77 protein-coding genes (2 of these 77 cut by a window edge) are annotated in these 53,249 nt (G+C 36.8%); 28 read left to right on the top strand and 49 right to left on the bottom strand.

The window, feature by feature from the left end:
- From BS85_RS0105700 to BS85_RS11075, 8 genes are all read right to left on the bottom strand, one after another.
- Positions 1–246, bottom strand: the beginning of a protein-coding gene (locus tag BS85_RS0105700; protein WP_026943954.1) for a DNA adenine methylase. It extends 546 nt beyond the left edge of the window; 246 of the gene's 792 nt are visible here — the first part of the coding sequence; it begins with the start codon at positions 244–246; its stop codon lies beyond the left edge, outside the window.
- An 89-nt stretch (positions 247–335) separates the two neighbouring features.
- Positions 336–494 (bottom strand): hypothetical protein, encoded by a 159-nt coding sequence (locus tag BS85_RS11415; RefSeq protein ID WP_156938068.1) that lies wholly within the window; start codon positions 492–494, stop codon positions 336–338.
- A gap of 148 nt (positions 495–642) precedes the next feature.
- Complete coding sequence (locus BS85_RS0105715) at positions 643–1,581, bottom strand: phage late control D family protein (protein ID WP_026943955.1); 939 nt, start codon at positions 1,579–1,581, stop codon at positions 643–645.
- Entirely contained in the window at positions 1,578–1,949 is a 372-nt protein-coding gene (locus BS85_RS0105720; RefSeq protein WP_026943956.1) for a phage tail protein, read from the bottom strand. The genes BS85_RS0105715 and BS85_RS0105720 overlap by 4 nt, the downstream gene beginning before the upstream one ends.
- Positions 1,950–1,958: 9 nt before the next feature.
- The gene (locus tag BS85_RS10865) at positions 1,959–4,760 is read right to left on the bottom strand and encodes a phage tail tape measure protein (protein WP_051604712.1); all 2,802 of its coding nucleotides are present in this window, start codon (positions 4,758–4,760) and stop codon (positions 1,959–1,961) included.
- A gap of 192 nt (positions 4,761–4,952) precedes the next feature.
- Positions 4,953–5,180, bottom strand: a complete 228-nt coding sequence (locus tag BS85_RS10375) for a hypothetical protein (protein WP_034551269.1) — start codon at positions 5,178–5,180, stop codon at positions 4,953–4,955.
- Positions 5,177–5,518 carry a hypothetical protein gene (locus BS85_RS10380; protein WP_034551272.1) on the bottom strand — a complete coding sequence of 114 codons (342 nt, stop codon included), beginning with the start codon at positions 5,516–5,518 and terminating at the stop codon, positions 5,177–5,179. The genes BS85_RS10375 and BS85_RS10380 overlap by 4 nt, the downstream gene beginning before the upstream one ends.
- Positions 5,519–5,527: 9 nt before the next feature.
- The gene (locus tag BS85_RS11075) at positions 5,528–5,995 is read right to left on the bottom strand and encodes a glycoside hydrolase family protein (protein WP_084310202.1); all 468 of its coding nucleotides are present in this window, start codon (positions 5,993–5,995) and stop codon (positions 5,528–5,530) included.
- On the opposite strand from BS85_RS11075, the gene terL reads away from it, so the two are divergent.
- The 5 genes from terL to BS85_RS10400 all read left to right on the top strand — a co-directional run bounded on the left by terL (position 5,924) and on the right by BS85_RS10400 (position 10,265).
- Entirely contained in the window at positions 5,924–6,349 is a 426-nt protein-coding gene (terL, locus tag BS85_RS10870) for a phage terminase large subunit (protein WP_051604714.1), read from the top strand. The genes BS85_RS11075 and terL overlap by 72 nt on opposite strands.
- Positions 6,346–7,695, top strand: coding sequence for a phage portal protein family protein (locus tag BS85_RS10390; RefSeq protein WP_051604715.1), 1,350 nt, complete (start codon positions 6,346–6,348; stop codon positions 7,693–7,695). The genes terL and BS85_RS10390 overlap by 4 nt, the downstream gene beginning before the upstream one ends.
- Complete coding sequence (locus BS85_RS10395; protein WP_051604716.1) at positions 7,688–8,833, top strand: phage head morphogenesis protein; 1,146 nt, start codon at positions 7,688–7,690, stop codon at positions 8,831–8,833. Before BS85_RS10390 ends, BS85_RS10395 begins: the two co-directional genes overlap by 8 nt.
- 189 nt (positions 8,834–9,022) lie before the next feature.
- Positions 9,023–9,802 carry a phosphoadenosine phosphosulfate reductase domain-containing protein gene (locus BS85_RS0105760; RefSeq protein ID WP_026943958.1) on the top strand — a complete coding sequence of 260 codons (780 nt, stop codon included), beginning with the start codon at positions 9,023–9,025 and terminating at the stop codon, positions 9,800–9,802.
- A gap of 4 nt (positions 9,803–9,806) precedes the next feature.
- Positions 9,807–10,265 (top strand): phage virion morphogenesis protein, encoded by a 459-nt coding sequence (locus tag BS85_RS10400; protein WP_034551275.1) that lies wholly within the window; start codon positions 9,807–9,809, stop codon positions 10,263–10,265.
- On the opposite strand, the gene BS85_RS0105770 is transcribed toward BS85_RS10400, so the two are convergent.
- From BS85_RS0105770 to BS85_RS0105880, 22 genes are all read right to left on the bottom strand, one after another.
- Positions 10,266–10,763: a hypothetical protein gene (locus BS85_RS0105770; RefSeq protein ID WP_026943959.1), complete on the bottom strand. Its 498-nt coding sequence runs from the start codon at positions 10,761–10,763 to the stop codon at positions 10,266–10,268.
- On the bottom strand, positions 10,753–11,025 hold the full coding sequence (locus BS85_RS0105775) for a hypothetical protein (protein ID WP_026943960.1): 273 nt from the start codon (positions 11,023–11,025) through the stop codon (positions 10,753–10,755). The genes BS85_RS0105770 and BS85_RS0105775 overlap by 11 nt, the downstream gene beginning before the upstream one ends.
- A gap of 326 nt (positions 11,026–11,351) precedes the next feature.
- Positions 11,352–11,630, bottom strand: a complete 279-nt coding sequence (locus tag BS85_RS0105780) for a hypothetical protein (RefSeq protein WP_026943961.1) — start codon at positions 11,628–11,630, stop codon at positions 11,352–11,354.
- Positions 11,631–11,756: 126 nt separating this feature from the next.
- Positions 11,757–12,641 carry a hypothetical protein gene (locus tag BS85_RS0105785; protein WP_026943962.1) on the bottom strand — a complete coding sequence of 295 codons (885 nt, stop codon included), beginning with the start codon at positions 12,639–12,641 and terminating at the stop codon, positions 11,757–11,759.
- A complete protein-coding gene (locus tag BS85_RS10405) occupies positions 12,622–13,056 on the bottom strand; it encodes a Panacea domain-containing protein (protein ID WP_051604717.1) in 435 nt (144 codons plus the stop codon). The genes BS85_RS0105785 and BS85_RS10405 overlap by 20 nt, the downstream gene beginning before the upstream one ends.
- A 202-nt stretch (positions 13,057–13,258) precedes the next feature.
- Positions 13,259–13,546, bottom strand: coding sequence for a Mor transcription activator family protein (locus BS85_RS0105795; protein WP_051604718.1), 288 nt, complete (start codon positions 13,544–13,546; stop codon positions 13,259–13,261).
- 37 nt (positions 13,547–13,583) lie between these two features.
- Entirely contained in the window at positions 13,584–14,015 is a 432-nt protein-coding gene (locus BS85_RS0105800; RefSeq protein WP_026943964.1) for a phage protein GemA/Gp16 family protein, read from the bottom strand.
- Complete coding sequence (locus BS85_RS0105805; protein ID WP_026943965.1) at positions 14,012–14,455, bottom strand: hypothetical protein; 444 nt, start codon at positions 14,453–14,455, stop codon at positions 14,012–14,014. The genes BS85_RS0105800 and BS85_RS0105805 overlap by 4 nt, the downstream gene beginning before the upstream one ends.
- A gap of 1 nt (position 14,456) precedes the next feature.
- The gene (locus BS85_RS0105810; protein WP_026943966.1) at positions 14,457–14,870 is read right to left on the bottom strand and encodes a YopX family protein; all 414 of its coding nucleotides are present in this window, start codon (positions 14,868–14,870) and stop codon (positions 14,457–14,459) included.
- 8 nt (positions 14,871–14,878) lie between these two features.
- Positions 14,879–15,094, bottom strand: coding sequence for a hypothetical protein (locus BS85_RS0105815; RefSeq protein ID WP_026943967.1), 216 nt, complete (start codon positions 15,092–15,094; stop codon positions 14,879–14,881).
- Between the two features lie 75 nt (positions 15,095–15,169).
- Complete coding sequence (locus tag BS85_RS0105820) at positions 15,170–15,520, bottom strand: hypothetical protein (RefSeq protein ID WP_026943968.1); 351 nt, start codon at positions 15,518–15,520, stop codon at positions 15,170–15,172.
- Between the two features lie 184 nt (positions 15,521–15,704).
- Entirely contained in the window at positions 15,705–15,893 is a 189-nt protein-coding gene (locus tag BS85_RS11420) for a hypothetical protein (protein ID WP_156938069.1), read from the bottom strand.
- A complete protein-coding gene (locus BS85_RS0105830; RefSeq protein ID WP_026943970.1) occupies positions 15,890–16,375 on the bottom strand; it encodes a host-nuclease inhibitor Gam family protein in 486 nt (161 codons plus the stop codon). Before BS85_RS0105830 ends, BS85_RS11420 begins: the two co-directional genes overlap by 4 nt.
- 117 nt (positions 16,376–16,492) lie before the next feature.
- Complete coding sequence (locus tag BS85_RS0105840; RefSeq protein WP_211246901.1) at positions 16,493–16,933, bottom strand: DUF1353 domain-containing protein; 441 nt, start codon at positions 16,931–16,933, stop codon at positions 16,493–16,495.
- Positions 16,923–17,306 (bottom strand): hypothetical protein, encoded by a 384-nt coding sequence (locus BS85_RS0105845; protein ID WP_026943972.1) that lies wholly within the window; start codon positions 17,304–17,306, stop codon positions 16,923–16,925. Before BS85_RS0105845 ends, BS85_RS0105840 begins: the two co-directional genes overlap by 11 nt.
- Entirely contained in the window at positions 17,293–17,451 is a 159-nt protein-coding gene (locus BS85_RS11425) for a hypothetical protein (RefSeq protein WP_156938070.1), read from the bottom strand. Before BS85_RS11425 ends, BS85_RS0105845 begins: the two co-directional genes overlap by 14 nt.
- A 43-nt stretch (positions 17,452–17,494) precedes the next feature.
- Complete coding sequence (locus BS85_RS0105855; protein WP_026943973.1) at positions 17,495–17,686, bottom strand: sigma factor-like helix-turn-helix DNA-binding protein; 192 nt, start codon at positions 17,684–17,686, stop codon at positions 17,495–17,497.
- Between the two features lie 8 nt (positions 17,687–17,694).
- Positions 17,695–18,624 carry an AAA family ATPase gene (locus BS85_RS0105860; protein WP_026943974.1) on the bottom strand — a complete coding sequence of 310 codons (930 nt, stop codon included), beginning with the start codon at positions 18,622–18,624 and terminating at the stop codon, positions 17,695–17,697.
- Positions 18,625–18,732: 108 nt separating this feature from the next.
- Positions 18,733–21,159, bottom strand: coding sequence for an integrase catalytic domain-containing protein (locus BS85_RS0105865; RefSeq protein WP_026943975.1), 2,427 nt, complete (start codon positions 21,157–21,159; stop codon positions 18,733–18,735).
- Position 21,160: 1 nt separating this feature from the next.
- On the bottom strand, positions 21,161–21,322 hold the full coding sequence (locus tag BS85_RS11430; protein ID WP_156938071.1) for a hypothetical protein: 162 nt from the start codon (positions 21,320–21,322) through the stop codon (positions 21,161–21,163).
- The gene (locus BS85_RS0105875) at positions 21,322–21,522 is read right to left on the bottom strand and encodes a hypothetical protein (protein ID WP_026943976.1); all 201 of its coding nucleotides are present in this window, start codon (positions 21,520–21,522) and stop codon (positions 21,322–21,324) included. The genes BS85_RS11430 and BS85_RS0105875 overlap by 1 nt, the downstream gene beginning before the upstream one ends.
- Positions 21,506–21,748, bottom strand: coding sequence for a hypothetical protein (locus BS85_RS0105880; protein WP_026943977.1), 243 nt, complete (start codon positions 21,746–21,748; stop codon positions 21,506–21,508). Before BS85_RS0105880 ends, BS85_RS0105875 begins: the two co-directional genes overlap by 17 nt.
- 277 nt (positions 21,749–22,025) lie before the next feature.
- Here BS85_RS0105880 and BS85_RS0105885 point away from each other — a divergent pair, with 277 nt between their 5' ends.
- Positions 22,026–22,733 (top strand): XRE family transcriptional regulator, encoded by a 708-nt coding sequence (locus BS85_RS0105885; protein WP_026943978.1) that lies wholly within the window; start codon positions 22,026–22,028, stop codon positions 22,731–22,733.
- Between the two features lie 1,398 nt (positions 22,734–24,131).
- The gene (locus BS85_RS12175) at positions 24,132–24,749 is read left to right on the top strand and encodes a DUF2972 domain-containing protein (protein ID WP_425402391.1); all 618 of its coding nucleotides are present in this window, start codon (positions 24,132–24,134) and stop codon (positions 24,747–24,749) included.
- 29 nt (positions 24,750–24,778) lie between these two features.
- Here BS85_RS12175 and BS85_RS11435 read toward each other — a convergent pair whose 3' ends face one another.
- On the bottom strand, positions 24,779–24,940 hold the full coding sequence (locus BS85_RS11435; protein ID WP_156938072.1) for a dimerization/docking domain-containing protein: 162 nt from the start codon (positions 24,938–24,940) through the stop codon (positions 24,779–24,781).
- A gap of 151 nt (positions 24,941–25,091) precedes the next feature.
- Between BS85_RS11435 and BS85_RS0105900 the strand changes: the two genes are divergently transcribed.
- The 8 genes from BS85_RS0105900 to BS85_RS0105935 are packed head-to-tail and all read left to right on the top strand — an operon-like array spanning position 25,092 to position 32,566.
- Positions 25,092–26,372, top strand: a complete 1,281-nt coding sequence (locus BS85_RS0105900) for an amidohydrolase family protein (RefSeq protein WP_026943980.1) — start codon at positions 25,092–25,094, stop codon at positions 26,370–26,372.
- A 30-nt stretch (positions 26,373–26,402) separates the two neighbouring features.
- Positions 26,403–27,239: a mechanosensitive ion channel family protein gene (locus tag BS85_RS0105905; RefSeq protein ID WP_026943981.1), complete on the top strand. Its 837-nt coding sequence runs from the start codon at positions 26,403–26,405 to the stop codon at positions 27,237–27,239.
- A complete protein-coding gene (gene mqnF / locus BS85_RS0105910; protein WP_026943982.1) occupies positions 27,239–28,507 on the top strand; it encodes an aminofutalosine deaminase family hydrolase in 1,269 nt (422 codons plus the stop codon). The genes BS85_RS0105905 and mqnF overlap by 1 nt, the downstream gene beginning before the upstream one ends.
- Positions 28,485–29,909, top strand: coding sequence for a phosphomannomutase/phosphoglucomutase (locus tag BS85_RS0105915; RefSeq protein ID WP_026943983.1), 1,425 nt, complete (start codon positions 28,485–28,487; stop codon positions 29,907–29,909). Before mqnF ends, BS85_RS0105915 begins: the two co-directional genes overlap by 23 nt.
- Complete coding sequence (pyrC, locus tag BS85_RS0105920; RefSeq protein WP_026943984.1) at positions 29,909–30,913, top strand: dihydroorotase; 1,005 nt, start codon at positions 29,909–29,911, stop codon at positions 30,911–30,913. Before BS85_RS0105915 ends, pyrC begins: the two co-directional genes overlap by 1 nt.
- Positions 30,913–31,425 (top strand): pantetheine-phosphate adenylyltransferase, encoded by a 513-nt coding sequence (coaD, locus tag BS85_RS0105925; protein ID WP_026943985.1) that lies wholly within the window; start codon positions 30,913–30,915, stop codon positions 31,423–31,425. The genes pyrC and coaD overlap by 1 nt, the downstream gene beginning before the upstream one ends.
- Positions 31,425–31,994 carry a dTMP kinase gene (tmk, locus tag BS85_RS0105930; RefSeq protein ID WP_026943986.1) on the top strand — a complete coding sequence of 190 codons (570 nt, stop codon included), beginning with the start codon at positions 31,425–31,427 and terminating at the stop codon, positions 31,992–31,994. The genes coaD and tmk overlap by 1 nt, the downstream gene beginning before the upstream one ends.
- On the top strand, positions 31,994–32,566 hold the full coding sequence (locus BS85_RS0105935) for a ComF family protein (RefSeq protein WP_026943987.1): 573 nt from the start codon (positions 31,994–31,996) through the stop codon (positions 32,564–32,566). Before tmk ends, BS85_RS0105935 begins: the two co-directional genes overlap by 1 nt.
- 30 nt (positions 32,567–32,596) lie before the next feature.
- Here BS85_RS0105935 and cheP read toward each other — a convergent pair whose 3' ends face one another.
- Positions 32,597–33,451, bottom strand: coding sequence for a cheVAW transcriptional regulator CheP (cheP, locus tag BS85_RS0105940; RefSeq protein WP_026943988.1), 855 nt, complete (start codon positions 33,449–33,451; stop codon positions 32,597–32,599).
- A 157-nt stretch (positions 33,452–33,608) separates the two neighbouring features.
- Between cheP and BS85_RS0105945 the strand changes: the two genes are divergently transcribed.
- From BS85_RS0105945 to BS85_RS0105970, 6 genes are all read left to right on the top strand, one after another.
- Entirely contained in the window at positions 33,609–34,310 is a 702-nt protein-coding gene (locus BS85_RS0105945; RefSeq protein WP_026943989.1) for an MqnA/MqnD/SBP family protein, read from the top strand.
- Positions 34,311–34,422: 112 nt separating this feature from the next.
- The gene (gene ndk / locus BS85_RS0105950) at positions 34,423–34,836 is read left to right on the top strand and encodes a nucleoside-diphosphate kinase (RefSeq protein ID WP_026943990.1); all 414 of its coding nucleotides are present in this window, start codon (positions 34,423–34,425) and stop codon (positions 34,834–34,836) included.
- Between the two features lie 3 nt (positions 34,837–34,839).
- Positions 34,840–35,205 (top strand): hypothetical protein, encoded by a 366-nt coding sequence (locus BS85_RS0105955; RefSeq protein WP_026943991.1) that lies wholly within the window; start codon positions 34,840–34,842, stop codon positions 35,203–35,205.
- 13 nt (positions 35,206–35,218) lie between these two features.
- Entirely contained in the window at positions 35,219–35,374 is a 156-nt protein-coding gene (gene rpmF / locus BS85_RS0105960) for a 50S ribosomal protein L32 (protein WP_026943992.1), read from the top strand.
- 14 nt (positions 35,375–35,388) lie between these two features.
- Positions 35,389–36,375, top strand: coding sequence for a phosphate acyltransferase PlsX (gene plsX / locus BS85_RS0105965; protein ID WP_026943993.1), 987 nt, complete (start codon positions 35,389–35,391; stop codon positions 36,373–36,375).
- Between the two features lie 12 nt (positions 36,376–36,387).
- On the top strand, positions 36,388–37,398 hold the full coding sequence (locus BS85_RS0105970) for a beta-ketoacyl-ACP synthase III (protein ID WP_026943994.1): 1,011 nt from the start codon (positions 36,388–36,390) through the stop codon (positions 37,396–37,398).
- A 148-nt stretch (positions 37,399–37,546) separates the two neighbouring features.
- Here the strand turns inward: BS85_RS0105970 and BS85_RS11440 are convergent, their stop codons facing one another.
- From BS85_RS11440 to BS85_RS0106020, 11 genes are all read right to left on the bottom strand, one after another.
- Complete coding sequence (locus BS85_RS11440; RefSeq protein ID WP_156938073.1) at positions 37,547–37,756, bottom strand: hypothetical protein; 210 nt, start codon at positions 37,754–37,756, stop codon at positions 37,547–37,549.
- A gap of 113 nt (positions 37,757–37,869) precedes the next feature.
- Complete coding sequence (locus BS85_RS0105975) at positions 37,870–38,436, bottom strand: class I SAM-dependent methyltransferase (RefSeq protein WP_026943995.1); 567 nt, start codon at positions 38,434–38,436, stop codon at positions 37,870–37,872.
- Positions 38,436–39,323 carry a carbon-nitrogen hydrolase gene (locus tag BS85_RS0105980; protein ID WP_034551280.1) on the bottom strand — a complete coding sequence of 296 codons (888 nt, stop codon included), beginning with the start codon at positions 39,321–39,323 and terminating at the stop codon, positions 38,436–38,438. The genes BS85_RS0105975 and BS85_RS0105980 overlap by 1 nt, the downstream gene beginning before the upstream one ends.
- A gap of 9 nt (positions 39,324–39,332) precedes the next feature.
- A complete protein-coding gene (locus BS85_RS11715; RefSeq protein WP_169734694.1) occupies positions 39,333–39,488 on the bottom strand; it encodes a hypothetical protein in 156 nt (51 codons plus the stop codon).
- A 2-nt stretch (positions 39,489–39,490) separates the two neighbouring features.
- Positions 39,491–40,171, bottom strand: coding sequence for a ThiF family adenylyltransferase (locus tag BS85_RS0105990; RefSeq protein ID WP_026943997.1), 681 nt, complete (start codon positions 40,169–40,171; stop codon positions 39,491–39,493).
- A gap of 1 nt (position 40,172) precedes the next feature.
- Positions 40,173–40,958 (bottom strand): 5'/3'-nucleotidase SurE, encoded by a 786-nt coding sequence (surE, locus tag BS85_RS0105995; RefSeq protein ID WP_026943998.1) that lies wholly within the window; start codon positions 40,956–40,958, stop codon positions 40,173–40,175.
- A 9-nt stretch (positions 40,959–40,967) separates the two neighbouring features.
- On the bottom strand, positions 40,968–41,825 hold the full coding sequence (locus BS85_RS0106000) for a polyprenyl synthetase family protein (RefSeq protein ID WP_026943999.1): 858 nt from the start codon (positions 41,823–41,825) through the stop codon (positions 40,968–40,970).
- Positions 41,800–42,954, bottom strand: a complete 1,155-nt coding sequence (locus BS85_RS0106005; RefSeq protein ID WP_051604719.1) for a DUF7488 domain-containing protein — start codon at positions 42,952–42,954, stop codon at positions 41,800–41,802. Before BS85_RS0106005 ends, BS85_RS0106000 begins: the two co-directional genes overlap by 26 nt.
- On the bottom strand, positions 42,954–43,265 hold the full coding sequence (locus BS85_RS0106010; protein ID WP_026944001.1) for a YbaB/EbfC family nucleoid-associated protein: 312 nt from the start codon (positions 43,263–43,265) through the stop codon (positions 42,954–42,956). Before BS85_RS0106010 ends, BS85_RS0106005 begins: the two co-directional genes overlap by 1 nt.
- A complete protein-coding gene (gene panD, locus BS85_RS0106015; protein WP_026944002.1) occupies positions 43,258–43,626 on the bottom strand; it encodes an aspartate 1-decarboxylase in 369 nt (122 codons plus the stop codon). The genes BS85_RS0106010 and panD overlap by 8 nt, the downstream gene beginning before the upstream one ends.
- A 116-nt stretch (positions 43,627–43,742) precedes the next feature.
- The gene (locus tag BS85_RS0106020) at positions 43,743–44,297 is read right to left on the bottom strand and encodes an adenine phosphoribosyltransferase (protein ID WP_026944003.1); all 555 of its coding nucleotides are present in this window, start codon (positions 44,295–44,297) and stop codon (positions 43,743–43,745) included.
- Positions 44,298–44,449: 152 nt separating this feature from the next.
- On the opposite strand from BS85_RS0106020, the gene BS85_RS0106025 reads away from it, so the two are divergent.
- Both BS85_RS0106025 and BS85_RS0106030 read left to right on the top strand, forming a co-directional pair.
- Entirely contained in the window at positions 44,450–45,025 is a 576-nt protein-coding gene (locus BS85_RS0106025) for a thermonuclease family protein (protein WP_026944004.1), read from the top strand.
- Positions 45,026–45,065: 40 nt separating this feature from the next.
- Entirely contained in the window at positions 45,066–45,695 is a 630-nt protein-coding gene (locus tag BS85_RS0106030; protein ID WP_026944005.1) for a trimeric intracellular cation channel family protein, read from the top strand.
- On the opposite strand, the gene BS85_RS0106035 is transcribed toward BS85_RS0106030, so the two are convergent.
- The 4 genes from BS85_RS0106035 to hemJ all read right to left on the bottom strand — a co-directional run bounded on the left by BS85_RS0106035 (position 45,685) and on the right by hemJ (position 48,604).
- Positions 45,685–45,951 (bottom strand): hypothetical protein, encoded by a 267-nt coding sequence (locus BS85_RS0106035; protein WP_026944006.1) that lies wholly within the window; start codon positions 45,949–45,951, stop codon positions 45,685–45,687. The genes BS85_RS0106030 and BS85_RS0106035 overlap by 11 nt on opposite strands.
- 84 nt (positions 45,952–46,035) lie before the next feature.
- On the bottom strand, positions 46,036–46,755 hold the full coding sequence (ubiE, locus tag BS85_RS0106040) for a bifunctional demethylmenaquinone methyltransferase/2-methoxy-6-polyprenyl-1,4-benzoquinol methylase UbiE (RefSeq protein ID WP_026944007.1): 720 nt from the start codon (positions 46,753–46,755) through the stop codon (positions 46,036–46,038).
- Positions 46,745–48,166 carry an argininosuccinate lyase gene (argH, locus tag BS85_RS0106045; RefSeq protein WP_026944008.1) on the bottom strand — a complete coding sequence of 474 codons (1,422 nt, stop codon included), beginning with the start codon at positions 48,164–48,166 and terminating at the stop codon, positions 46,745–46,747. Before argH ends, ubiE begins: the two co-directional genes overlap by 11 nt.
- A gap of 9 nt (positions 48,167–48,175) precedes the next feature.
- Complete coding sequence (gene hemJ, locus BS85_RS0106050; RefSeq protein WP_026944009.1) at positions 48,176–48,604, bottom strand: protoporphyrinogen oxidase HemJ; 429 nt, start codon at positions 48,602–48,604, stop codon at positions 48,176–48,178.
- Positions 48,605–48,773: 169 nt separating this feature from the next.
- On the opposite strand from hemJ, the gene BS85_RS0106055 reads away from it, so the two are divergent.
- The 3 genes from BS85_RS0106055 to BS85_RS0106070 all read left to right on the top strand — a co-directional run bounded on the left by BS85_RS0106055 (position 48,774) and on the right by BS85_RS0106070 (position 51,137).
- A complete protein-coding gene (locus BS85_RS0106055) occupies positions 48,774–49,409 on the top strand; it encodes an amino acid ABC transporter permease (protein WP_051604723.1) in 636 nt (211 codons plus the stop codon).
- Positions 49,410–49,729: 320 nt separating this feature from the next.
- Positions 49,730–50,383 carry an amino acid ABC transporter permease gene (locus BS85_RS0106065; protein ID WP_026944011.1) on the top strand — a complete coding sequence of 218 codons (654 nt, stop codon included), beginning with the start codon at positions 49,730–49,732 and terminating at the stop codon, positions 50,381–50,383.
- A gap of 10 nt (positions 50,384–50,393) precedes the next feature.
- Positions 50,394–51,137, top strand: coding sequence for an amino acid ABC transporter ATP-binding protein (locus BS85_RS0106070; protein ID WP_026944012.1), 744 nt, complete (start codon positions 50,394–50,396; stop codon positions 51,135–51,137).
- A 13-nt stretch (positions 51,138–51,150) separates the two neighbouring features.
- Here BS85_RS0106070 and BS85_RS0106075 read toward each other — a convergent pair whose 3' ends face one another.
- Complete coding sequence (locus BS85_RS0106075; protein ID WP_026944013.1) at positions 51,151–51,585, bottom strand: hypothetical protein; 435 nt, start codon at positions 51,583–51,585, stop codon at positions 51,151–51,153.
- 28 nt (positions 51,586–51,613) lie between these two features.
- On the opposite strand from BS85_RS0106075, the gene BS85_RS11445 reads away from it, so the two are divergent.
- Positions 51,614–51,811, top strand: a complete 198-nt coding sequence (locus BS85_RS11445) for a hypothetical protein (RefSeq protein ID WP_156938074.1) — start codon at positions 51,614–51,616, stop codon at positions 51,809–51,811.
- Here the strand turns inward: BS85_RS11445 and BS85_RS0106080 are convergent.
- Positions 51,774–52,013: a hypothetical protein gene (locus BS85_RS0106080; protein ID WP_026944014.1), complete on the bottom strand. Its 240-nt coding sequence runs from the start codon at positions 52,011–52,013 to the stop codon at positions 51,774–51,776. The two genes, BS85_RS11445 and BS85_RS0106080, sit on opposite strands and share 38 nt — an antisense overlap.
- 427 nt (positions 52,014–52,440) lie before the next feature.
- Here BS85_RS0106080 and BS85_RS0106095 point away from each other — a divergent pair, with 427 nt between their 5' ends.
- Positions 52,441–53,249: the 5' portion of a flagellar basal body P-ring protein FlgI gene (locus BS85_RS0106095; RefSeq protein ID WP_034551286.1), read on the top strand. The gene runs 277 nt beyond the window's last position; the window shows 809 of its 1,086 coding nt (coding positions 1–809); it begins with the start codon at positions 52,441–52,443; its stop codon lies beyond the right edge, outside the window.

The following is a 53,249-nucleotide window of genomic DNA, read 5'->3' on the forward strand; positions in this document are numbered from 1 at the left end:
ACGTGTTTGAATGATTCTGTGTAGATTGATTAAATCCTCATTCCAATCATTAATCACCTCATTATATTTTGCTTTAACACGCTCTTTGGCATAAAGCACAGAAAGACTACCTGCAAACACTTCACAATAGCAAGAGTGTTCAGGCATTCTCTCTACAATCTCCTTTGCCATTTTAGATTTCCCACCTACCCAAGCAAAGGGGGCTTTAAGAGTGCTAGTTTTCATTTTAAAGTTTGCATTTTCCATTGCAACTCCTTTTAAAATGAAATTTTTTTGCTAGATTTTCAAAAGTGAGGTATCATTCCCTTGCTAGTTTTCATTAAGGGGGTTTCCCCTTATTCTTTATTGTTTTCTTTGATTCTTTGTTCTCTTATAATCTCTAATTTTTCACTTTGCCATTTCATAATAAGTTCCAAACAAGCACACTTTTTCTCTAAAAATTGAAGCGTATGGTTTAAAGATTTGATTTGTGCTTTTAAAGCTTTCTTTTTCAAAGGGCTTCTCCTTAAAGTTTAATCTCCAGATTCTTTATAAAGGTGCTTTTTAAAAGCTCACAGACAAGAGTAGGCAACCTAGCTTTTACAAGTAAAGCTTTCCTAATTGCCTGTTCGCTCTTAAAAATCCCCTTTGCAAACATTGTCATTATTTCTCAAACTCCACACTTGTAGTAAAAGAATCCACGCTCAAAGAGTGATTCACACTCTTAATACGATATTCCCCGCTATCCTCTCCTGCATTACTTAGGCTTAAGATTCCCCCCGCAAATACCTTGCTACCATAAATCTCTAAACTTCCACTTACGATTCCACTATTTGCCCTCTCTAGTTTTGCCTTAGCTTTTTCTTTAGCTTCTGCTGCATTCTTGAAACTCTGCTCCAGTTTGATTTGCTCCCCCTCGCCACTGCCTACCACAACTTCTTTGATTGCATTTTCTTTTGTATCGTGCCATACTGCTTTGCAACTCCCATAAAGCGTCTTATTGGAATACTTAATGCGGTAGCTACTGCATTCACTTAGGCTAATGGAAGCTTTAGGAATCGTGCTTTTACCCTCATTGCCTTTCCTTAAAAAGATAATCTGATTATCCTTGACATTAAACACTGCGTCAAAGTCTTTTGCAAATTTCTTTAAAAATGCTAAATCGCTGATGTCGTGTTGTCCTGTATAGGCAATCTTAATCTCTCCATAATCAGCAACTGCACTTAAGCCGTGTTCTTTAGCAATTCTCTCTACAATCTCTTTGAGGCTTACCTTTTCCCACGCACGATTCTTTCTCTTTTTTAATCCCCCGCTAAAATCTACTCCTGTTGCCGTAATGGTTGTGCTAGATTCCGTCCTCTCACTACTTTGCACCGCAAAGCTCCCACAATACCAAAGCCCACTCTCCTTATAGCCTAACCATAGCTTTAACTTATCTTGGTATTTTGGACGCTTGAAAGTCCCATACACACTAAGTGTAATCTCATCACTCACAATCCCCGCTTCATCTTTGAAGCTTAAAGAGATGAGATTCTTAGCAATGTGTTCGGTTACATCATTCTCATTCGCTAGGATTCTAAAGGCTGGTGTAAAATGATTCACTTATAATACCTCTTAAGTGCGATTTGCAAAGTGCGTTTCAAACTTGCACCATTGGGGATTATGGATTCACTTTTAATATTCACACTCTCTACTAACACCTCACCGATAATCTTGCCATAGCCTAGAACCATAAAGAAAGGTTGTTTTTGTTTTACTGCCTCTAAGAATCCCTCTATCACCTCTTGCTTTTGTAACAACATATCAAATTCTAATGTGAAAGATTCTTTAAACTTCCCACTATTAAAATACGCTGGATTATTCCCAATTCTTGCAATCTCGCTAAAGGTTAGCTCCAAATTGGATTCTATTGTATTGAGTTGCGTTTGTTGTAAGATAAATTTAAAATCTCCCAATGCAAGATAAGCCATTTAAAACCCTTAAAAATCAATATCACTTAGTGTGCGATTCCGCTCACTCTCTTTAGACTTTTTTAACGCCGCTTCCACTTCCCTTTGAATGTCTCTTTGGAGTTGAGAGTTCTCTGGAATCTTGCCATCGGTGGTTTGTACTTGGATTCCACCCGTGAAAGCCACATTGATATTTTGCGCTTGTACCTTTGGATTCTGTGGAATGGGTTTGATTTCAATCGGGGTAATTTGTGCAGGTTGCAAGGCTAAGGAATCCTGCATTTTTATGCTGCTTTCTTTCTCTCCAAATCCAAAGAATCCTTTAATGCTAGAGATTGCACTCCCAATCTTGTTAATGACTTCTGAAAACATACCCACCCAAGTAGCAAAAAGTGAGGAGAAATATTCAGTAACTACACTAAAGCCTTGCACGATAAGCCCCAAAGGCGACCATTGAAAAATAGATTTTAAAAATTCCCAAGAATTTACAAACAAGCCTTTTGTGTGATTCCAAAAAGTTCCAAAACAACTAAAAACCTTGCTAAAACTTGTAATCAAAATTCCTAAGGGTGAATATTTAAAAACATTCTTTAGCCCCTCCCACGCAACACTTGCACCCACCTTGATTTTATCCCACAAGACAGAGAAAAGTTCCTTGATAGGCGTCCAATATTTATAAATCAAATACGCTCCCCCCGCAAGAATCGCACCAATTAAAAAGATAGGATTTAAAAGCAAAGATTTACCCACAAAGGATAAAATCCCACCAAAAACTTTTAAGGCTGCACCACCAAATGCTAAAGCCTTACCAAGTCCTCTAGAAATAGCACTCCCAATCTTGTTGATGACTTCTGAAAACATACCCACCCAAGTAGCAAAAAGTGAGGAGAAATATTCAGTAACTGCACTAAAGCCTTGTATGATAAGTCCCAAAGGCGTCCATTTAAAAATAGATTTTAAAAATTCCCAAGAATTGACAAACAAGCCTTTTGCGTGATTCCAAAAAGTTCCAAAATAGCTAAAAACTTTGCTAAAACTTGTAATTAAAATTCCTAAGGGTGAATATTTAAAAACATTCTTTAGCCCCTCCCACGCAACACTTGCACCCACCTTGATTTTATCCCACAAAGCAGAGAAAAATTCTTTGATTGGATTCCAATATTTATAAATGAGAAACGCTCCCCCAGCAAGAATCGCACCAATTAAAAAGATAGGATTTAAAAGCAAAGATTTACCCACAAAGGATAAAATCCCACCAAAAACTTTTAAGGCTGCACCACCAAATGCTAAAGCCTTGCCAAGTCCTAGTGTTGCGATTCCATAAAGTCTTGTAGCAACCATTGTAGCCCCAAGTTGCGCTTTCACCAATAAAAGCCCAAGATTCTTTGCCCTAAGCCACGCAACACTTGCGATGATTGCACTTTTAAACAGACTAAAATAAGGCAAGGCTTTTAAGATATTCAAATGCACAAGATTCAACACGAATCCCAAACCTGCACTTGCAACTATAAAAGAACCAAAGGCAGCCACTGCACCCACAACCACTCCCGAGATTCTAGGGAATGTCTCACAAAGCGTGGCAAAGCCATTAATAATGGGCTTGATGATACCAATAATCGCATTTAAAGGAGGCAACAGAATGCTGCCGATTGTGATTCCAAGATTTAAAACACTAGATTTAAGGAGTGTAAGTGCATTCTCTGTTGTAGCTGCACGGGTTTCAAACTCTCTTTGCAAAGAACCCACTTTGTTTTTATCATTTGCCAAAGCCACTGCTTTTTTATAGTTGTCTATTCCACTGACAAGCAATGCCATATCATCGCCAAACTCTGCACCAAATAAATCGCTTAGGATTCCCATTTGTTCTGATTTTTCTATTCCTGCAAGGGTTTCTAAAAACTCTTCAATACCCTTTTGGGGATTGTTTTGGATAGAATCTTTTAATTCCTCCGCACTTAAGCCGATTTCCTCCAAAGCCTTTCTAAAACTCGCGCTTTGTTTCTCGGGAGCTAGGAGTTTGGTAAAAAAGGAGTTGATTGCTGTTCCTGCAACTTCGGGGGCTTTTCCCATTGCGATAAAGGCACTGCCTAAAGCCGCAGCATTCTCTGCACTTAATCCCATTACCTTAGCCGTTCCACCAATTCTATTTAACACCTCTGTAATTTCACTTGCCTTTGCGGCAGAATTATCGGAGATATAGTTAATCGTATCGCCTAGTCCCTCCATTTCTTTTAATCCCAAGCCATAGACATTCATAATCTTTGCCATTGTATCCCCTGCTTGGTCAGCACTCATATCAAAGGCAGTGCCAATTTTTGCAACAAGGGTAGTAAATCCCATTAAGTCTTGTTTAGCGATTCCAAGTTGCCCACCACTCGCGGTGATTTTAGCTAGTTCTGTGGGGAGTAGCGGAATGGTTTGGGAGAGCTTACGAATCTCTGCACCAAAGGCGTTTAATTCCTCATTGGAATCAAAATCTACTACCTTTTTCACATCAGCCATTGAGCTTTCAAAATCAATCGCGGCTTTTATGGGCATTGCAATACTTGCACCAATCGCAGCCTTTTCTACAAAACTAGATTTAAAGCTATCAATCTTACCTTGCACTTTGAGTTCTAAATCCTTATTGCGCAAGGATTCCACTTGTGCTTTGATTCCATTCAATGCACTCTTAAGCTTATTAAGAGGTGAAAGATTGACTTTAGGCGTCAGTGTGGATTTTAATACGCTTTGATTCAAGCTTTGAATCTTGCTTAATTCTTTTTGTGCTGCATTGAATCCCTTGGATTCTAAAGCCGAGCCGATTTTAATGGAGATTCCTAGATTTTGCATTGATTTCCTTTGATTGGGTAAAAAGGTTTTGAAAAACTTAATGTGAATATGTTTTAAGGGCGAACAGGCAATTAGGAAAGCTTTTACTTGTAAAAGCTAGGTTGCCTACTCTTGTCTGTGAGTTCTTAAAACATATTCACTTTTCCACACTAAACACCTTTTAAATCCTCTTTAAACACTCTTTAATCCTTATCATTTTGTGCAATCTTTTGCGATTTGCTCTACTTCTAAATAATACTTTGCCAAAGCTTTGTGGGATTCAAAGCTTCCGTCCTCTTGTGGTTTGGGTGGTAACTCTAAGTTACATTTCATAGGGATTAGCACTTCTTGAGTTTGGATTTTTACAATGGGTTTTGTCGCACAGGCGGTAAAACTTAACGCAAAAAGGGTTAGAAATGCCGATAAAATAAATTTTTTCATCTCCCCAACTCCTTAAACAAATCCTTATAACCTTTTAATTCCGCTTCACAACTAGAATCTTGAATCACAATCTTATCCACTGCACTTGTATCCTTTTGTGTCTTTTGCACTTTTAAAGCCACTATGGCTTCATTTTGTTTTTGTAGGGATTCTTGCAAGATTGCTGTGTTACCTTGCGCAATTTGTAATGCGGCGTCCAAGTTCGCAATCTCTTCTAGCGCACCCTTGTAAAGCCAACCTACAAAAACGAGCGCAAAAAATAGTGAAGCAATCACACCATACAAAGTGGTAGAGATTCCACCCCCACTACCGACAAAGAGCTTTAATAGAGTGTCCATTGATTCCGCTTAAGCCCCCCGCTCAATAATCTCTGTGATACGCACACCGCGCCTTTTGACTTGTGCATACCAGCGCGACTTTCTGAAATTCTCTGCGGCTTTGACATAATCTTTTGCTTCCATTAACGCAAGAGAGTTTTTAAAAGTCTTTAAAGTGCCTAAGCCCATATTGTAAGCCATATCCACAATCGCTCCTGCGCGTTTGGTATCTAAATCCTTAAACCAAGAAAACGCCTTATCGCAACTATCATAGCAGCGGCTTAATTCTTGCTCTAGCCACTCTTGCGCCACCTCTTTACTCACCTTGCCATTCTCTAGCTTTGCCTTTTCCTCTGCGCTTAAGGGGTTTGCTTCAATGTTTCGTCCATATCCGATTGTATCAAACCCCGCAGGGGCAAAGCCTATGTGTGTGAGGCAATCGGTGGAATCTTTAAAACAAGGGAAATTGCAAAAAAATTCATTGCACTCTACAAACAATACAACCCCAACAAGGCAGCCTTAGAAGCAAACTTTGGAGGAGATTTCTTAAAGGACTATATTAAAAAAGAAGCGCAAAACAAGGGTTTAAATATCCATATTAAAGCCATTACCAACACAGAAAACAAAGAATTGCGTATTGAAAGGCTAGAGATTCCTATTGAGGACGGGGAGATTCTATTCCACCGCAACCAAACCTTACTTTTAGAGCAACTAGAGCAATTCCCTGATGGCAAGAATGACGACTTGCCAGACGCCTTAGAAGGTGCATACTCCCTTTTAAAATTCAAAAAGAAAAAGCAAAGAGTAATGGATTACACATTTTTAAAACCCAAAAGGAGTTTTAGACTATGAAAGAACATTTATTACAAAACACCTTGATTGCAGAATTACTCAATACCCCTTACCAAAAGCCCCTAAGCAAAAAAGACATTACAATGATTATGGGGGATTTAATCGTAAGCCAATGCAATATCTCAAGAAAGGCACATATTGAGAAAAAAGAAGTCATCATCTCTACAAAGAACGAAAAATACAAAGAGATTCTAAAAGGCGTCTTCCACGCTTCTATCCTCTCACAGATTCTTGAAACTTATCTGTACGGAATCAATGTCTTTGAAATCAATTGGGAGAGAAAGCAAGGGCTGTTTGTGCCAAGCTTAGTAGGGAGAGATTTTCAAGAGTTTAAGTTTGACAATGAGGGCAAACTCATATTTTTAGGTAATGGATTAGAAGAGGAGATTCCTCCTTTTAAGGTTGTCTATGGAATCTATAACCAAAGCTTCCGCGCTCCCTATGGAGAATCCGCATTGCGGCATTTATATTTTAGCGTCAATGTTAAGAATGCAGGGCTAGACTTTTGGATACGATTCTTAGAGAGATTTGGAGAGCCGTGGGCTGTGGCAAAAACACAAGATGACCCAAACACTCTTGCCCTTGAAGTTTCTAATATGCTTAATGGTAGCACGGCGGTAATTGACAAAGATGAGGAAATAGAATTAATCCAACCCAGCGCAAAAAGTGATTTTAAGAATTTAATCAATTATTGCGACTCCCAAATCAACCGCTTTATTTTAGGTGGCAATCTCACAGGCGAAGTAACAGGGGGAAGTCTTGCCGCAGCACAGGCACATAATGCAATTAGAAGCGAGATTGCCCTAAGTGATGAGAGGATTCTTTGCTATGTTTGTAATCGTGTGATTAGTTATTTTAAAGCCCTCAATGGAATCAGTGAGGAAATTACCTTTTTACTCTTTAATGAAGACGAACCTAAAAACGAACTTGCCACAAGGGATAAAATCATTTATGAAATGGGTTATCAGCCCACACAAGAATATATAGAGAAAACCTATAATCTAAAGACTACACCCCTAACAGAACCAAACCCTAAGGATTCCACAAAGAAAGAGGGAGAGAATAATAAGGATTCTAAGCTTGTTAAAAACTCTTTAAAGGATAATTTAATCCCTTTTAAAATCCCTTTGAATAAAAATCTCACCTTTGATGCGATAGATAATTTTACCGAGAATCTTAAAATAAAAGATTTTGATATAGATTCACTCTTGCAAAATGCTAAGAGCTTTGAGGAAGCCTTAGAGATACTAGAAAAATCTTTACAAGGCGAGGAATTAGAAATGGCAGAAGCACTCTTGGCAGAGGCAATAATGAACGCACAAATCTATGGGGCAAGTAATGGTTAGCTTTCACTTCAATCTCCCTCCAAAGCAGAACATAGAGTTTTTAAGAGCAAAGAAACCTGAACTTCACTTTGATTATGATGAATTAATGCACGCAGCACACTTAAAGGCATTTACGATTGCAAAAGTAACCAAGCTAGATTTACTCAGTGATATACAAGACTCTTTAATTAAAGCACAAAAGGAAGGAAAAAGCTTTGAAGTTTGGAAAAAGGAAATTAAACCCACACTAGCTAAAAAGGGTTGGTTGGGCAAAGTAGAAGTTAGGAACGAGAAAACAGGAGAGATAAAGACAATCAATGTCAATAACACAAGACTACAAAGAATCTATAACACCAATATGCGCACCGCAAACGCTCAAGGTAGAGCCAAAGCACAATATGCGCTAGAAGGGGAGATTTACTTAAGGTATATTGCCCTGCAAGATGGCTTAACGCGTCCCTCTCATCTTAGAATGCACGGAATCACACTCCATAGAGATGATAAGTTTTGGGAAACAAATTATCCCCCAAATGGTTGGAATTGTAGATGTGTGGTGAGGGCGTATAGCAAAGCAGAATGTGAAAGGCAAGGCTTTAGTATTTCACAAACACCTCCATTGCCTATTGCAAGTAAAGATTGGAGCTATGATAAGAGAGGGCTAGAGAAAGATAATAGCCTAAATACCATTTTAGATTCTAAACTTAAAAAGTTTGCTAAGGATAGCAATAAGAGGGCGTTTGTGGAATCCTTACAGGCTACAAAAGAGGATATTGCACAAGTCAAGCAAAATTATCAAGCCATTAAGAATCTTGAACAAGAAAACTTAAATGGCGAGGTAGATAGGAAATTTATTCCTCTTGCTAAAACCACACAAACGCTTAAAGATTTACTCAAAACAAAAGCAAAAGAAATTTATTTGAGCGGTTGGACATTAAGAACACATACACATCATACCAATGTAGAGGAATTGGATTATTCTTTCTTGCCTTTTTTAATCAGAGATACCAATGTGTATAAGGTAAAAGAAAGCGGAGAGAATCATATTGTTTATTTTAGTAGGTTTGGAAGTTATTACAAAGCAGTATTTAAAGTAACACAAAATAAAGAAGAAATATTCCTTGTGAGTTTAGTAAAGAGCAATGAAACAATCAAATATTGAGCCGCCCAAGCTCTGCAAAAGGTGATAAAGTCCTACGGCAATATCGTTACTTTTTCCCATTAGCTTGTTTTGGGCTAGACAAGGGGTGGATTATACACCACGATAGGTAAAACCTTTATAAAATAATTCTACCACAAAGGAGTAAAAAATGCAATACGCTATAAAGAATCTCAAGACTAAAGGCAAAGAATGACTTTTGCAAATCTTAGTGGTGGGAGAGATTCTACTGCAATGGTAGTGAGGTATTTAGAATTAGGAGGCAAGATTGATTATATTGTCTTTTGTGATACACATTATGAGTTTCCCCAAATGCTTGAATATATAGACAAGTTAGAATCCTATTTGTTAGAAAAATTTAATCAAAGGCTTACAAGACTAAGAAGTAAGGAGGATATTTTCGCAAAATGGGCTTTTACTTACCCTATCACAAGGGGGGAGAATCAAGGCAAATTGCGTGGGCTTCCAAAAACTATTGGAATGGATTATTGCACAAGGGAGTTAAAGGCAAAACCCACAAGAGAATTTGTCAAAAGCAAAAGCCCCAATGCTTTTAAAAACACGATTCTTATTGGTTATACCTATAATGAAGTGGAGAATGGGAGAACTTCTAGTTTGGATTATGGAATTACAGAATATCCTTTGCACCAGTGGCAATGGAATGAAGGAGAAATTGAACGATTCTTAAGAGAAAGGGGAATCGCAAATCCTCTTTATCAACACTTTGAGAGGACAGGTTGTTTTTGTTGTCCCAAACAAAGCAAAAAATCCCTTTTTAATCTTTTTAAATTCTACCCCAAAGAGTGGGAGAAATGCAAACAAATGGAAGCAAAGGCTAAAGAATTAGGCTGTTTGAATACGACTTTAAAACCTAATGTAACTTGTGTAGAATTGGAAGCACAATTTAAAAGAAATTCCACAATGGATTTTACTTCAGCCTACACAGAGGATATGGTTTGTTTTTGTAGGTAGGATTATGGCAGAAATCACCCTTAGCATTGAGGAGCTACAAGGCAAACTAGAGAAACTAAGCAAGGCATTAGAGAATAAAACACCACTTCTAAGGAGAGTTGCAAATACTTTACAAAATGTTACAGAGGAATCCTTTGACAAACAAGCCTCGCCCTTTAGAGAGAAATGGAAACCTAACGCACCTAAAACCTTACAAAAGAAAAAAGGCAATAAGATTCTAATCAAAAGTGGGCTTTTAAGCCAATCTTTCACACAAAAAGTTACAGGTTCTAGCGCACAAGTAGGCACGAATAAACAATATGCTGCCATTCATCAATTTGGAGGAAAAGCGGGGAGAGGCAAAAAGGCAAACATTCCCGCACGTCCTTTTATGCCGATTAATAAAAATGGAGAGATTCCAAAGGATTTAGGGGAGAGACTAGAAAGTGAAGTGGTGGATTATTTGAAAAAGGTGTTGGAATGATTATTCTGATACAGCCTTTACTTTTCTAGCAGTCAGCATAAGCATATAAAGACCATTTTTACCAATACCAAAATCGCTATTGCCTTTAATTTCACAAGCAACCATTGCAATAATTTTCTTTTTATATGCGTCTTCAATCATTCTTTTTTCTCTGAATTTCAACTCATCAATCATACAGCCAACAGCAAATCCAATCACTTTAATCCAACTATCGTTTTTTAATCCTTTTTGTTGGTAGAAATTAAACATTTTAACTGCCACAAATACCGCATACCAAGATACAATCTTGTAATAATCAATGCTTAATAGCTTTTGTTTGTGTGTTTTTAAATATTTTTCATAAAATGCAATAATGTCGTCAATGCAGTCTTTTCTATATTCTGCAGGGATAATCACATCATAAGATTCACAAATGTTATGAAATTCATATACGATAGAACTCACTACCTTTCTGTTGGGTTCTATATTAATAACATCAGTAATCAATTCAGATTTCATCAATAACGCCCCTTGCATAATCACAAGCACTATCTATATCATCCATCTTTAACCGATTCTTTTTCTCTTCCATTTGCTTGATGGCTTCAGGATTGCATTCGTATAGCTTGGTGTAATAATCTAATGTGTCTTTGGAACAACAATTATCTGTGTACCCATCATTCACGCGCGCATTACCACTAAAAACTTTGTCAAACGCACTATCTACTTCTTTTTTGATCTCAGATAAATCTTTTCTCATCTTTTCCACATCACGCGCCATTGCATTTCCTTTTGATGTATATTTCTATCAAAACTGATATTCACAATAAAGGATAATTATTTTTTTGTATTTTATAAATTTTTAGTTTTTTAATTTTTATTTGTATTCTTTCAATTTTTCAGTAAAAAATGGCTGAAATTGTATAAAATTTAAGATTATAATAATTTTAAATTGTAACTTTCTGTAAAATTATCATTGCTTTATTATCTTAGGAATGCAGAAATTGGCACAAATTAAACTGCTCCTTTTTAATTAAAAAAGAAAAATTAAATGTGGTAAAAGAGAAAGCACAGCTTACAAATGAAGCTATGGCTTAATATTAAGAATTAATCCTTAAACTCTTGAATCACATCATCAATGATTTGTTTCAAATCAATCACCAAAGAAATATCTTTATTCTCTAAAGCCTCATCAATTCTTTCTCTTGCTCTACAAACTGCATTAACTAAAACATTAAAGCTTTCCTTAACTTTAATCTCGCATTCAAGATTATTGCAAGCAATTTTAATGCTTTCTTGATTTGCTAGAAATCCAATTTCTGAATGCTGATTAATTGTTAAAGATAAAAAGACTTTTGCTTCTTTGTGTATGATTTCTAAAATCATTGCGTCTCCTTTTTTTGATTGATAGAACATTAACTCTCCACAGCTTAGTGTGTGCTGTGGTGTTGCAAGTTAAGAAATAAAAAGCAAAATTAATGAAAATATTAGGAATTTATTTGTTTCAAAAGATTAATCATTGTGACTAATTTGGTTGTTATCTAGCTGTTTGACTTCCATTAAAATTTTAATGGAATCATTAATGTCAGAAGTTTTTTTGCCAAAATAAAACCAAACAACACCAATTGCAATCATAATAACAATAATGGTAGTGTTAAATCTTGTAATAGGATTAGACCAATTGAAAAGTGCATTTTTTGTATTTTCTGATTCTTTTCTATTAATATCCCTTATAAAATTAAATAAGTAATGCAAAATATTTGTAATAAATAATCCAATAAGACAAACAACAAAACAAAGTCGATAAATGCTAGTTTTATCTATGTTTGCTAAAACTGAATTGGTGAAAGTTAGCCCTGCAACAAAAGCTAAAATAACAGAAGAAAAAATACCTAAAATTGTGATATAGTTTTTTGTCATACTTTGAGTTTCTTGTTTGGCAGATTCTGCTAAATTTTTAGCTTCTATGATTTTTTCCATAACTTCCTCTTTGGTGGAGTCTGCTAGTTCTCTAGTTTTTTGTTTAAATTTTTCAAAGCTCTGCTTTCTGACAATTTCCAAATTAATGTGATCAAATAGCTTATAAATTTTAGGCGAAATTTCTTGTTCGTTTTCTAGCGAATAACGATAAATGCTGCTTATATTTTCCGCCAAAACATTGAGCTCTTCAACCTCTTTGCCAAATGAATATTCAGAGATAATAGCATAACTATGTCTTTTATCGTCTTTATAAAAATCTTTTAATTTTTCTATGTTATCTTTAATATTTTGTTCTGGCTTTGCAATATTTTCTAATATATTTTTAAATTTTTCACCTTCTGTCTCATTGACAGATCGTAATGACTTTAGATTGAGTCCTTGCTGGCTGAAAAATTCTTTATCTTTGCTGTTTTGCATATTCTTCCATTAATTCAGTGCTAATAGTTTCTTTTTTCCCTTCTATATAAGCTTTAGACCATGGTTGATTTGGTTCGTGACTTAAATCCACCAAATCCCAAGGTTTCATTTTGGCAAGCTTATGAATAAAGGCGTATAAATAACCGCTATAATCATCGGGAAATTCTTCTTTAATATCTTGGCGAATGTTGATGGGGTAAGCAGCATTGAAAGCATAGTTCTGATATACTTCTGGGATAACAGGTCCATATTGCCACGCCTGAAAATCTTTATCAGTAATGAGCCTTCCTTTTTTATTTACTAGATAAAAAATATCCAAAAAGTATAACATTTTTTGTAATTGGAGGTTGCTAACTGGTTTGTTAATGCCGATACAATAGTTTATAATGTGCTTTGCAACTTCTAACGCTTTCATCTCCATTTTCCTCTAAGTAATATTATTATTTTGTAAATTCTACTAGGTTTGAAAGTATATCATAAAGAAATAAACCAAAAAGCTCTAAAAAAGATTTTGCGATGAAAATAAGTGGGATTTTGAGGTAAATCTTTCTTAAATATTTTATTAAACGCTACAATATTCATTAAAAAATACTTAAACTTTTGAAATGATTAAGGATTTAAAACAAACTCGGCTGTCTCTTGCCTTTAAGAATCTTATAGAGGTGTTGTTCGCTCAAATCATATTTTTGTTGGAGACTTAGCATAATATGCTTTTTAGGAAAATGCTTGTTTGAAAGATTTTGATAATCCTCCCAAATATCCTCATCTCTTTGCACACTCTTATAACTTGGAATATAAATATTTGCCCCACCAAAATCCTGCAAAACTTGCTTGAGAGTTGCACCACCTTTGATTTGCTCGTAAAGATGAAAGAAAATATCTGAATTGGTGATTGGGGATTCCATTAAAACTCCTTACTAATGGAATTTTAACAAATTTAAATCAATTTTTATCCCCCTTTTTGCTTCTTTGCCATTCCTTTAGCGCAATAATGACCTTTTGTGCCTCTTTAATCTCTAAATTATTCAAATATAAAGGGCGTCTGCCAATGATTCTATCAATGAAATTTCTTAATCCTAGCTCATTTTTCACTTCTGCAACCTTGAAATACAAGCCTTTTATTGTAGCAATTTGTGCTTTTGTGGCTTTACCGCTCTTGCAAAACTCGGATTTTAAAAGCACATTTAGAGGCACGGCATAACCAAATCTCTGCGCTAATTGGTAAAGCCCTTTTTCGTCTAGCTCTTTACAGCTCTCCACTCCAAACATATCACTTAGGATTCCACGATAACATTCCTCGCTAATGCCATTCCCACTTTTTAGTGTATGAATCACTTTAATAAGATGATTCTTTAAAAACTTTGTATTATTCATCTCTCCTCCATTTCTCTTGCTAGGTTGTTTTTTATGCTTTCTTGAATCTTTAAAAAGATTTTACGCATACTTTCATCTTGACAATGGATTGTGAAGTTTCCACTAGATTGCTCTTTGAACGCTAAAATTTCTTGCTTTGTATTCTCTTTTTGAATCGGCTTAAACTCTACCTCTGCTTTTACAGCATTAAACACCACGACTTGTTTTAAATTGCGCTCTTTATAGAGTTCGCGCATTTTCTCTAGTGTTTGGGATTGTGTGCAATTCCATTCTGCTAAGGCGAGATTATGTTTAAAGACAATGACACAAGCAGCATTGCTTCCATTCTCTCTCAAAGCCACACAAGTAACTAAAGGAGCTAAACGCGCAGGAATACTATCCAAGACTAATTCTCTTAAAGCCTTGCGCTTTTCAATCCCTGCCCACACATTGGATTCCATTTTATAAATCTTTATTTTCGTGGATATTACCCACCACTCCAATATCAGGATTTGCTAATTCATCAAAAGTTGTAGTGATTGGGTGTTCTATACAAACAAATTCAAATGCGCCTTTTTCTTGGTTGAAAACAACTTTTGAATAATATTCAATGCCTCCTCCTTCGGCATAATGCGCCACAATATCACCCTCATAAATCTTTTTGTCATTTCTATCCCTAAAACCTGTATAAAAATCAACCTCATAATTGCTAATAAGCATACAAGCAGATTCAAGATTCTTAGCAAAGGTAATCGCTAAGTCCATTCTAAAGGTCTTGCTACAGCTTGAGCTTGGCAGTATTGAAAATCCTAAATCGTTGTAAAATACTTTTTTTGAAATGTCCCACACCCTAAAATCAATGTCTTTGAGTTTCATTTTTACTCCTAAATCTTTTTTATTTCTATTGTTTTAGCTACATCATCACTTAAATACCATACATAACCCAGCTCTTTTAAACGCATTGTGTCCTGCACAATCTCATCAGCAAGCTTATGATATTCTTTAATGTTACTGGATATTCTATTTGCCACCTTTTCATATTTAGTGTTAGGTATTTCAGAATCTACATTTACTTTTAATTCTGTGCTTAATTTCATCATTTTTCACCTCCTAATAACTCTTATTTTTGTAAAACTTCAATCAAGCCTACCAAAGTGGTAGGCTCTATTCAAGCTTTAGTCAAACCAAACCCTTAGTGTTCCATCATTCTCAAAGCTTAATTCATCAGGGTTTTTGCCTCCAAAAAACCATACCGATTCAACTCCTAATCCAAACCTAAAGCCCTTAATGCCGATTAAGTCAATGTAAAAAGTATCGCAATGACTTCGTGGATTCTCTACAAAGCTATCCTCTAAAAGCAAATTCTCATAGCCAATGACTTCGCAAGTCTCTATTAAATCTTTAAGGCTTAATTCTGAATTGCACTCCACAATCAAATCAAGAGAAAATTCCTCTTCCTCATTCTCTGCAAATTGTTTAAAAATCTGCTCTAAATGCTCTTTGTCTTTAATTCTAATTTTTCCCATTTATTTTATCCTTTGTGTTGAAATGAATGCAAAGTGTTTTTAAGAGCGAACAGGCAATTAGGAAAGCTTTGTTTATCAAAGCTAGGTTTCCTACTCTTGCTTGTGAGCTTTTAAAATGCTTTGCATTGAGGGATTACCCTCCAAGAAGCCTTAAAACAAAGACTTCTTGCAAGGTAAGGCAAGATTATTTCTTGCCTTTTGCTTTTTGTTTCTTGGTTACCTTTTTATGCTTTGTGCGTCTCTTTCTTTCTTTTTTGCTAATCGTGCTTGTTTGGCTCTTTGTGGGGTTGCCTCTCTTAGTTTGTGTTTGCTCTTTAGAGAAAGTAGGCAAAAGTGTTTGTGCTAAAGCAAGGGATAATGCCTTTAGTTTCATTGCGCATTCTCCAAGCTTTCAATCTTAGGCACGATTCTAAAATTATCTTTAATTACTCTTTTAAGCCCTAGCTTTACAAGTGTAGAATCCTCTAGCTCACACACTGCGTCTTTGTCAATACTCTCCTCATATTTGATACAATCAGAACAACCATAGCTCTTAAGGGCTAAGAGGAGTTTGTCTATTTTCTCTCTTACTCTAGGCAGTGAGACAGACTTCACAAGGCGATAACCAATCGTGCCGAAGGTAAAATCCTTGCTTCTTTTTTCTGCAAAGTCTGCTTTATTCTCCTCACAAAAGCTTGTGATACACTGCTCTAAATACTTTTTCTCATTAGAGAGTTTGTCAATTTCGCTACTTCTTGATTCCTTGATTCTGTTGCACTCTAGGGTTACTTCTCCATTGATTCTTTCAATCCCCACGCTTAATTCTGCGATTCTCTTTAGTGCCTCATTCACATTTTCATAATTATTGATTTCCATTTATTCTCCTTTCAACCAAATTTTAAATTGATAATCCCAAGCTACAAATCCATATCTTGTAGCCACCGCCATTTTTACCTTTGCCTTTTTGATGATTTTTAAAGCCATTGTGTGCCCTTATAGGTTTAAAAGGCTCTTTGTGAGTGCATAAACACGGACGCTTAGGTAAATACTTACGCGCTTTACTCTCCCTACACCTAAAACCCTCATTGCTTCTAAAAACACTCTATCTGCTACTTTGCGTGTGAGCTCTCCCGCGTTTGCCCTAGCACAAAGATAATCGTGCAACACGAATGCTTTAGTAGGCTTTCCTACAGGTGAAATCAAGCTTTGAAAAATTTGTGGCACACTGCCGAAATCTGTTTTAAAACCCTTTGGAATCTGAATAAAGGGTGTTCCATTTAAAGAGGAATATCCGATAAAATCATTCAAACCATAAGCGAAGTGCGCCAATCTCTCTTTTTGAAAATAAAAGCGAAAAGGCTCTAAGAGTTCAAAGTCTTTTCCTTTGCGTAAGATTGTGATTAAGTCTTTGTATCCTTGCATTTTAAACCCCATACACAATCTCTTTCCCGAGTTCTTTCCCATAAGCTACGTCTTCTAAGACTTCTTTGGGGTGAGCCTCTCCATTCCAAGAAACCACAAGCACAAATTCTGCACTTTCAATCAAATGTTTTTTGATATTATTCGCATCCGCCTCTTTTTCTGTATTCCAAACAGGATTGTAAATGTCCATAGCTGCGTCAATTGCTAAAACTCCACTCACTGCAATGCAACCCATTGCCTTAGCCTTTTCCATTCCTGCAACTGCAAGGTGTTTGATAATAGAATACGCGCTATTAATGGATTTTGCATTGGAAGTATTCACAACCTTTTCCTGCACTGCTTGTAGGGGTGAGGAGATGTAGCAAAATCTCTTAATTTCCACCATATACGGCACTCCTAGCTAGAATATCCACGATTTTGTCTGTTTTCTTTGAAAAAATGTAACCGCCGCGAATATAGAAAAACCGCTTTGAGTAATCGCATTTGCGACCTTGCAACATTGCGCTACTGCAAACAATTTCTTTTTCCATTGTTGCTCCTTGTTTTGAAATTTGGGTTTGTGTCCCCAACACTTTAGACTTTAAAATCTAAAGTGTTGGAATCACCTTTAGCTTTTTCTTTTTCTATCTCTTTGATCGTGTCTAATATCTCTTGCCATTTTTTAAGATTCTTTGGAGAGGAGAGTTTCCTTAAAGCTCTTTGATAAATTTTCTCTGCTCTTTGTGGGCTAACTCCTAGCACTCTCCCAATCTCTTTAAAAGTCATTCTTTCCCTTACAAATACATCATCGCCTTTGTGGCTTCCAAATCCTCTAAGGTTGCACTCTCTTTGCCACTTAGGGAAACTCTAGCAAGGGTGAGTCTAATAACCCCTTCACTTTGTCTAAAGTTCCCACCACCTAATTCCCAAAGTTTCCAAGCGCAATTTGTGGGGATTCCGCTCACTTTGCAAATTTCAATGTATTCCTCTTTTTGCAAACCGCGTAATTCATAACGTCCCAAGCAGCGATTTCTTAGCTGTGCTAACTCTTGTTCTTTCTTGCTTCCAAGTCTGCCACTGCTAATGGAATCTGCTAACCAGTGTGTGCCTACTAGAATAAGCGGCTGTTTGCTAAAGTCCATTACGCGACGCAAAGTCTCTAACACCCTCCATTTGAGGTGTTCTGCTTCATCAACAATCACATACTTTCCATTCTGTTTTAAAGCAGTAGCAACTTTCACAACCCCTGCGTGATTGCTTTTGAAATCCCCTAAATTCAACTCTTCACAAAGTTTTTTTAGAATATCTTTAGCGTTCATATCGGGAGTGGCTTCTATTAGAATCGCCTCTAGGTGATTCTTGCAATACTCTTTTACGATTCGTGTTTTACCTGTGCCGCTAGCCCCTAAGATAACCGAGATTCTATCTCCTTGCATACTTGCTAGCACGATTCTTGATACAATCCTTTTAACATCACAAGTTTCTATAAAGTCTAGGCTGTTTAATCCCTTAATTTGCGCCTTAACTTCCTCTTTTTCCTTGTTTTCTTTAAGAAAAATTGCAAACTTTTCCTCCACACCTGCGGCGTATTTGAAGTCAGGGTTGTTAAGGTATTGACTAAGATAAGTCTTTTTAATCCCGAGCTTCTGCTCTAGCTTGCCTTGAGAAAAGTTTTTATCCTCTTCTCTTTGAGTTTCAATGTATGCTATAATTTGTTCTCTCATTTAAGTATCCTTTTTTCAAGCAAATTTTCTTTGCTTGGAGAGGGTAAATTTAGGCTTTAAAAGCCTTTTAAAGAGTTTTTAAAAACCCTTTAAAAGACCTTTAACCACCTACTGCGCCAGCTTTTGCAGTAAGTCCCATTTTTCCACATTGTCCTCTTTGGTAGGTTTTACATCAAGTGGTTTATTTGGTTCCCAGTTGTCTTTATGTTGCTCAATTTGGGCGTTGTTAATAGCTTCTCTTACTTGAGTTTTTAGGGTTTTTGCATTGTTGATAGGCTTTCCATCCTCTCCCACACCCTTAAGCAGTGTGACATCTTTCTTGCGCTTCAAGTTCTCCGCTTCTTGTCTTGCATTCATTCTTATGAAACTTGAGTGTTTCGCGTCTTTTTGTAGCTCTCTTACGCGCTTAATGGCAACCTTGTATTCTTTGCCGATTGTTTTAAGCTGCTCTTGTGTGAGCGGATTTGCGTTCTCATCATAAGCCTTGCAGATAAACTCTCCCTTTGGCGTAAAAACAAAGGCTTCATTACTTGCATTGATATTGACGCATACAAGCACTTCAGTTTTAGACTCAATATAGGTTGTGGGTTTGAAGCTATAAGGCTTCATCTCTATTCTTTGTTTGCCCATCTTTCTTGACACAGGCGCAGTTGCGTAGAGTAGGAATTGCGCGTAAGGCACATTAACCCTTTCAAAGTTTGCTTCACTCCATAAATCCATAGGTGATTTGCCTTGCGCCTTACTCCAGTGGCGTGAAACTCTATCAATATTCCAAAACTCCACCGCCTCATCTAGCAAGAATTGTGCAGCTTCAAAGGTTGGGATATGCTTCTGCTGTGTCTTTAGCGGATTGCCTAATGCGTCCTTGCTTTTTCTTTCTCTTTTAGGTATTTGTTGCTCTCTCGCACTTCTCTCGCTTGGGTTTCTGCCGATATAACTGCTAAGCGCGGTGATATAACTTCCTTGAATCGTGCGGAATCGTCGCTCTACGACTGCCTTTGCTTTGCCCTTATAGGCAGCACTTCGCACAGATTTGATATTAAGACCATCTACAAGCCCTTGCACTTGCTTACTCAAATAGTCTTTGCCATTATCAAACTGAATCGCTTGGGGCTTACCCATACTTTCAAAGGCTTTCCACATTAGCCTAACGACTGCAATAGAATCGGAAGTCTCACTAAGATAAGCCACACTTCTACCGCTATAAACATCTACAATAGACAAAATACTTGGGCGTATTTGCTTTCCGTCTTTGTCTAGCACAATCGCATCAAGCGGAGAAGAGTCAATTTGCCATAGTTGATTGGGTAAGGTATATAAATCCCTCTGCATTCCATAGGCGGGTTCTTTATAGCTATCTGTTTTATCCGCGCCCCTTGTAATCAGTGTGTATTCTAAGGAGTTTGTTTTGAAATAGGTGTCTAAAAAACGATTGAGTGTATTAAGAGAGAATAAAGGCTCAACTTCGCATTTTAAAAACTTCTCAAAAGAGTAGCCCTTTACATACAAATGCGCGAGGATATGCAACTCTCTCCATATCTGCATACGATTCACATACTCGCTCCCCATTGCTCTCCACATTTTTATGGCTTCCTCTTGCACCCATTGCGGCAATGAGGTTGTGCCACTCTTTGCAATGCCTCTTTTATCACTTAGTGCGCTTAAGCCTTGTGCCTTATACTTTCTAACCCAATCAAAAAGCTTTCCTTGTGTGAGTTTTAGTGTAGAATCCTCACTATTTTTAAGTGTCAAAAAGTCTGCAACTCTGATTCCTGAAGCCTTTGCGCTTTCATAGTCTAGTAGGATTTTTTCTCTCTGTTTGGCTTGGGCTTTTTGAGAAGAGGTGAGATTGTGCCAAGTAGTTGCGTCATTGTGTTTTGTCCCTTCGTCATTGCGAGATTCTACCCTTTCGTCATTGCGAGAAACACGCAGTGTTTCGTGGCAATCTATACTCTTGCATACAGAGGATTCCACTACCCCACCATTAGATAAATCATTCCGATAAAGAGTGGAATCGCTGCTGCTAGTAGCCCTACTAGCACACTCATTAGCATTATTGCGCCCTCTAGTGTGTAGAGTTTCTCCTTGAATGTTTTGAGAAGTTTTTTCATTGTTGTTTCCTTTACAATCCAATGTTTTAGAATCCTTAGATTCCATAACATTAGGTTGTGTTGCTTTGTTATTGCGAGGGCTTCCCACTTCGTCATTGCGAAGCCCTTTAGGGCTGTGGCAATCCATAACCTTATCTACCTTTGCGCACTCCACTGCCTCACCCATTTCCTCTAGCACATATTTCACAGGGTAGCCTTTCTCTAGGGCTTCTACTTGCTTTGGGGATAAGGGGGTGTTCCAGATTTGGAGGATTTTACCTGCATTGCCACCGATACCTCTCGCATAATTAAAGTTTATTATAATAGACTTTATAGAACAAATTTTTTTGCCTCTCTGATTAGCTCTAAAACAAGCTTTTTCTAGGCTCTTTTTATTTGTGTTAAAAGATTTCGCAAACTCTTTACTACTTATCCATTGTCCCATTTTACACCACTTCTTTAAATATTTTAGTTGGATAACCTTGTTCTTCTATCTGTTCAGAGCATTTTTGCGCTTCTTCCAAGCTATCGCAAAAGATGACATCATCTTCCCCAAATTCATTTAAATAAACAACTACAAAACCAGCTATTCTTTTTTCATTTTCCATTACGCGACCTTAAATCCGTCTTTTTCTAGCATTTCCCTTAATTCTTTAGACCTGCCCCTTACACCCTTATTTTTTCCATTAGACATATCAAGCAATAGAAAATAATCTTTTTCCTGAAGCCCTTTTGACTTAGCCCAAGTGCGTAGTTTAAAGCCTTTTTTAACCATTTGCTCGGTAATTTTACTAATCTTTTTTTTCATAATTTGCCCTTCCAATAATCTCAGGTTCTGTTTTGCCTAATTCTGCAACGGGCTTTCTTTCTGCAATGGACTTTTTAAAAAATCCTTGCACATTTACTTCCGGGCAAATATGCCCCTCAATACACATTAATACTATTGTCATAATTTCCTTTTTCCCCTCAAATTCTTCACCATCTATAATATACCTAAGCCCAGAAACTGCCTTTTGCATAATTTCGTTAGTCATTTGCCGCCTTTTTGTGTTATAATACTACTTAACCACTCCACAAAGGAGTGGAGAAAGTAGTTATAGTAGCTCTAGTTTGAAAGTGATTTTAAACTTCCAAACTTTGAGCCTTACAACCACCTTTTTACACTTCAAAATTTGCATTTCAAAGCTCCAAAGAGTGATATTCTTCCCGCCCACCCAAGCCGTCTTTAAGATTTTTTATCTTTTTTATGATAAAATGCCTTAAAAGTAATGTAATTATAGTCTATTTTAATAGACTTGTAAAGGTTTGTTTATGGATTTAAGAGAAAGAATAAAAGCAGCTAGAAATAATCTCGGTATCACACAAGATGAGTTAGCAAAATATAGTGGAATATCTATACAAAATATAAAAAAACTTGAAAGCAAAGAAAACACAAATCCTACTAACAATACCTTACAAAAACTTGCTATTGCACTAAAAGTTGATAGTGATTATTTTGTCTCCCAATTGTCTCCCAATATTGTCTCCCAATCAAAAAAAAGTGTCTCCCAATTGTCTCCCAATCAAAAAAAATCTGTCCCTCAATCCAAAAATTTTCCCCAAACCTTAAACGACGATATTGTATCCATTCCATTTTATGAGGATATAAGAGCAAGTGCAGGAAGTGGGGCATATAATGAAGTAGAAACCGCCGAGCAGCTAAACTTCCCAAAATCTTTTTTGCGTCAATATTTCGGCATTATCTCTTTTAACAATCTTTCCATTATTATAGGCAGTGGAGATTCTATGTTTCCTACTTTGCCTGAAAACTGCTATCTTGTAATACAACAAGGCAATGTAAAAGAGGGAGAAATTTGCGTGGCTAGGATTGAGGACGAACTCTATGTTAAACGCCTCCAAAAACTCCCAAAATTGAAGCTGCTTAGCGATAATAAAGCCTACGACTCAATAGAATTAGACGGCTCAAACTTTGAAATTATAGGGCGCGTGGTAGGGTATTTTAAAAAGACTTCACTTTGAGAATGCCTCTTAAATTTATGGCAATAAGGAGTTGCAATGTTTAATATAATTCTGCGGGGGGGGGGCATTCTCTCTTAATTTATTCCCTCTTTTTATATGAAACACCCTTTAATCTTTTTGTTTATCTCTCTTTCTTTCTCTTTAAGTTTAAATATTTCTCTCTCTTTATAATCCAAAAGCTTAAAATCAATCTCCAACAATCTTTACTTAAGAATCAAGGATTCTCAAATGGGTAGAGGTTCTAAAATTTATCACAGATTTGGTTTGAAATGGGCTTTAGCTTATAGATGCAAAAAACTAAAAAGAAAGATTAAGAACAATACTCCCTTATGCTTACAGAAAACTTTAATGTTTTTTAGGATTTTAAAACTAAAAAATGCTAATAAATTTAAAATTTATAAAATTCTAATACAATGCCATTGCATAATAGACAAGCAAAAACATTTAGAATTTATTGCTGAACATTATGAGGAGATAAACTCTTGGCTTAACTCTAAAGAATTTAAAGAAAAATATATTAATACCAATCACCCTTATCCTCCTTTATTAAATCCAGAGCGATTGAATGCAAAAGTAGAATCTTGCAAGGACAATAAACTTTCTGCTTTGTCATTGCGAGGAACGAACCAAGTGAGAGACGAAACAATCCATAATGTTGCATACTTTAAAGATTCCATTGCAGAATCAAGGATGGATAAGATTATAGATTGCCACGATTCCACTAACGCAGAATCTTGCAATGATAAATGCCAAAGTATAGAAACAGATTGTAAAGCTCAAAATCTACAATCCCAAAGTAAAAGTGCAGAATCTATACAACCTTATCCTAATCTAAGCTATGAGAGCATACCACCTGAACTTGCTTGGGATTTGAATTTGCCATTGCCTCCGTATTATGGGTTTGTGTATTGGGGAAGCCACGGGAGTGGAAACACGGGTTTAGCAACATTCTTAAGATATTGTGGAATCTTTGAATGTTATTATGAATCAGATATAGAAGTTAGAGAGATTTATGGGGAATATTTTGATAGGATAATACAAAAAAGCAAACAAAAACGATTCTCACATCTTACCCTTATTAATCTTACAGATAAACCCAATGGAGATAAATTTTATTCCCTCATTTCTTGTGGTTTTTCATTGAATCTTGTAAGAGATCCCATTAGTATGCTAAAAAGCTATATGGGAATGAAAAGATTAGGAAAAGCAAAGAGAGGAATCACATTGCATTCTGATATGAATGAAGTATGTCAGAATCTTGTAAGATATGATGGCAAGCTTGGAGTTACTCCTGATATTGAGAGGATAAGTTTTTGGATAAATCTTAGATATTTATGCTTTCACGATACGCAACTTAAAAATGCTCTTATCAATATTCAAGATTCTATTGCTATAGATATGACTGAAATTGTAGGAGAAAAAACATTTGATACGATATTAAAGTTATCCAAAGAGTTAGGATTCCCTGCACCAAAGGAAAAATACAGAGAGAAGTTTAAGGAAAATATTGCAAAATATGGCGCATTGCTCCCATTAACGCTTGTCGTGCAATCACAAAAGCATAGGCTTAGTCTCTATATTCTAGATAGTGTGCATAGGATAGAGGATACTATCTATTTAACCAATGTGGCTGCTACAATAATGCGCGAGATAAAGCATTGCTTGGATATTACTCAAGACTTGTTTCATCAATCATATTTTTACGATGGTATTATTGTGTGTATTGCTTCAAAGGATTGGGAGATTTTAAAGCGGGACTCCAAAACCTTGCAGGAAGTCAAAGATTATCTTTTGAAATTCATTCCAAGATTGCAACAACAAAAAGAAATAGAGGACAAAAAGAAAATTACAGAATCTCAAGTGTTAGAATATTTTAAAGAGCATAAAGATTTAAGAATACAATTCAAACAAGTTTTAGATGAGCATTTGGCTTATATTAAATCTGTGCGTCCTGACATTGTAGAATCTTGGAAATATTATCAAGAATTTGAAAGAATGTGTGAGGAGTTGGATTAGGTGTCATTGCGAGGCATAGCTAAAACAATCTATAATCTTGCAAACCAAGGTGCTACCACCGCGTCATTGCGAGGAGTGAAATGACGAAGCAATCCATAATCAAGCAAAAAATTAGATTCAACAATGGAATCCTTACAAACAGATTCTACATTATAGATTGCCACGAATGCTACGCATTCTCGCAATGACAAAAACAAATCTTTACATCGAACAATAGGCGAAGTGAGAGATAAGAAATTTGCGCAGAAAGTGTATGCAAGGTTTAGCGAATTTGTAATCTTAAAATTATTTTTTAGCTTAAATTTGCCATAATTTCCAAATTAATTTTTAAAAGGGCGCGTAATGATAATCAAAGGTGCGATGGTTTGTGATGCAAATGGAGAGCAAAGGGGCGATGTCCGAGTTGAAAAAGGAAAAATTGTCGCAGTAGAACGAAGCATTATGCCCAAGAATGGCGAAAAGGTTTTGGAGGCTAATAATCTCGTGTTGCTCCCGGGGGCTATTGATTTAAACACGCGTGTGCGCAATTCTGTGTTCAGCAAAGAGAATTTGCTTAAACTTTCTTATAAAGCTGCACTTGGAGGAATCTCCCAAGCAATCTTGATTCCAGATTGTAAGCCAACTTCAAGCAGTGAATTGGGATTGGAGTTATTAAATGCGTTAAAAGATGAGTTTAAAGCTCAAATTTTAGGAATTTCTGATGCTGTAAATGAGGAGAATCCAAAATGCTTAAATGAAATTGCAACCCTGCATAAAAAAGGTTCAAAAGGAATTTTTGCAAAGTCTAATACCGATGGTAATCTATTAAGACGCGCGTGTGAGTTTGCGTTAATGTTTGATGTGCCAATGTTTTTTTCTTGTGAAGACGAATCTTTAAGTGCAAATGGCGTGATGAACGATGGGGAACTCTCTTCAAAACTAGGCTTACCCTCTATTCCAACTTTGAGTGAGACAAAAGAAGTGGCGCAAATGAGCGAAGTTGCAAGATTTATGGGGGTTAAGGCAGTATTTTTAGCTCTTGCTGCAGAACGAAGTGTAGAGATAATTTGTGAAGCAAAAAATGCAGATATGCAGCCCAAAACTTCAAAAAACAAGAATCCTAGTCTTTTTTTGCAAACCTCCATTCACCATTTAATGCTTACAGAGGATTTATGTAACCATTATAATACAGCCGCTAAGATTAAGCCGCCATTGAAGTCTGAAACTACGCGTTCTAAACTTCTGAAGAGAGTTAAAAAGGGAGAAATTGAACTCATCACTTCCTTGCAATCTGCAAAGTCTCAAGCGCAAAAGGATTTGGCATTTGAAGAAGCTGCTTTTGGGATTGATATGATTGAGTATTTTGTGCCAATGTGCTATACATTGTTTGTTAAAAATGAGAGAATGACTTTAAGCGAATTGAGTAAGATTTTAAGTTTGAATCCCGCCCATGCATTGGGATTCTCTGATAAAGGCTTGATTGCTGAAGGTTATGATGCGGATTTGATTTTAATAGACCCCAAAGAATCCTGTGTAATAGATAGTTTAGATTCTCCTTATAGTGATTGGATATTTTATGGAGCAGTGAAAGAAATGTTTGTTGGTGGTAGGCAGTGTTTGGGATTCTATGCGGATAACTCTTAGTGTAGATAAAATTTAAGGAGCGGTATTGATATGGAAGCAAAATTTTTATTGCTTTATGAGAGGTTTGAGAATTGGTTTTTTAGTTTCTTGCCAAATTTTATTAGCGCATTGTTTATTTTGGTGGTTGGATATTATCTCTCTAGGATTCTATCAAAATATATTTCAAAAGCTGTGATTAAAGCAACGAAAGATGAAACATTAGGGGAATTTTTAAAAAATGTTGTATTTGTTGCTGTTTTGATTCTAACAATCATCACGGCACTTTCTAATTTGGGTGTGCAGACAACTTCTATCATCGCAGTTTTAGGAACAGCAGGTTTAGCAATTGCGCTTTCTTTGAAAGATTCATTGTCTAATTTAGCAAGTGGAATCCTGCTTGTTGTCTTGCGTCATTTTAACAAGGGGGATACGATTTCTGTGGGTTCCATTATAGGTAAAGTGGATTCTATTAATTTGTTTCAAACCAAACTTACAACGCCAGATAATCAAATTGTCATTTTACCAAATTCCAGCATTGTAAGTGCGCCTATTATCAATGTGAATGCGAATGCAACGCGTCGTATGGATTTGATTTTTGGCATTGGTTATGCGAGTGATTTACGCAAGGCAAAGCAAATTTTAGAAGAGATTTTAAAAGACGATGAATATGTCTTAGATGAACCTGCACCTGTGATAGGGGTGAATGCGCTTAATTCTAGTAGTGTAGATTTGATTGTGCGTTTTTGGGTAAAAAGTGAGAATTTTTTTACAGCGAATATTACAATGCAACAGAAAGTAAAAATACGCTTTGATGAGGAGGGCATTGAGATTCCTTATAATAAATTGGATATTAACTTAAATCAAGCTTTATTGGGAAATCAACAATAATGCAAATCATTGGTGCAGATTTTGTCGTTCTTTGTGATGCAGAATTTCGCGTTTTTAAAAGAGGCGGAATCTGTTTTGATTCCAAAGAAATTCTAGCCATTGATTCTTATGAGGGTTTATGTGCGCAATACAAAGGAGTTCCAAGTCAATATTTTGAATCTTGCGCTATTACACCAGCCCTAGCGAATTTGCATTTGCATTTGGAATTTAGCCAGAATGCGGGATTGTTGCATTTTGGAAATTTTGGGAAATGGCTTGATAGTGTCCTTGAAAATCGCGAAGTTTTAATGCAAGAAAATTTAGAGGGCATTTCTTTAAAGACTGCAATGCAGCAAGGTATTCAAGAATGTTTGCAAAGCGGAGTAGGATTTGTAGGGGCAGTTTCAAGCTATGGATATGATTTAAAGATTTTGGCGGATTCTCCTTTGCGTGTGCTTTATTTTAATGAAGTCATTGGCTCAAAAGCGGGAGTTTTAGATTTTTTGTTTCAAAATTTTCTTGCTAGATTAGAGGATTCTAAATCATTTCAGAGTGAAAGTTTTATTCCAGCTGTCGCGATTCACTCTCCTTATTCTGTCCATTCAAAATTATTAGAAAAAGTATTAGAAGTCGCACGAAAAGAAAATTTGCCTTTAAGTGTGCATTTTTTGGAATCCCTTGCAGAAAAAGAATGGTTGGAATCTAGCAAAGGATATTTTAAGAGCTTCTTTAAAAGATTTTTCGGAGAGGAAATAACATCGTTTTATAGCGCACAAAGCTTTTTAGAATTTTTTAAAAATACCAAAAACACCTATTTTGTACATTGTTTAGAGGCAGATTCTTTGGCATTGGAAACTATTGCTAAAATGCAAGGTAAAATCATCACTTGCCCAAAATCCAATCGCTTATTAAATTCTAAGTTGTTGAATCCTCGTGCATTAGAGAGATATGGGATTCCATTGTGTTTAGGAACAGATGGCAAAAGCTCTAATGATTCCCTTTCTTTGCTTGATGAATTAAGAATCGCTTTATTTGCTTATTGTAATGAACCCTTAGAATCTTTCGCAAGGAAATTGTTGCTTAGCGTAACGCGCAACGCATTTTTAAATACGACTTTCAAGCTTGGTTCATTGCAGGTTGGGAACTTGGCGGATTTTGCAGTGTTTAAAATACCAAAGACGAGAGAATTTTTGGCGCAGAATCTGATTTTATATGCAAGGTGGGCAAATGCGCTTTATATTAATGGTGTGGAGGTTTTAAAAAGAAATGCAGAAACTAACAATCTTTAGAGAATATGATATTCGTGGAATCTATAATGAGGATTTGACGAGAGAAAATGTTGTGCGCATTGGCTACCTTTTGGGTTTGGAATTGCAGAAACGCGGGGGTAAAAATTTAGGCATAGGATACGATGCGCGTGTGCATTCAGAAACGATTTTTGATTGGTTTTGTCAAGGTGTGTTTGCAAGTGGTGCAATAGCGTATAATCTTGGTAGGATTCCAACGCCTGTTGGTTATTTCGCATTATATAGCACTTTTAATGTAGAATCGCAAACTATGCAACTTGATGGAAGCGTAATGATTACAGGCTCACACAATCCACCCAAATACAATGGTTTTAAAATTACGCTTTGCAAAGAACCCTTTTTTGGCGAGGAGATTTATGCGTTAGAAAAAGATTTTTACGCACTTAAATTTGAGGAGGTTGCGCAAAAAATTCTAGCAAATGCAATACCGCAAACACTGAATGTGTTAGACTTGTATATAGAATATTTGTGCAACGCGTTTGCGCATTTAAAGGGCTTGGATTTGCCTATTGCGATAGATTGTGGCAATGGAATCGCAGGGGTTGGAATCGCAAAGATTTTAGAGCGTTTAGGGATTCCATTTAAAGGTTTATTTCTAAATCCAGATGGCAATTTTCCTAATCATCACCCAGACCCGAGTGAGGAGAAAAATCTACAAGCTCTTAAGGCAGAGGTTGGCAAGGTTGGTGGGATTGGTTTTGCTTTTGATGGCGATGGGGATAGATTGGCAGTCATTAAGCAAACACAAAATGGAGCAAAAGTCTATAAAGGCGATGAATTGGCGGTTATTTTTGCACATACGATTCCAAACCCCATTGTAATTGGAGAGGTAAAGTGTTCGTTGAATATGTATGAAAGCATTGACAAAATCGGGCAAAGCATTATGTATAAAACAGGGCATAGCAACCTTAAAGTAAAACTAAAAGAAAGTGGCGCACATATGGCATTTGAAGTCAGTGGGCATATCTTTTTCAATGATAGGTATTTTGGGTTTGATGACGCAACTTATGCTGCATTGCGCGTGTTGGAGTTGCTTAAAACAAGCGGTTTAGCATTTGATAAAGTGCTAGAATCTTTGCCTAAGTTGTATTCTACGGACGAAATGAAAATTCAAACAAGTGAAGAGGAAAAATTCATTCTAGTAGAGAAGTTAAAAGAGTGTTTGGAGAATCCCTCTAAATTGTCTCGTGATTTTCCTAGAATCGTTAAGATTCTCTCTATTGACGGAGTGCGTGTGATTTTTGAGGAAGGTTGGGGGCTTGTGCGCGCAAGCAATACAACCCCTGTGCTTGTAACCCGTTTTGAAGCAAAAAGCAATGAGGCTTGTAAGCTTTATCAAGACGCACTTTTGGGATTGTTAGATTCCATAAAAAAGGAATTATAATGGAACAAATTACACTTCAATCTCCTTTGGATATGCATTTGCATTTGCGTGATGGAGAGATTTTAAAGATTGTCTCTAAATATACTGCTCAAAGCTTTAGCAATGCTTTGGTTATGCCTAACCTCAATCCGCCCATTTTAAATGTGGATTCTGCACTTGCCTATCAGACAAGAATCTTAAATGTATGTGGCGATAGGAGTTTTAATCCGATAATGTCTTTATATCTTACCGAGAAATTAGATAGAGCAGAATTGCAAAAAGCAAAAGAAAAAGGAATCCACTTTCTTAAACTCTACCCTAAAGGCGCAACAACAGGGAGTGAAAATGGAGTAAGCGAAATTTTAAATGATAAAATTTTAGAAATTTTAGAAATCGCACAAGAGCTAGGTTTGATTCTAAGCATTCACGGAGAAAGCAATGGCTTTGTGATGGAGCGAGAGGTGGAATTTCATACGATTTTTGCGGAACTTGCGCAAACTTTTCCTCGCCTAAAAATTATTTTTGAACATTTAAGCGATAGTCGCTCCATTGAGATTGTAGAAAAGTATTCTAATCTTTATGCAACCCTCACATTGCACCATATTAGCTTAAGTTTAGATGATGTGATAGGTGGCGCACTAAATCCGCATACTTTTTGCAAACCAATCTTGAAAACCCCAAAGGATAGAGACGCGCTTTTGCAGGTTGCTTTAAGTGCGCATAAAAAATTCTCATTTGGAAGCGATTCTGCTCCACATTTGCAAGTAAATAAGGAGAGTTCTAAGGGGGCTGCAGGTATTTTTAGTGCCCCGATTCTTTTACCAGCACTTGCAACGCTTTTTGATAAACATAAAAGGCTAGAGAATTTAGAGCAGTTTGTCAGTGGCAATGCACAAAAAATCTATGGAATCAAGGCAATAAAAAAAGAAGTGAAGCTTGTTAAAAAGCAAATGATTGTCCCACAAAACATTGAGGGAATCGTTCCGCTTTATGCGGGTAAAACATTGGATTGGAGTTTTGTTTAATGTCAAGGATTGCAGTATATCCCGGCACTTTTGACCCTATTACAAATGGGCATTTAGATGTCATTCAACGCGCTTGTAAGCTTTTTGATGGTTTGATGATAGCAGTTGCTAAATCAAGCCGCAAAAATCCTCTATTTTCTCTTGAAGAACGCGTGAAAATGGTAGAGTTAGCCATTAAGGAATCTAAAAATATTTCTTGTCAAGTGAGTGTCTATCCTTTTGAAAACTTGATTGCAGATTTTGCAAGAGAACATCAAGCAAAAATACTTGTGCGTGGGCTTAGAGCGGTGAGTGATTTTGAGTATGAATTGCAAATGGGCTATGCCAATGCGTCTTTGAATCGTGAATTGGAGACAATTTATCTTATGCCCTCGCTTCAAAATGCCTTTATAAGCTCCACAGTTGTGCGTTCTATTCTTTTGCACGGAGGAGAAATTACGCATTTGGTGCCAACTTCTGTGAAAGATTCCATTATGGAATCCGCAGTGTGTAATTTTGTTAAAGGTTCTTGATGTATTGCGCAATAGAAGGTATTGATACAAGTGGGAAAAGCACACAGATTGCGTCTTTAAAAGAAATTTTTAAAAACGCAATTTTTACCTTTGAGCCGGGTGCTACCAAAATAGGGAAAGAGATTCGTAAAATTTTGCTTGAATACGATTTGCCTTTAAGTCCTAAGGCAGAAATGTTATTGTTTTTGGCTGATAGAGCTGAGCATTGCGAAGAAATTTTGAAGCCTAATATCCACCAATTAATTATTAGTGATAGGAGTTTAATTTCTGGAATCGCTTATGCAATGGAGTTTGAGATTGAGAGTTTGCTTCACTTGAATCTTTTTGCCACAAGCGGAATCTTGCCCGATAAAGTGGTTTTGTTAGAAATTACAGAATCAGTCTTGCAAGAGAGATTGGCTCAAAAGGGGATAGATAAGATAGAGAGTCGCGGAATTCCTTATCTTCTTAATCTCCAAGAGCGTTTAAAAGAAACGATTGCAAAATTAAAGGTAGAAGCCCTCTATTTACCAGCGGATTTACCGCAAACTACAATTACTGCAAGAATTGTAAATTTTATCAAAAAATAATGCGTTGTCTGCTTTGCGGTGTTTGGACATTTTCTACTTTTTGCAATGCTTGTTTTAATACAATTAAAATTACTCCAAAATGTAGGGAAATAGGAGATTTCAGGATTTATAGTTTTTTTGCTTTTAGTGAAATTGAGTATTTATTGCATTCCAAATATCAGAAGATTGGCAGTAGAATCTATGGAATCCTAGCAAGAAAAGCAAGTCAATACTTAAAGAGTATTTTGGATTCTCCATTGCAAGTGTATGGTGTTGGAATTGACGATAAGGTTAGTGTGCAGGGCTATGCGCACAATGCGATTTTATTGCATTCTTTGAAATGTGTTGGGATAAAGCCGCTTTATTCAACTTTGTATGCTAGAAATAGAGTTTCTTATGCCGGGAAAAGCTTAGAGTTTCGTCAAGCAAATCCACGTAATTTTTATTTAAAACGCAAGGTAAAGGATAAAGAAATTATATTGGTAGATGATATTGTCACAACTGGACTGACGCTGACAGAGGCAAAAGGATTCCTAGAATCCAAAGGAGCAAAAGTCTTAAATGCTTTGGTTTTAGCTGATGCTAGAGATTAGATAGGCATTTGATGCCTATCTAAAATTTGCTTAATCATTATCTTTCATCAAGTTGTCTTTAGCGGTTTGGGGGAGTTTGGCTAAAAAATTACCCATATTAAAATCAATCCCTTGATTTGTTGCTTCATTGATAAGTGCGATAGATTTTTTAGAATTAAAAGGGCTTAAAGGATGGTAAGGCTCAAAGAGACAATTTGTAACTGCTAACGCATAGGCATTTTTCTTGATTTCTTGAGAGGCGGCGTGAGGATTTTCAATGTGAGCAATGCTTTGAATCAGTCGCTCATCAAACTTCCAATGGTCAAATAAAGTTCCCAAAAAGGACACGTGGTCTATTCCGCAATATTGATTTTCTAGTTCGGATACATTTTGAAAGTTTTGCTCTTTGTTCTGATTTAAAAATTCTTTGTCCTTTCCGGATTTTATCAGCATATTCGCAAGGAGAATCATTCCAAGTCGTAACAACATCGCACAAGGCACAAGTTCATTTGCAAGGTGCTTATCCTCCTCGTGAAGCCAAGTAGAGATAAAATCCACTTCGTTAGAGCAATTAGTCAAGAAAAAAGCAGTATCCAATCCATAGGGTGAAACATCAATGGAAAAATTAGATTTAATAGAGTTGGCTAGAATGACATTTTTTATATTGCTCACCCCCAGTAAAGACACTACTTGCTGAATCGTAGAAACTTGGTGGGAAAATCCATAAAAAGGAGAGTTTGCAAGCCGCAAGAGTTCGCCAATCAACAATGGGTCTTTAGAGATAATAGCTACAACCTTACTAATCTCTAAATCCGCTCCACTAGAATCAACATATTCTTGCAGTTCAATTACCGTTTTGGGTAAAGGAGGGAGGTCGTTAATGGTTTCTAAAAGTAAAGGATTCATTGAAAACTTCCTAAGATTTTTTGTAATTAATTTTTTATTTTATAGTATTTTTAGTAAAACATTACTTTAATTAAAGAGAATAAATTTTGAAAAATGTTATAAAATGATGAATAAGTGGTAAAATAATAAGAATAATAAGAAATTTTTAGGAGATTTTATGCGTTTTGGAAAAATTGATTATCTTAATCTCTTGCCTTTTGAGGTTTTTATACGATCCTATCCAAAACCATCGCACTTTCAATTATTTTATAATAAAAAGAAATCTTATCCAGCAAAGTTGAATCGTGAATTTTTATTTGGACGCATTGATGCAGGATTTGTTTCTTCTATTACTGCTTTAAGAGCTAAAAACGAGCGTTTTAAAGCCTCTAAAGTTGGGATTGTAGCACGCAAAGAAGTTTTAAGTGTGATTTGTTTGCCTAGCCAACAAGGAGAAGATTATCAATCTGCAACCTCCAATGCACTTTTGAAAGTCTTGGGTTTAAAAGGGCGCGTGTTAATTGGAGATAGAGCTCTTGTGGAGGTATTAAGACAAGAAAGTCAAAACAAAAGAGACTATATTGATTTGGGAAAGTTTTGGGTAGCAAGGGAACACTTGCCTTTTGTTTTTGGAAGATTGTGCGTTAAAAAGAATCGGGAGTTTTATAATAAATTAATCCAAGCTTTTTATAAAAAACGCGTTAGGATTCCATATTTTTTGTTAGAAAAGGCTTCATTTAAGAGTGGAATCTCAAAAGATGAAATTTTGAAATATCTTAAAGTGTTGTCTTATAGGATAGATAAAAAAGCAAATTTTGGCGTGGAAAGATTCTATCGGAATCTAAGAATTTTAAGAATCAAACCCCCAAGAAGATTTTAGAATATTTTAAAAAGAAAATTTAAACTATTTTAATAAAAAATGCAGGTTAATTTTAATATAATAACCCCCTTTATTTTAATTTGCCCGAAATTTGGGTTTGTTAGGAGTAGCAATGGAGCAAACATTATCCATTATTAAACCTGATGCAGTGAAAAAAAATGTCATTGGGAAGATTGTTGATCGTTTTGAGAGTAATGGCTTAAAAATTGTGGCTATGAAAAGGATTAGACTTAGCCGATGTGATGCAAAGGATTTCTATGCAGTGCATAAAGAGCGTCCTTTTTATGATGAATTGGTAGATTTTATGGTAAGCGGACCTGTTGTGGTAATGGTGCTTGAAGGTTTAAATGCGGTAGCAAAAAATCGTGAATTAATGGGTTCAACAAATCCAAAAGAAGCAGCAGCTGGAACAATCCGTGCGGATTTTGCAGAAAGTATTGATGCCAATGCAGTGCATGGAAGTGATAGCTTGGAAAATGCAAAGAGAGAAATTGCTTTTTTCTTTGCAACAAGGGAAATTTGCTAATTAATGCATAAAATTGCTTTTGCAAAGGTTTTTCAGTCTTGCAGAAAAGGGGAGAAATTTCCTTTTTGCATTGAAAAAGACCAAGCAAAATTGCAAGGCAGTTTATTCTACGATAAAGCTCACCCTGATAGATTGAAACTCAAAGGGGTTTTAAGCGGAAGCATAACTCTCGTTTGCGACTTGAGTGGAGAAGAGTATGATAAAACCCTGCAAGAGGACTTGGAGTTTTACTTGAGTGGAGAGATTGTGCATTTGGATTGCTTTGAAGAAGTAGTAGAATGCAAAGATGGCAAGATTGATTTTGAGGAAATTTTAGATGGTGAATTAGAAATGATTCGCTGCGATTATCATACGAAAGAAAATGAATAATAAGGAGTAACAAATGGCAGTACCAAAGAGACGCGTAAGCAAAACAAGAGCGGCAAAAAGAAGGACGCATTATAAAATTACATTAGCAGTTCCTGTGAAAGATAAAGATGGCGCTTGGAAAATGCCACATCGTGTAAATAAATTTACTGGAAAATATAAAAGTAATTAGTTGGAATCTTAAGAATGAAAATTGCTGTTGATGCAATGGGCGGGGATTTTGGCTCTTCCCCACTTATACAAGGTGCTTTACAGGCATTAAGGGAACGTAATTTTAATCTCGTACTCGTGGGAAACGAGCAAATTATTTCTCCTTTGATTCCTGCTCAATACAAAAAAAAAGTAGAGATTGTCCATTGCACAGATTTTATTACAATGGAAGAGGGGGCTACTTCCGCATTAAAACGTAAAGAAAGTTCCATTTATATCGCAATGGAAATGCTGAAAAACAAAGAAGTTGATGCAGTGGTTTCTGCAGGGCATAGTGGCGCGACAATGAGTCTTGCCACTTTAAAAATTGGACGCTTAAAAGGAATCTCTCGCCCTGCCATTTGCACACTTATGCCTCGTATAGATTTCAATAAAAGTCTAGTGGTAGATGCGGGAGCAAATGTAGATTGCAAACCAGAGAATCTCTTTGAGTTTGGGATTATGGGCTACGAATATGCGACCACCATTTTGAATTACCCTAAAGCGAGAATTGGTTTGTTGGCAAATGGAGAGGAAGAGTGTAAAGGCAATGAAATAACCAAAATAGCATTTGAGCTTTTGAAAAAGCACCCTAATTTTGTTGGGAATGTAGAGGGTAATAATATTTTTGATGCAAATGTAGAGGTGATTGTGTGTGATGGATTTGTTGGGAATGTTGTCTTGAAAACAAGTGAGGGAGTAGCAGATTCCATTGTATTCTTATTAAAAAAATACATTAAATCCTCCCCTATTGGAATCTTTGGGGCATTGTTTATGAAAAATGTATTCAAGAAGCTTAAGAAGCAAATTGATTATGCTGAATATGGTGGAGCACCACTTTTGGGAGTGAATGGCAATGTGATTATTTGCCACGGCAAAAGTAATGCAAAGGCGATGAAAAATGCTGTTTTTCAGGCAATCTTGGCGATTGAAAGCAATGTCAATGACAGAATTTTAAAAGCCTTAGAAGAATATAAGATTTAAAAAAGGAAGCCAATGGAAAAGCCGATTTATGCAACTTTGAGTTCTATTGGCGCATATATTCCTAGCAAAGTTGTTACAAACGATGATTTATCTAAAATCGTTGAAACAAACGATGAATGGATCACTAAGCGCACAGGCATCAAGGAAAGAAGGTTTGCGGCGGAAAATGAGGCTACGAGTGATTTAGCAACAAATGCGGCAAAGGTTGCGATAGAGCGCGCTAAAATTGATATTGATAAGATTGACGCGGTCATTGTGGCGACCATCTCTCCAGATTTTTTATGTATGCCCTCTACTGCTTGTGTGGTTGCAAATAATCTAGGAATTATCAACAAACCTGCTTTTGATATTGCAGCCGCGTGTAGTGGATTTATCTATTTGCTCTCCCTAGCAAAAGCTTTGATAGAATCTAAAACTTATCGCAATATTTTAATTATTGGCGCAGAAAAGCTTTCAAGCATTTTGGATGTGCAGGATCGTAGCACTTGTGTCTTGTTTGGTGATGGAGCGGGAGCGGCTATCATCAGTGCGACAGAGGATAAAAATCTTAGTATATTAGATGTGCAATGTGCGTCAAATGGACAATATCAAGATTTGTTGATGACACCGGGTTGTGGAAGTCGGAATCCCGCAAATATAGAAGTGATAAATGAACGTTTGCAGTTTATGAAAATGAAAGGAAATGAAGTTTTTAAAATTGCAGTTAAGACTTTAACCAAAGATGTAATAGAAATTTTAAAAAAGAATCATTTATCCAAAGATGAAATTGATTTTTTTATTCCACACCAAGCAAATTTTCGTATTATTTCTGCAGTGGGAGAGACATTAGGGTTTTCAAGTGAAAAAGTTGCACTCACAGTACAAAAATATGGCAACACCTCTGCAGCTTCCATTCCAATGGCGATAAATGATTTGTATGAAAGTGGCAAAATCAAGCAAGGTTCAAGATTGCTTTTGGACGCTTTTGGTGGGGGTTTGACTTGGGGTTCTGCGATTTTAACTTTTAATGGCAAGAGTGTTTGATTTTCTTTCGTTGTTTTAGAGGTAAAGATTCCAACATTGTAGAAATTAATTTATGCAAAACTATGGATCGCTTCATTCGTTTCATTCTCTTATAATGACAAGGTAGCAGTATGTCATTGATTGGAAATTGTGCAGTTTGGGTGAGTTGTTAGCACAACATATCCACATTTGTAAATCTATAATCCTGCATACTCTGCATACTTGAAAGTCCCCGCTTTGTCATTGCGAGACTTTGTAAGAAGTCGTGGCAATCTATAATCAAGCAAAAATTAAATTCAACAATGGAGTCTTTACTAGCGAGATTCTGTATTGTGGATTGCTTTGTTCGTTTCGCTCTCTCGCAATGGCAAAAGTCCAAAGCGTCTGCTACCTCCGTCCTTGCGAGAAAATTTTTGATTTTCGTGGTAATCTATAATATTGTATTGTTTGTAGTTTTGTTATTGTAAAAGCAAAATGAGAAATCTCTTGAAATCACACAGCCTTGCCAACTAATCGTGCTACAAGGGCTAAAGAGGAAGTTTTGGTGTGTGGAATCAAAGCTTCTTCATAAAAGAGAATCTCTAAATCCAAAAAAGCGTGTAGAAGTTCGTTTTTATGCAATAAATGACTAGAATCACTCGCAAAAGCGTTGTAGGATTCTATCTCACTTTTGGCAAAGGTTTCAAACACTAGGATTCCGCCTTTTTTCAGCCCATCACAGATAAGTGGGAAAAGCCTACGTTCTAAAAAATAACTATTGCAAATTAAATCATAATGACGTGGTGGGATTTTAAAAGTATCCAAATCCGCACAAAATGCATAAATATTGTGTTCGTTTTGCAGGGATTGGATTGCAAAATCTGAAATATCTACACTTTCCACATAGAATCCACAATCTCGCATAAAGCGCGAATTGCGCCCCATACCACAAGCAATATCTAATGCTTTGGGGGTATTTTTGGCTTTGTGTGGAATGTATTGTTTTAAGAGTTCTAAAGGTTCGCCAATAAAAGGATTTTCTTGATGACGAAGATTCCATTTTATTTGGTCATTTTGCATTATGAATCGCAATACCTTTTTAGAATTTCTTGATAGGAATCAATACGTCTATCACGCAAGAAAGGCCAGATTCTACGCACCTCTTCGCTTCTGTGCTTATCCCATTCAAAGTATAGAATCTCCTCTTTTTCTACGCTACCAAGCGTGAGCAATTCGCCTTGCGCACCATAAGCAAAGCTAGAACCCCAAAAAACAATGCCTTCCATTACGCCACTGCTATCACTCTCAAAACCTACGCGGTTAATTGTTGCAACAGGGATTCCATTTGCAACGCTATGTCCGCGCTGCACTGCCATCCACGCTTCCCTTTGCCGTTCTTTTTCATCGGGTTTATCGCTAGGAAACCAGCCAATCGCTGTAGGATAGATTAGAATCTCTGCTCCCTTTAATGCCATAATGCGCGCTGCTTCAGGATACCATTGATCCCAACACACCAACACACCAAGCTTACCTACGCTTGTGTTAATTGGATTGAAATCTAAATCTCCCGGAGTAAAATAAAATTTTTCATAGAATCCGGGATCATCGGGAATGTGCATTTTGCGATATTTTCCCGCAATGCTTCCATCGCGTTCAAACACAACAGCAGTATTGTGATACAATCCTGCACTTCTGCGCTCAAAAAGTGAAGTTACCAGCACAATTTTGTTGTTTTTAGCAACTTGACTAAAGTATTCACAATCTGCCTCAAAATTTAATGCGTAATCAAAAAAATCTACATTTTCACTTTGGCAAAAGTATTCATTTGTATGGAGTTCTTGTAATAAGACTAATTGCGCTCCATTTTTAGAAGATTCTTTTATCATTCGCACACTCGTTTGTTGTGTAGCAGATTTATTGCCTTTGTAGGATTGTTGAATCAAAGCTACTTTGATTTTGGATTCCATTGAAGCTCCTTAGTATTCCTCATCTTCGTAGTCGCTATCGCCACTATCATAATCGTCTTCATCGTAGAGGAATTTATCGCTGTCTTCATAGTCTGAATTGTAGCCATCGTATTCTTCGTCTTCAAAATCTTCTTCACTCTCAAGGGCTTTTGAAAAAATTTGCATTGTTAATCCTTTTTTAAAATTATTGCGATTGCCTCGCTTGCTAGACGCAATCCAAAACTAGCTGTTACTCCACTAAAGCTTCCAAGCTCTTTGCACTTTGGCTCTTCTGGGCTAAAAGCCACCATAAAATCTCCTTTAAAACCTTGTTTTTTTAATCCTTCACGAAATTTTCTAGCAAATTTATCTCCATAGCTTTTCCAAATTGGGGCAAATTGAATTTGTGAAGGGTCTAGCTTCTTTGCGCTTCCTGTGGAGGAGAGTAAAAGAGGTTTTGTGGAATCTGTTGGTTGGTTCGCTATTTTTAGCGCAAGGGCTATTTTAGCTTCTATATCATCAATTGCATCAATGACAATATCATAAACGCTAAAGTCAAAATTATCAATAAATTCTTGCGTGATTTTAGAATCTAGCGCAGTGATTCCTTGATAAATCTTTGCCAAAACTTCAACTTTTTTATTTCCAATCCCCTGAAATGAGCCAATTTGTCGGTTTTGATTGCTTTCTTCAAAACAATCATAATCTACGATACAGATTTTTCCAATCCCTGTGCGGTAGAGGCAATCTAGTGTAAAACTTCCAACTCCTCCAACACCAAGTAAAAGAATATTGGCATTTTGAAGTTTATGGAATCCTTCTTCTTTGAACAATGGCAATGTTCTAGCAAAACGTTTTTGGTTTGTCATTTTAAACCTCATTTATCCAATTTTCCAAAATGCGCAAACGATTCCTTGCAGTGAAATCTAAGCTAATAGGCGTAATGGAGACATAGCCCTCCATTGTGGCATTGAAATCTGAAATTTCATTATTGTTACGCTCTTGCCACGCAAGAGGGTGCAATCCTAGCCAATAATATTCTTCCCCACGAGGATTGCGATGCACATGTGCATCATTTCCATAAGTGCGGATTCCAAGCTCTGTAACTTTAAAGCCTTTGCAGTCTTTTGTAGCAAGTTGTGGAATATTAACATTTAAAAATTCTCTTTCTTGCAAAGGGTAGTGATGATTTAGGACTTTTTTTGCAAGTTGAAAAATGCTCTCTTTGGCTAATGCAAAATCAAATCCAAAATAATTTTTATCTTGTAAAACTTGTGAAACGGCAATAGAGGGAATCCCGTGCAGGACACCCTCCATTGCGGCACTTGCTGTGCCAGAATAGCTTACATCTTCCCCCATATTAGAACCAATATTAATGCCACTGACAATTAAATCAGGCATAAATCCCTCTTGATAGAGTGCATTTAAGGCTAGATAAATACAATCCGTGGGGCTTCCATCTTCTAATTTATAAAAGTCGTCTTCTAATTTAACAAAACGCAAGGGGCGCGTTAAAGTCATACAATGCCCACAAGCAGATTTCTCACTTGCAGGTGCGACAATTACGATATGTCCAAGCGGACTTAAGGCTTCCTTGAGGGCTAGGAGACCGGGGGATTGATAACCATCGTCATTAGTTAGTAAAATGCGTTTCACTTTGAGCCTTTAGAAAATAAAATAGCGACTTAAAAGCTCATTTAAGGCTTTGTGTGCTTTTAGTGGTTTAAGCTGTTGCTTGATGGAATTTTCAAGATTCTTAGCTTCTATCCTTGCTCCCTCTAACCCCAAGAGATTGACATAGCTATTTTTTGCGCTATCTTGGTGTGTGGGCTTACCTGCTTCTTGTTCGCTTTGAGTTGCATCAATAATATCATCACGGATTTGAAAAAATAATCCCAAATCCAATCCTAGTTTATAAAGAATTTTGCAAGTTTTTTTATCGCATTCTGCAAGGATTCCACCCATTTGCAGACTTGCGGCAATGAGTTTAGCAGTTTTATTTAAATGGATTGTTTTTAGCTGCTTGAGAGGAAGATTTTGATGTTCAAAATTACAATCTAACGCTTGTCCTAAAACCATACCATAGATTCCGCCATTATAACTTAAAGATTGGATTAATTTAACTTTGATTTTTGGTTTTAATTTTGCTTTAGTTAAAAGATAGAAAGCTTGAGTGTTTAATCCATCACCGATGAGAATCGCACCAGCTTCATCATATTTTGTATGTAGTGTTTGGCACCCTCTGCGCAGAGTTGCATTGTCCATTGCGGGTAAATCATCGTGAATGAGCGAATAAGTATGTAAAACTTCTATTGCAAGTGCTGGGGCAAAGGCTTTTTCGAGCATTTTAGGTTTATAGCTTGCAACAACGCTTAAGAGAAGTTTGGGACGGAATCTCTTACCGCCATTTAAAACCATTTCCCATAATGCTACTTCAAAATAGGGGTGAAAACTAGCAACTTTTGGAGCTTGTTTAATAAGATAGTGTTCAAATCTATCAAAAACTGAATGTATTAGATTCATTGAGTAGCCCTTGTATAATACTTTCTTGTGTTTTGGGAGATTGTTTTTGATTTACATTAATGAAGAATTGAAAATCATCACGAGAAATCAACCATTTTTGCGTTTTATCTGGATATTGACCAAGCAAACGAACAATAGAGTCATAACCCTTAGGAGCAACTTGTTGATTGACGCGCAAGACTTTATCGCCTACTTTTAAACGTTCAAAGCCGTCCTTAGCATAAGGTGCAACAGAAGTGATAACAAAATCACTATTAATTTCAATTCCAACGCGTCCCAAGAAATCTTCTTTCAAAAGCATTCCACCGCGTCTTTTATCTACGCGCACCTGTAATTCCATCACAACTCCATTGCGAGATACACGCACAGGGACAATTTCTCCTTCTTTTAAATCAAAAACTACACGATGAAAATCTGCCACATTTGGAATCGCCTCCCCATTCACCATCATAATAATATCCCCATAAGCAAAGGGATTTGTTGGGAAAAAGGGGTCAATGAGATTCACTTCTACTCTGTCGTTATTGTTTTGGAATACACGCACACCTATATCGCCATAATAAACCGAATTGCTACGGATAAAGCGGTCTAAATAAGCTTTTTCAATAAATTCATTTTTGCCAATACCGATTCCATAAATATGGTCGCAAACCGTGCTAATTAAACTATTTTGAAAGGTTGGGGTGTTGAGTGTTGCATAATTAATGGGGCTTTGCATACGCGTTTGGATCTTACCACTTACTCCCTCTAGCGGTAGAATGCTTGCCATTTCGTCTTCTAGGATTTCTTTGTGGATTGCGCGTAAAGAAATGGGTAATAATTCGCTCTTAGATTCCAATAGATACATACCAATAAAAGGGTCGTGCTTTAAGATTTTGTAACCTTTTGGAGAGGATTTTGGCGAATAGACAAACAAGGCAACTTTGGAAGGCTTTAAGCTATTTTCAGCCTCTTTGGTGGTGTTTTCTAAACGTTTCACTGCAATTCCATAAGTATCGCCTACGCGTTCCATTGAAAGAGCTGCCTTTTGTCTGCAAGCCTCAAAATCATAGGCAAAAAGCGTCCCGCCCAAAAACACCATTCCAATTCCAAGCAAATAGAGCTTTTTAAATCCACCTAAACCCAGCATTATATCCCCTTAAATGGAAAATCTCCCAAATTACCTAACATTCCCATTGCCATATTTTTACGATTTGTATCTATGCTTTTCACAATATCATTAAATGCACTCATTAGAAGGATTTGTAGGGATTCTTTATCTTCTAACAAAGAATCATCAATGCTAACATCAATAATCTCGCCCTCACCATTGGCACTAATACTTACTAATCCACCTCCACTTTTGGCATTAAAGGTTAGATTCTTGTTTTCCTCTTGTGCTTCTTTAAGCTTTTCCTGTAAGCTTCCAAGTGTTTTTGCAAGTTCTTGTGGGTCAAACATCTTTCAATTCCTTTTTGATTGCAATGATTTGATTTTTTTCATCTACTAGCACAATTTTTGGTGCGTAATTTAAAATCTCATCTTGATTGTATTGCGCATAAGCCATTACAATAATTTTATCTCCTACTTGCACTTTACGCGCTGCTGCACCATTTAAACACATATCCCCCTTTTTACCCTCTATGATATAGGTTGAAAATCGTTCTCCATTGTTAATATTGACAATATCTACCTTTTGCCCTTCTTGAAGTCCTGCTGCTTTCATCAACTCAATATCAATAGTGATAGAGCCGACATAATTTAGATTTGCATCACTCACACTTGCGCGATGAATTTTGCTATATAGCATTGTTAGATTCAATGTATGTCCTTAAAAGTAGAATTAAATCTTATAAATTCTAAGAATTTTAACACATTTTACCAAAATAAAAAACCTCAAATTTTAGATTCTTGCAACTTAAAGAGGATAAATTTCGTTTATAAATCCAAAAGTGTATAAATTGGGGCAAGTTTTTGCAGGTTTTCCGCTCCATCTAAAGATTTTAAGTTTAAAATAAAGCAAGATTCTATACATTTTGCTCCTGCTTGTTTGATGAGATTTACCGCAGCAATCGCAGTGCCACCTGTGGCAATTAAATCATCTACCAAAAGCACATTAGGATTTGGTTTGTTAGAGTTTTTAAAGGCGTCAATATGGATTTCAATTTCACTAAAACCATATTCTAAGGAATATTTTTCAGAAATTGTTGTGTGAGGCAATTTGCCCTTTTTGCGAATGGGAACAAACCCGATTCCTAATGCGTAAGCTAGGGCAGCACCAAGGATAAAACCACGACTTTCAATACCTGCAATATAATCAATTTCTAGTGATGCATAACGTTCTTTAAGATGAGAAATTACCATTGTAAAAGCTTGTTGATTGTTTAAAAGGGTTGTAATATCATAAAATAAGATTCCGGGTTGTGGATAGTCTGGAATCGTGCGAATAGAATCAAGTAAAAACTTTTTTTGCGCATTGTCTAAGGTTTGCATATTTTTCCTCTTATTTTATAATTTTGCAGAATCTTAACGCGTTTGTGTTATTGTGTCAAGATTTTTGAGTTTTTTAATAGAGAAAAGTTTTAAGAATAATGTAGAAGTTTGCTACAATTTCAAGTCAATTAAGTTGCTATTAAGGCGGTAGAATGCAAGGGATTAAAAAGTTTCAAAAGATTTTAATATTTTGTTTGGGTTTATGTTTAATGAGCCTAAACCTCTTTGCTTTTGCAACTCCTCCTGTTAGTTTGCAAGTGCTATTGAAATCCATTTATGCACCCACACTTTTTAGTGTGTACAATAAAAACTATGGTATGCTTTATTGTCAGCTTTATGGGGTAGCAGGTGTTAGCAAAAGCTTCAAAAACGATACTTGTGAAGTGAGCCCACAAGCGGTTAAAGAAATGCGACATTTTGCTATGAAATATACACGCAATAAGGTTTTTTTAGAGGAACAATATCGTTTGGGCTATAAGAATGGGTGGTGTTTTTTGCAACGCGGAGGGAATCTCTTTAATGCGGAGCTTGTACGTGATGGATATGCGGTCGTGCAACATTTTGACATTACAGAATCCGCAGTATTAGCTGATTTAGAAGTGTTAGAGAGCGTTGCTAAGGCTGAAAAACGCGGATTGTGGAAAGAGTGGGGCAAGGAAATGGAATGCTTAAAAAGAACTTTGCAAGAAATTGCAAAAGAAACATTAAGCGAAGATTCCGATAAATAAATTACGCACCTTTCAATATAGAATCTAAGGAGATTTAAAAATGCTTTTGACAAGTTTGTATATTATAGGAATCACTGCAGAGGGAATGAGTGGGGCGTTGGCGGCTGGAAGACATAATATGGATTGGTTTGGGGTGGTTTTTATCGCTTGTGTAACTGCCATTGGCGGAGGTTCTATTCGTGATGTGCTTTTTGGGCATTATCCCCTTACTTGGGTTGCACACCCTGAATACTTGTTAATTGTGTGTTTTGTGGCAATTTTAACAACCAAGATTCCTTATTTTGTTGCTAGGTTTGAGCGCACTTTTTTGGTGTTAGATGCTATGGGGCTTGCAGTTTTTAGTGTGATTGGCGCACGCGTTGGGATAGATTTGCACCCAAGTGGGGCAATGGCAGTAACAGGAGCAGTCATCACGGGAGTATTTGGCGGAATCTTAAGGGATATTTTTTGTGCAAGGATTCCGCTTGTGTTTCAAAAAGAGCTTTATGCTAGTATTTCCTTGCTTGTGGGTAGCTTGTATGTTGTTTGTGAATTTATGAGTGCAAATTATTTTGCAATCAATCAGAATCTCATTATTATTGTTTGCTTGTCTATTGGTTTCATTGCGCGTTTGGTTGCGATTCGTTACCATTTAGGTCTGCCAACCTTTAAATATACACCTAAAGCATAGAATCCTGCCTTAAAGATTCTATTGTAAAAGCTAATTTTTGTAAGATTATGGATTTCACTTTATTTGCTATGATGGAAGTAATGGAGATTCCATTATTGTTCTGCTTTTCGTCATTGCGAGACTTCATAAGAAGTTGTGGTAACCCATAATCTAATATGGCAAATGTTACAATTCCACACTTAAAAAGTAATAGAATTTTTATAAATAAATTTTTATCAGTGCGATTCCATTGCGAAAGTTTCTTTAGGATTTGCATTATAGATTGCCACAGCCTTAAAGGGCTTCGCAATGACGGAGAGGGACGCAATGGCAAATTTTGATTTGATGATAAATTAGATTTTTAAAGCTTTCTAGCAATAAACAAGGTGCAAACATTTGCAGAAAATGCCTTGGTATAAAGTGGCATAAAGCCTACTTCTTGCAACTCACAATTCAGTTTTTCCGCAGTTAAAAACTCTTCAATGGAATCGGGCAAATAACGATAGGCGCGGTAGTTTTTAGAGACAATCCCGCCAACATAAGGTAGGATATTTTTGGTATAAAAGCCCATAAGTTTTTCCAAAAGTGTGGGATTCTCACATTTGGTAAATTCTAAAATCACCAAGATTCCCTTTTGCTTAATCACTCTTGCAAACTCGCTTAAGGCTTGTTTTCTCTCAACAACATTGCGGATTCCATAGGCAATGCTTAGAATATCCTTACTTGCATTTTCTAGCGGGAGTTCTTTCGCCTCGCATTGCACAAATTCCACATTGGGAAGTTTTTTGCGCGCGACATTTAGCATTCCCTCGCTTGGGTCAAGCCCGATAATGCTTTGTATTTGCACATTTTCTTTGGCTGCATTTTTGCGCCAATGGTTTATCATATCGCCCGTTCCACACGCAACATCGGCAATATTTAATGCAGAGAGGGATTCTTGTGGTAGATTTTTAAAAGCAAGATTGCAAGCCTTTTGCCTCCAAGCAATATCTATCCCGCAGCTCATCACGCGGTTTGCCAAATCGTAGCTTCCTGCAATGTCATCAAACATTGCGATGATTTCTTGCTGCTTATTTTGCATTTTGGGATTCCTTGTTGCTTGCGTTTGCAAGTTGTAGCCAAGCCTCCAAGCTATCAATCTGTGTTTTTGTCGCTTGTGTAGAAGTGCCACCATAGGAGTTTCTGCTATTCATAGAAGCCATTAAATCTAGGCTTTTATGTGCATCTTGTGGAATCCTAGAATCCACACTGCATAATTCCTCTCGTGTGAGTTCGCTTAAGTCTTTGTTTAAGGATTCTGCAAAGGCGACTGCTTTGCCTGTGATATGGTGCGCCTCACGGAATGGAATCCCGCAAGTTTGCACAAGAAAATCCGCTAAATCTGTTGCGCTCAAATGCCCTTTTTTGCAAGCTTTAAGCATAGAATCCACATTGATAGTCATTGTTTTTAAAGTATCGTTTAAGATTCTTAGTGCAATATCCAATGTCTCAAAGCTATCAAACACACCCTCTTTGTCCTCTTGCGTATCTTTATTGTAGGCAAGTGGCAAACCTTTCATTACAACTAAAAGTGAAAGCAAATTCCCATACACGCGCCCACTTTTGCCACGCAAAAGCTCGGGGACATCGGGATTCTTTTTTTGTGGCATTATGGAGCTTCCTGTGGAATACGCATCGCTTAGGGTGATGAATCTAAACTCATAGCTACTCCATAACACAAGCTCTTCTGCTAGTCTTGAAATGTGCATTGCCACCATAGAACAATCATAGAGAAAATCTAGCGCAAAGTCTCTATCGCTTACGGAATCGGTGGCGTTTAATGTCGGCGCAATAAAGCCCAAAGCTTTTGCGCTAAAAAATCTATCGGTTGCATAAGGCGTCCCTGCAAGAGCCGCTGCACCAAGTGGGCAGTAATTGTTGCGCTTAAAAGAGGATTCTAATCTTTCAAAATCTCTTACAAACATACTCATATACGCACACATTAAAAAGCCAAAATTCACAGGTTGGGCGTGTTGTAAATGTGTCATACCCGGTAGCATTGTTTGTGTGTGTTGTTTTGCAATTTCTAGTAAGGTATTAATAAGTTCTAAAATAAGTGCGCGTAAATGGCGGTTGGAATCTAATACAAAAAGCCTAAAATCAAGAGCAACTTGGTCATTACGACTGCGTGCGGTGTGGAGCTTTTTGCCCACTTCACCGATGATTTGCGTGAGCCGCTTCTCTACTGCCATATGAATATCCTCATCACTAAGGATAAACTCAAATTCCCCTCGCTCTATTTCCTCTTTGACTTGCTCCAAGCCCTCGCAGATTTTCTCTGCTTCGCTTTGCGTGAGGATTCCACATTTTGCTAACATCTTAGCGTGTGTTTGTGAGCCTAGAATATCTTGTTTGTAGAGTTTTTTGTCAAAAGGCAAAGAGGCGTTAAATTCATCTAAAATTTTTGCAGCACTTGCGCTAAATCTTCCGCCCCAAAGTTTTTGGTTTTCCATTTTTTGCCCCTAGAAAGGTTTGAGAATGACTAAAATCGTGATAAAAATAATGGCGAGGGTTGGCACTTCATTGTAAGCGCGGAAAAACTTACCACTTTTAAAACAGCGATTTTCTCTAAAAGCCACCAAAAAACGATACAAGCTATAATGGTAAGCAAGTAAAATAGCGATAATAAGGAACTTCGCGTGCATCCAGCCACCTTTTAGCCAAGTGGGTTCTAAGACAAGCAACCATATCCCAGAAATTAATGTGCAAATGAGCGCAGGATAGCCAATAAAGTTAAAGAGTTTTTCCTCTTGAATCTTGACGACTTCTACAAAACCTGCGTTATTTAAATGCTCCGCGTGATAAACATAAAGTCTAGGGAGATAAAATAGCATCGCCATCCACGATACAAACGCCACAATATGGAAAATCTTTACATAAAGATAAGTCATAGACTGCTCCTTTTTGAACTAAAAGTTAAAATTGTAGCAAAACAGACTTAAAGTCAAGCGAAAAATTAATTATCTTTTTTGTATAATCCTTGAGAAATTGCTAAAATAACTGAAATTTATATGAGGAATTTATTTGCACGAGCTGTTTTTAAACCTTGATGTTGCCTTTATGCAAAATGCGATTCCAACCTTTGCTAAAGCTTTGTGGCTGACGCTACATTTATCTTTTTTTGGAATCTTATTTTCTGTTCTTTTGGGATTTTTGATTGCTTTGGTGCAGTATTACAAATTGCGTTTTTTATCTACATTGACGCAAGGTTACATTGAGCTTTCGCGCAATACGCCCTTACTGATTCAACTCTTTTTCTTGTATTATGGATTGACACAAGTGGGTATTCATTTTAGCAGTTACACTTGCGCACTCATTGGTGTGGTGTTTTTAGGTGGGAGTTATATGGCGGAATCCTTTCGCGCAGGATTGGAATCTGTGGGCAAGATTCAATTAGAATCCGCGCGAAGTTTAGGGCTTAATGAATGGCAACTTATCGCCTTTGTTGTGTTGCCACAAAGTCTAATGGTGAGTTTGCCTTCTATTGCTGCAAATGCAATTTTCTTGCTCAAAGAAACTTCAGTTGTTAGCGCAATTGCTCTAGCAGATGTGCTGTATGTAACTAAGGATTTAATCGGTAGTTACTATAAGACAAGCGAGACTTTGTTACTGCTTGTGCTTTGTTATTTGGTGGTGCTTTTGCCTTTGTCCATTCTGTTTTCGCTTTTGGAGCGACATTATAAGCGGTATATTTAGAGATAAATAGGAAAAGAAAGAGAATGCAAAATACAAAAAATAGCATTATGCAATCAGGTCTTAAAAGGAATCTAGGGCAGTTTTTTAGCCCAAAGATTCTTGTAAAACAATGTATTTCCTTGATTCAAAACAAAAAAGGGAGGCGAGTTGATTTTTATTGTCCTAGATTGAGGCTATGCGGTATATTTTGGATATTTATATCAAAAGTTGGGATAAAAAGGTTAAGGGATACCCTTTTGCGCTAAAAGAAATGCTATTAAATCATAGAATCTTGGAGACTGAATAAGTCAAATATTAGGTATTTTAAATTAGGAAACACAATGGAATTACTCTTTTTACCACAAAATATTTTAAGAATCGCGCAAGGTGTGCTAGTAACACTTCAAATTGCACTCATTGCGATTCTGTTTTCTTGCATTTTTGGCTTTATTTTAGGGTATTTGATGACTTTGCAATCTAGGATTTTACGCGGTATTTGCCGATTGTATTTGGAATCTATCCGCATTATTCCGATTTTAGCTTGGTTGTTTATCGTTTATTTTGGCTTTTCTAGCGTTTTGAACCTAAGCGGAATCGCCGCGTGTATTTTGGTATTTAGCCTTTGGGGAATCGCAGAAATGGGGGATTTAGTGCGCGGAGCAATCTCAAGTTTGCCTCCACACCAAAGCGAGAGCGCGAGGGCATTGGGTTTAAGCGAATTTGCAGTGCAGTATTATATTATCTTTCCGCAAGGTTTTAAGCGGCTTTTGCCAAGCCTAGTCAATCTCTTTACAAGAATGATAAAAACAACCTCTCTAGCGGCACTCATTGGAGTGAGCGATATGCTAAAGGTTGGACAGCAAATCATTGAAGTGAATCTCCTTGCTTATCCAACCGCGAGTTTTTGGGTGTATGGCGGAATCTTTATGGTGTATTTCGCACTATGCTATCCCCTCTCGTTGTGGAGCAGAAGTTTAGAAAAAAAATTAATATAAGGTTAAGGCGATGAATCCTGTTCTTTTAAGATTAGAAAATATCACAAAAAAATATGGGGACAATTTGGTGCTAGATTCTGTGAGTTTAGAGGTAACAAAGGGCGAGGTTTGCGCGATTTTGGGACCAAGCGGTTGTGGTAAAAGCACCTTTTTGCGTTGCATTAATGGGCTAGAATCCATACAAGGGGGCAAAGTTTTTTTCAAAGACATGCAAATTAGTGGCGAGGGCGCGAAAGTGCAATGGAAAAAAGTGCGTCAAAAAATCGGTATGGTATTCCAAAATTATGAGCTTTTTCCACATTTGAGTGTGTTAGAAAACATCATCTTAGCACCAATGAAAGTAGAGAATCGCAAAAGAGAGGAGGCAATTACAGAGGCTTTAAGCCTCTTGCGTCGCGTAGGTTTGGAGCAAAAAAAGGACGCATATCCCAAAAGCTTAAGTGGAGGGCAAAAACAACGCGTTGCCATTGTGCGCTCACTTTGTATGAATCCAGAGATTATGCTTTTTGATGAGGTTACCGCTTCGCTTGATCCTGAAATGGTAAAAGAAGTGCTAGATGTGATTAAAGAGTTAGCAGTAGCAGGAATGACAATGTTGCTTGTAACGCACGAGATGAAGTTTGCCCAAAATGTCGCCGATAGAATCGTGTTTTTTGATAAGGGAAAAATAGCAGAGATTGCAACGCCACAGGAATTTTTTAGCAATCCCAAAAGTGAGCGCGCAAAAAAATTTTTAAATATTTTTGAATTTTAGATTCTAAAAATCTTTAAGGCTTAACATAGTTTTTGATAAAATTATCCAGCTTTTTCCTTTTTGTAACACCAAAAAGCCTTAATCCAAAGAACCTTCCGATGAAAAATAAGGGCAAAACAACAAAGATACTTATTTGCAAGATAGCAGGGTTTCTATCGCCGACATAAAACATTATCCCAAACACAAAAGACCAAAAAAGTACAAAACCAAAAAGTATTAATAGCCCAATATATGCGCCATCGTGTTTGAGATGAGAGGAGCAATAGCCTTTGCTTAAATTTTTTAACGCTTCTACCTTGTAAATCCCAGTATTTTTCTCTTTTAAGGCGGCAACAATCACTTCATCACCACTTTCAAGATTGATATTATTAGATCCAGAAAGTATCCGACTGAGAGAGCCTAATTTACTAACACCATTGATATCAAAAATAAAGGTTTTATCGCCCATTTTAAATTTTTTATCTTTTTGTATGAGTGTGTCTATCGTTCCCTTAACGCGTCTTGTATTGCCCTTTATCTCGCCAAATGTATGTGTAGTTTGTGAATCGCTAGAGTTTTCAATAATGCCACGAAAAACGATGAATTTGGATTCTATGCCTGTTTGGACTTCTTCGCAAAAGCCCTGTTTAGAGGATTCTAAGCTACCTTGTGTGTGCTGCGGGGGGGGGGGGTAATTTTAGATTCTTTAGTTATAAGGAGAAAAAGTGAGGTTGCTTCGTTGTTTTCGCCTATTTCAAAATCTACTTCCATTCCGTCTAAACTATGCTCATCTGTGTATGAAAATTTAGACAAATTTTGAATTTCCTCTAGTTTAAAAGCGTAGCGTTTGCCATCTTCTGCCCTTAGGATTCCATTAGATAGGATTGTTCCTTTCATTATTTTACCTTTAGTTTAAATTTTGACTCGGAATCATAGCATATTTAGCAATAGACAATTTGATAAAAAATCTGTATAATTACGCATTCTAATCAACAAGGAGAGGTTATGAGAAAAGTTCTAGTTGTCTTAGGAATTTTGGGCTTGATGTTTGCATTCAATGCTTGTAAAGGAAACGACTACCAACACCCTTCTCATCGTAGTGGTCAAACAAAATAATGATAGCGGGGTTGGCTTTTGTCATTGCAAGAGGCTTAGCCTCGTGGCAATTCATAATTTACACAAAAGCAAAGTAATGGAAATCCTAAAATCACAAAAATCCCTTTTAAAAGAATCTAGCAAATTATTAAAAATAAATTGAAATCATTTTGGAACAAAACTTGCTTCATCTCTTGCAGAGTTTAAGCGAGAAAAGGATATTCAAGCAATGAAACGACTTTATAAGATTCCAGTGATTCTGCTCACATTAATGTTTTTTATGATTCCCTCTTTTGGCGCAAAGGTAGGTGATTTAGTTAATGTGGTAGGTGTGCGTGATAACCAGTTAATTGGATATGGTTTGGTTGTGGGTTTAAATGGAACGGGAGATAAAACAACTTCTACTTTTACAATGCAATCTATTTCCAATATGTTAGAAAGCGTGAATGTTAAAGTAGATCCTAATGATATTAGCTCTAAAAATGCCGCAGCAGTGATGGTAACTGCAAAACTCCCCGCCTTTGCAAGACAAGGGGATAAGATTGATATTATTGTCTCAAGTATTGGAGATGCAAAATCATTAGAGGGTGGAACGCTTTTGCTTACCCCTCTTAGCGGTTTAGATGGTAGAATCTATGCAGTCGCGCAAGGTGCAGTTGGAATCGGGGGCAAAAGTGAGAGAGGTGGAAGTGCAAACCATCCATTAGCAGGAATTTTGCCAAATGGTGCGACGGTGGAACGCGAAGTAACTTATGACCTTTACAATAAACTCAATGCAACTTTGAGTTTAAAGGAATCCAATTTTCAAAATGCTGTGAGGATTCAAACACGCATTAATGCGGCTTTTCCCAATCAACCAAATACGCAAGAATCTCCGGTAACACCTATTGCTACTGCCGTAGATCCTCGCACGATTAAGTTGCAACGTCCTCAAGAAATGAGTATGGTAGAGTTTCTAGCGCGTGTGCAGGATATTGAAGTAGATGTAATGAAAGAGGATAAAATCATTATTAACGAAAGAACAGGAACGATTATTGC

The sequence above is a fragment of the Helicobacter rodentium ATCC 700285 genome, assembly GCF_000687535.1.
In the GTDB taxonomy this organism is placed as follows: Bacteria; Campylobacterota; Campylobacteria; order Campylobacterales; family Helicobacteraceae; genus Helicobacter_D; species Helicobacter_D rodentium.

Bases quoted from the DNA above. Each gene is read 5' to 3' on its own strand.
- tmk (WP_026943986.1), top strand. From the start codon at position 31,425: ATGTATTGCGCAATAGAAGGTATTGATACAAGTGGGAAAAGCACACAG.
- BS85_RS0105860 (WP_026943974.1), bottom strand. From the start codon at position 18,624: ATGAGAGAACAAATTATAGCATACATTGAAACTCAAAGAGAAGAGGAT.
- mqnF (WP_026943982.1), top strand. From the start codon at position 27,239: ATGCAAATCATTGGTGCAGATTTTGTCGTTCTTTGTGATGCAGAATTT.
- BS85_RS11430 (WP_156938071.1), bottom strand. From the start codon at position 21,322: ATGGAAAATGAAAAAAGAATAGCTGGTTTTGTAGTTGTTTATTTAAAT.
- BS85_RS0106030 (WP_026944005.1), top strand. From the start codon at position 45,066: ATGCTTTTGACAAGTTTGTATATTATAGGAATCACTGCAGAGGGAATG.
- BS85_RS0105945 (WP_026943989.1), top strand. From the start codon at position 33,609: ATGCGTTTTGGAAAAATTGATTATCTTAATCTCTTGCCTTTTGAGGTT.
- BS85_RS0105770 (WP_026943959.1), bottom strand. From the start codon at position 10,763: ATGAAATCTGAATTGATTACTGATGTTATTAATATAGAACCCAACAGA.
- BS85_RS0106080 (WP_026944014.1), bottom strand. From the start codon at position 52,013: ATGAAAGGAACAATCCTATCTAATGGAATCCTAAGGGCAGAAGATGGC.
- BS85_RS0106070 (WP_026944012.1), top strand. From the start codon at position 50,394: ATGAATCCTGTTCTTTTAAGATTAGAAAATATCACAAAAAAATATGGG.
- BS85_RS0105805 (WP_026943965.1), bottom strand. From the start codon at position 14,455: ATGGAATCCAATGTGTGGGCAGGGATTGAAAAGCGCAAGGCTTTAAGA.
- BS85_RS10390 (WP_051604715.1), top strand. From the start codon at position 6,346: ATGAAAGAACATTTATTACAAAACACCTTGATTGCAGAATTACTCAAT.
- BS85_RS0106005 (WP_051604719.1), bottom strand. From the start codon at position 42,954: ATGCTGGGTTTAGGTGGATTTAAAAAGCTCTATTTGCTTGGAATTGGA.
- BS85_RS10375 (WP_034551269.1), bottom strand. From the start codon at position 5,180: ATGAAAAAATTTATTTTATCGGCATTTCTAACCCTTTTTGCGTTAAGT.
- cheP (WP_026943988.1), bottom strand. From the start codon at position 33,451: ATGAATCCTTTACTTTTAGAAACCATTAACGACCTCCCTCCTTTACCC.
- BS85_RS0105990 (WP_026943997.1), bottom strand. From the start codon at position 40,171: ATGACAAACCAAAAACGTTTTGCTAGAACATTGCCATTGTTCAAAGAA.
- plsX (WP_026943993.1), top strand. From the start codon at position 35,389: ATGAAAATTGCTGTTGATGCAATGGGCGGGGATTTTGGCTCTTCCCCA.
- pyrC (WP_026943984.1), top strand. From the start codon at position 29,909: ATGGAACAAATTACACTTCAATCTCCTTTGGATATGCATTTGCATTTG.
- BS85_RS0105875 (WP_026943976.1), bottom strand. From the start codon at position 21,522: ATGAAAAAAAAGATTAGTAAAATTACCGAGCAAATGGTTAAAAAAGGC.
- BS85_RS0105820 (WP_026943968.1), bottom strand. From the start codon at position 15,520: ATGGGAAAAATTAGAATTAAAGACAAAGAGCATTTAGAGCAGATTTTT.
- hemJ (WP_026944009.1), bottom strand. From the start codon at position 48,604: ATGACTTATCTTTATGTAAAGATTTTCCATATTGTGGCGTTTGTATCG.
- rpmF (WP_026943992.1), top strand. From the start codon at position 35,219: ATGGCAGTACCAAAGAGACGCGTAAGCAAAACAAGAGCGGCAAAAAGA.
- BS85_RS0106000 (WP_026943999.1), bottom strand. From the start codon at position 41,825: ATGAATCTAATACATTCAGTTTTTGATAGATTTGAACACTATCTTATT.
- BS85_RS0105880 (WP_026943977.1), bottom strand. From the start codon at position 21,748: ATGACTAACGAAATTATGCAAAAGGCAGTTTCTGGGCTTAGGTATATT.
- ndk (WP_026943990.1), top strand. From the start codon at position 34,423: ATGGAGCAAACATTATCCATTATTAAACCTGATGCAGTGAAAAAAAAT.
- BS85_RS10380 (WP_034551272.1), bottom strand. From the start codon at position 5,518: ATGGACACTCTATTAAAGCTCTTTGTCGGTAGTGGGGGTGGAATCTCT.
- BS85_RS0106035 (WP_026944006.1), bottom strand. From the start codon at position 45,951: ATGCAAATCCTAAAGAAACTTTCGCAATGGAATCGCACTGATAAAAAT.
- ubiE (WP_026944007.1), bottom strand. From the start codon at position 46,755: ATGCAAAATAAGCAGCAAGAAATCATCGCAATGTTTGATGACATTGCA.
- BS85_RS0106020 (WP_026944003.1), bottom strand. From the start codon at position 44,297: ATGCAAACCTTAGACAATGCGCAAAAAAAGTTTTTACTTGATTCTATT.
- BS85_RS0105720 (WP_026943956.1), bottom strand. From the start codon at position 1,949: ATGGCTTATCTTGCATTGGGAGATTTTAAATTTATCTTACAACAAACG.
- BS85_RS0105795 (WP_051604718.1), bottom strand. From the start codon at position 13,546: ATGGAATCCCCAATCACCAATTCAGATATTTTCTTTCATCTTTACGAG.
- BS85_RS12175 (WP_425402391.1), top strand. From the start codon at position 24,132: ATGACTGAAATTGTAGGAGAAAAAACATTTGATACGATATTAAAGTTA.
- BS85_RS0105935 (WP_026943987.1), top strand. From the start codon at position 31,994: ATGCGTTGTCTGCTTTGCGGTGTTTGGACATTTTCTACTTTTTGCAAT.
- BS85_RS0105845 (WP_026943972.1), bottom strand. From the start codon at position 17,306: ATGGTGGAAATTAAGAGATTTTGCTACATCTCCTCACCCCTACAAGCA.
- BS85_RS11420 (WP_156938069.1), bottom strand. From the start codon at position 15,893: ATGAAACTAAAGGCATTATCCCTTGCTTTAGCACAAACACTTTTGCCT.
- BS85_RS0106065 (WP_026944011.1), top strand. From the start codon at position 49,730: ATGGAATTACTCTTTTTACCACAAAATATTTTAAGAATCGCGCAAGGT.
- BS85_RS0105980 (WP_034551280.1), bottom strand. From the start codon at position 39,323: ATGGAATCCAAAATCAAAGTAGCTTTGATTCAACAATCCTACAAAGGC.
- BS85_RS11715 (WP_169734694.1), bottom strand. From the start codon at position 39,488: ATGCAAATTTTTTCAAAAGCCCTTGAGAGTGAAGAAGATTTTGAAGAC.
- BS85_RS0105840 (WP_211246901.1), bottom strand. From the start codon at position 16,933: ATGGGGTTTAAAATGCAAGGATACAAAGACTTAATCACAATCTTACGC.
- BS85_RS0105760 (WP_026943958.1), top strand. From the start codon at position 9,023: ATGACTTTTGCAAATCTTAGTGGTGGGAGAGATTCTACTGCAATGGTA.
- BS85_RS0105905 (WP_026943981.1), top strand. From the start codon at position 26,403: ATGGAAGCAAAATTTTTATTGCTTTATGAGAGGTTTGAGAATTGGTTT.
- BS85_RS0106075 (WP_026944013.1), bottom strand. From the start codon at position 51,585: ATGGGCGATAAAACCTTTATTTTTGATATCAATGGTGTTAGTAAATTA.
- BS85_RS10395 (WP_051604716.1), top strand. From the start codon at position 7,688: ATGGTTAGCTTTCACTTCAATCTCCCTCCAAAGCAGAACATAGAGTTT.
- BS85_RS0105970 (WP_026943994.1), top strand. From the start codon at position 36,388: ATGGAAAAGCCGATTTATGCAACTTTGAGTTCTATTGGCGCATATATT.
- BS85_RS0105775 (WP_026943960.1), bottom strand. From the start codon at position 11,025: ATGGCGCGTGATGTGGAAAAGATGAGAAAAGATTTATCTGAGATCAAA.
- BS85_RS0105815 (WP_026943967.1), bottom strand. From the start codon at position 15,094: ATGATGAAATTAAGCACAGAATTAAAAGTAAATGTAGATTCTGAAATA.
- BS85_RS0105800 (WP_026943964.1), bottom strand. From the start codon at position 14,015: ATGAATAATACAAAGTTTTTAAAGAATCATCTTATTAAAGTGATTCAT.
- BS85_RS0105810 (WP_026943966.1), bottom strand. From the start codon at position 14,870: ATGAAACTCAAAGACATTGATTTTAGGGTGTGGGACATTTCAAAAAAA.
- BS85_RS0105865 (WP_026943975.1), bottom strand. From the start codon at position 21,159: ATGGGACAATGGATAAGTAGTAAAGAGTTTGCGAAATCTTTTAACACA.
- BS85_RS0105780 (WP_026943961.1), bottom strand. From the start codon at position 11,630: ATGATTTTAGAAATCATACACAAAGAAGCAAAAGTCTTTTTATCTTTA.
- BS85_RS0105885 (WP_026943978.1), top strand. From the start codon at position 22,026: ATGGATTTAAGAGAAAGAATAAAAGCAGCTAGAAATAATCTCGGTATC.
- BS85_RS10865 (WP_051604712.1), bottom strand. From the start codon at position 4,760: ATGCAAAATCTAGGAATCTCCATTAAAATCGGCTCGGCTTTAGAATCC.
- BS85_RS0106025 (WP_026944004.1), top strand. From the start codon at position 44,450: ATGCAAGGGATTAAAAAGTTTCAAAAGATTTTAATATTTTGTTTGGGT.
- BS85_RS0105955 (WP_026943991.1), top strand. From the start codon at position 34,840: ATGCATAAAATTGCTTTTGCAAAGGTTTTTCAGTCTTGCAGAAAAGGG.
- BS85_RS0105900 (WP_026943980.1), top strand. From the start codon at position 25,092: ATGATAATCAAAGGTGCGATGGTTTGTGATGCAAATGGAGAGCAAAGG.
- BS85_RS0105975 (WP_026943995.1), bottom strand. From the start codon at position 38,436: ATGCAAAATGACCAAATAAAATGGAATCTTCGTCATCAAGAAAATCCT.
- BS85_RS0105855 (WP_026943973.1), bottom strand. From the start codon at position 17,686: ATGACTTTTAAAGAGATTGGGAGAGTGCTAGGAGTTAGCCCACAAAGA.
- BS85_RS0105915 (WP_026943983.1), top strand. From the start codon at position 28,485: ATGCAGAAACTAACAATCTTTAGAGAATATGATATTCGTGGAATCTAT.
- BS85_RS10400 (WP_034551275.1), top strand. From the start codon at position 9,807: ATGGCAGAAATCACCCTTAGCATTGAGGAGCTACAAGGCAAACTAGAG.
- coaD (WP_026943985.1), top strand. From the start codon at position 30,913: ATGTCAAGGATTGCAGTATATCCCGGCACTTTTGACCCTATTACAAAT.
- BS85_RS11425 (WP_156938070.1), bottom strand. From the start codon at position 17,451: ATGGAAAAAGAAATTGTTTGCAGTAGCGCAATGTTGCAAGGTCGCAAA.
- BS85_RS0105785 (WP_026943962.1), bottom strand. From the start codon at position 12,641: ATGCAAAACAGCAAAGATAAAGAATTTTTCAGCCAGCAAGGACTCAAT.
- BS85_RS0105830 (WP_026943970.1), bottom strand. From the start codon at position 16,375: ATGGAAATCAATAATTATGAAAATGTGAATGAGGCACTAAAGAGAATC.
- BS85_RS0106055 (WP_051604723.1), top strand. From the start codon at position 48,774: ATGCAAAATGCGATTCCAACCTTTGCTAAAGCTTTGTGGCTGACGCTA.
- argH (WP_026944008.1), bottom strand. From the start codon at position 48,166: ATGGAAAACCAAAAACTTTGGGGCGGAAGATTTAGCGCAAGTGCTGCA.
- BS85_RS0106010 (WP_026944001.1), bottom strand. From the start codon at position 43,265: ATGTTTGACCCACAAGAACTTGCAAAAACACTTGGAAGCTTACAGGAA.
- BS85_RS10405 (WP_051604717.1), bottom strand. From the start codon at position 13,056: ATGAAAGCGTTAGAAGTTGCAAAGCACATTATAAACTATTGTATCGGC.